This window comes from Sphingosinicella sp. SM1-17 (assembly GCF_056821765.1).
Window position 1 is genome coordinate 835,474 of record NZ_JBPDIO010000001.1, and the last position, 56,189, is coordinate 891,662.

The window sequence follows — 56,189 nt, forward strand, 5'->3', positions numbered from 1 at the left end:
AGTCGTCGTCTCCGCCGAACCCGGCCATGAAGTCGCCGCCGCCGCCGCCGAAGATGAAATTGTCGCCGGCATTGCCGTAGATGATGTTGGCAAGATCGTTGCCGACCAGGCGCAGCGCCGTCGTGCTCGCGGGATCGAACACTTGCAGCATCTCGATATTGTTCGACAGAATGTGGCTTACCGTCGTGATCACCCGGTCGAAGCCGGCATTGGCCTGCTCGAGGACCGAATCGGCGGCATTGTCGACATAATAGTCGTCGTCTCCGCCGAACCCGGCCATGAAGTCGCCGCCGCCGCCGCCGAAGATGAAATTGTTGCCGGCATTGCCGTAGATGATGTTGGCAAGATCGTTGCCGACCAGCCGAAGTGGAGAGGTCGACTCGGGATTTGCCGCCTCAAGCTGTTCGACATGAGCGGAGAGGGCGTGGCTGAGCGAGGTGATCACCCGATCATAACCCTCGTTCGCCCGCTCGAACACAGAATCGCCGGCATCGTCGACATGATATTCATCGTCGCCACCGAAGCCGCCCATGAAATCCGCGCCGCCGCCGCCGCGAATGACATTGGTGCCGGCATTGCCGTAGATGACATTCGCCAATTCGTTCCCGACCAACGTCAAAGGCGATGTCGCGGCAAGGTCGCCTGCCTGCAGATGCTCGACGTGCGGGCCAAGAGCGTAGCTGACGCTGGTCATCACCCGGTCATAGCCTTCATTCGCCAACTCGATCGCAACGTCACCGACATTGTCGACAAAGTGCGTGTCGTCGCCAGGCCCACCCTCCGTTCGATCGGCCCCGCCACGTCCGTCCAGAGTGTCATTCCCGGCGCCACCGATCAGGACGTCGTCGCCCGAGTCGCCCACGAGGGTGTCGTCGCCAGGACCACCATTCACCAGGATCGAAGAAGGAGCCGAATTCTTCACTTTTCACCCGCCCGCGCTGCAAGATTATTAGATGATACCGCCGATCCGTCGCCAAGAACCGCGTCGATGGATCGCCCCGTTATCATGTTGGACCTGAACAAAGGCTAATCATTTCAACGTTAGCACGCGCAAGCGAGCGGAACGCCCCTTAGGTGGAAATACCGGTTGCGGTTGATTTCGAGGACCAGGTCGGCCATGCCGTCGCATCGAGCTTGCTGTGCTCTGCCGCTCCTTTGGTCACTACCGGTCAAGAAAGCAGGCGGTCAGGTGGCCCGATGGCTGGCACAGCCGTTTCGTTGGTGCGGGGTGAAGATGCGACGAGTCGGGCCTGGGGAGTGGGTGGAGGAACCGACAATCGAAACTGATCAAGACGCTCCTCCCGCACTATGACGAACCGCGCTTACGTCACGCTCGACGGCCTCAGGGGCGTGGCCGCGCTCTCGATCGTCGTGCTCCACGCTTATCGCTATATCGGCGACATGACCTGGAGTTCGGCCGCCTTGGCGGTGGACCTGTTCTTTGTCCTGTCTGGCTTCGTCATGGCCTATGCGTATGCCGACAGGCTGGCCGCAGGGATGACTGCGGGCGAATTCATAAAAGCGCGCATCATCCGCTTTTACCCGCTTTATCTGCTCGGCATCCTTCTCGGGGTCGTCGAGGCCATGGTCACGATCCGTCTCGGCCAGGGATCGCTCGACTGGTCGTGGGAGAAGTTGCTCGCCACGCTGCCGTTTGCGCTTTTGATGCTCCCGACACCAGGAGGGAATACGCTCTACCCGCTGAACGGAGTAATGTGGTCGATAGGCTTCGAGCTACTCATCAACATCGTCTGGGCCTTCTTCTGGCGGCCGCTCGGTGCGCTTCGAACATTGATAACCGTCATTGCGCTGTCTGCGCTCGGGCTTGCGGTCAGCGTGTTCTATTGGAACTCGCTGGTCGGGCTCGGCACCTCTTGGCATACCTTCGTTGGCGGCGTGTTCCGAGTGAGCTACTCCTTCTGCCTAGGTCTGCTCCTTTACCGGTTCCACAAGGTCTGGGCATTGCCCAACCTGCCTCCGCTGCTGCTGATTGCAGCGCTGCCGGCCCTGCTCTTCCTTCCCTTGGCCCCCGTGACCGAATTGCTGGTCGTCCTGTTCGTTCTTCCGTGGTTCGTGCTCCTCGGTTCGCGCGTACAGCCGGGACAGGTGCTCGGCTGGATCTGCGACAAGCTAGGCGCCGCTTCCTATGCCCTCTACACCGTGCATAATCGCCTTTACCGGCTCAGCTATGGCGGCCTTCTCTATCTAGGGATCGACCTCCAACCCCTCGCCCCCTGGCCTGGCATTGCCTTCATCCTGCTGCTCATCGGGCTCAGCCTTGCTCTGGAATATTATTTCCATGCCCCGATAAGAAGATGGATGCTCGGCCGAGCCAAGCGTCAGGTTCCTGCAACCGTGCCCTGACCCGAGCACCGACTGCTCATGTCAAGCGTGGGGCCGACGATCGCAAAAGCGCGCGCTGCGCGTTTGCGGCGCGAGGCTAAGCGGGCTTGCGCCCGGTGACGAGATGTCGGGTCGTGCTGTGACCGCGTCTCGGCCGGTCCAGTCGGTCGACAATCTGGCGAAGAGGGAAGCGATCGATCAGGCGGATCAGTGGGGTCGATCTGATTCTGAACTCAAGCGGTCCATCCAAAGGCTGCACCTGAAGCTCGATCAGGCTTGAAAATAGCCGCTCCAGCCCCTGATGGGTGAAGCGCCAGAAGTCGGGATAGTCATCATGGGCTCCGGACGCGGACGTCAGCGACCCGTGATAACCGGTAAGGAACGGCACCGTCAAAAACAGGGTTCCACCCGGCCGAAGGATGCGCACGAGCTCCGTCGCCGCTGCGAACGGATCGGCGCAGTGCTCGAGCACTTCCAGGCAGATGACGCAATCATACGAGCTATCCGGCTGATCGATCCGGCATATGTCGAGGTCGAGGTCGCAATTATAGGCTCCGTAGCGGTCGCTCGGCCGATAACCGGCTGCCTTGTACGCCTTGCCGGCGAAAAGTGACTCCAGCGGGCGCAGCTCCTTGCTGAAACGCTGGTCGGTGCCGATGTCGAGCACATCCACGGCATCTTTTACCGCCCATTCGAGCTTGCTCCTGAAAGTCTTCCACGGCCGGCCCGCTTTGATCACCTGACACCTCCTGCTCGGCGGGGCTGATGGCCGTCGCTCAGTCTAGGGTCAAGCGCCGCCGATCGCCACAAGGGCTTGCCTTCGCCCATCCGCGGGCGAGCGAACTCAGGGTTGAGCTTGGCATGCGTCTCGGGTAGCTGCAGCCTGGACTTCGAAGTGGATTTACAGCATGATTGGTCGGGGTAGTAGAGTTCTAGTCACCGGGTCAGCCGGTTTCGTCGGTTTCCACGTATCGACAAGACTTCTGCAAGCCGGATGCGAAGTTCTGGGTGTAGACAACTTTTCAGATTATTATGACGTTCAGCTGAAAGAGCGCCGCACCGACTATCTGTCAAACCACCCTGGATTCTATTTGTCGCGGATATCCATAGAGAACCAGGAAGCCTTGTCAGCGGCGTGGACAGGTTTCGAGCCGGATATCGTCATCCACCTCGCCGCACAAGCGGGCGTGCGTTATTCCATCGACCATCCGGAAAGCTATATCGGTGCTAATCTGATCGGCACCTTCAACCTTCTCGAGCTTGCCCGGCGCCATCGGCTGAGGCACCTCCTGGCCGCGTCGACGAGCTCCGTCTACGGAGCCAATCGCGACATGCCGTTCCGCGAAACCGAGCCTTGCGCCACTCCGCTCTCGCTCTACGCGGCAACGAAGGGCGCGACCGAATTGATGGGCCACAGCTATTCGCATCTGTTCGACATCCCGATGACGTTTTTCAGATTCTTCACGGTCTATGGGCCGTGGGGGCGTCCTGACATGGCGCTCTTCAAATTCACTCGAGCGATCCTGGCGGGAGAGCCGATCGACGTCTACAATCGTGGCGACATGATGCGCGACTTCACCTTCGTCGAGGATCTGGCGGAGGCGGTGGTCCGGCTGACAGAGGCCGTTCCCGGCAAGGTCAGGGTTGCCGAAGTCGACAGCCTGTCTCCTGTCGCTCCGTTTCGAGTGGTGAACATCGGCCAAGGCAGCCCGGTGAAACTCACCGATTTCATCAAGGAGATCGAGCGGGTTACGGGAAGGGCGGCGGTTCTCAACTTACTCCCTATGCAGCCGGGGGACGTGCCGATGACCGAAGCCTCGTCCGATCTCTTGCGAGCGCTGACGGGCTACGCTCCGGAGACCCCTGTCTCAAAAGGCGTTCCGGCGTTCGTCCAGTGGTATCGGGAACATTATGCAGGATGAGGATCGGTCGAAGACGGCGGTCTTCCTTGGGGCAGACGCCGACTATATGTATCGGTTCCGCTTGCCGCTGATGAATGAACTGCACAAGCGCGGCTACCGGATCGTCGCCGTCGCGACAGCGCCGACGGGCTTCCATCCGGAGCTGTTTCGAAGCGCTGGCTTCGAGTTCGTGGACTGGCCCCTGAAGCGCGGGGGCTTCAATCCCTTGTCGGACCTCGTCAACCTCGCCGTGCCCTGGCGCGTGCTACGCAACGAGCGCCCCCAGCTACTGTTCGTACACACGCTAAAGCCCGTGATTTACGGCACCCTGCTCGGTTGGCTCGCCGGCATACCGAGGCGGACCGCGATGATCCCGGGGCTGGGTTACGCGTTCATCGGAGGCGAGGGCGTCAAGCGCAAGCTTGCATCCTTGCTCGCTTCGCTCGGCTATCGCCTCGCACTGGGCCGGGCACACACCGTTATCTTCCAGAATCCCGACGATCGGGACGCGCTGATCCAACGAGGCGCGCTCCCTCGCACAATAGAGACAAAGGTCGTCAATGGCTCCGGGATTGACCTGAACCGATTCTCGCCCGCGCCCTTGCCGCCATTGCCACTGACTTACCTGATGGTTGCTCGGCTCCTGCGCGACAAAGGCGTTCGCGAGTTTGTCGAGGCGGCGCGGCGGGTCAAGGCTGTCCTTCCCGAAGCCCGCTTCGTCCTCGTCGGCGACAGCGATCCGCACAATCCCGCGGCGATCACCGCTGAGGAGGTGGCCGCCTGGCGGAATGAAGGTCTTGTCGAGATTCGAGGCCGCCTGGCCGATCCGAGGGAGGAGTTCGCCGCCTGCCACGTCTTCGTTCTTCCCTCCTATCGGGAAGGCATTCCTCGAACCAATCTGGAAGCGATGGCTACCGGCCGGGCGGTCATCACGACGAACGTCGCCGGATGCAGGCAGACCGTCACGCCGGGCGTGAACGGGTTGCTCGTGCCGCCACGTGATCCGCAAGCGCTCGCTGCGGCGATGATCGAGCTAGGCGGAGATCTCGATCGGGTACGTCGCCTGGGCGAGAAGGGGTTGCAGCGTTGCCGGGAGCAATACGAACTCGGAACCGTCGCCAGAGTCACTGCTGACGCCGTGGAGGGCCGCTGCTCCAAGGGCGGGGGACCCGCCGATGTCCAATGGGGGAAGCTACGAGATCGCTCCACGGCGCAGGTGATGTGAATGTTCTCGATCGATTTCCTGGATGAGCTGAGGCGAGAGGAACTCCTCGTCGCGGCAAAGCATCTGCCGGCGGGCGCCAAGCTGCTCGAGTTCGGCGCCGGGACTGGCCTGCAGGCGAAGCGACTGTCCGAATTGGGTTTTGACGTTATCGCCGTCGACCTCCCGTCGTCAGGTTACGCGCAATCGCGCGTTTTCCCGATCACCGACTATGACGGCGAGAACATCCCACTCGCCGATCGATCGGTGGACGTGATCTTCTCGTCTAACGTTCTTGAGCATGTCGACAACTTTCCAGCCATCTCCCGGGAGTTCCACAGGATATGCCGCCCCGGAGGAATCGGCATTCACATCATGCCGTCGGTTGCGTGGCGGGCGTGGACCTTTCTGTCGGGCTATCCTAACGCCGCCATGATAGCGGCCACAGCTGCTGGTCGGATGCTGCGGCCGACGCCCGGTCACTCCCGCTTGGCGGTCATCAAGGAACAGACCAAGGCATTTGCCGGATCGATCCTTCCGATCGGCCACGGCACCTCGCCGGAGGGCCTCTCGGAGCTTTGGACCTTCTCGAGCGCCTATTGGCGACGTCGCTTCAGAAAGCATGGCTTCCGGGTGATCGAAGAGCATCCGATCGGGCTCTTCCACACCGGCCACATGCTGTTCGCCAATCGGCTTTCGATCCAACATCGCCGCCATCTGTCGCGTCTCATCGGAAGCGCGGCAAACCTTTTCGTGGTGACTGCGGAAACGCCCGAGTGCGCCGGCTCGCATTAGCCCATGGCCGACTGCACTCAGGTATAACGGGGCGGCCCGGCGGCAGGATGAACGGGGGCACGAAACAGGCGGGGCTCCGCCGAATGCATAAAAGCGGACGCCCTTCCGACGACGATGCCGCCGGCGACGAACACTAACGGGCTGAGCAGCGACGAAGGCAACAACCAAGCGGCGCTGTGATTGAACAGAAGGAACGCTATGAACCAGGCGGCAAGGCCCATCAGGGCACGCGCTTCACGATCACTCCGTCGAACCCGTAGAGTCCGCACGCACGTCCAGAGACAAACGAGAGTCCACAGCACGAACGGGACGAAGGCAACGATTCCACCGTCGGCAAGAATCTGCGCCCAGCTGCTAACGGGGGTGGCCCAGAGCTGCTGAGTATAATTGACCGCAGGCTGGATCGGGCGGAAGAAATAGGTGTGGGAGTTGTAGCCAGATCCGAAAATCTCGCTCTGCTCAAATACCCGAAGGGTGAAGGCGATCGTCCGGGTTCTATCGTTTTCGAGTAGATTGAGGCCGTAGAGGCGTTCCATGAATGCAGTTATCGCGTCTTGGAATATGAACCAGGCGGCGGTGCCGATCAGCAGGGTGCCAAAGCGGATCCAGAAGGTCCTAAGATCGACCGTGCGAGTGAACAGGACCTGGAAGGCAATTCCGATCAACACGATCAGGAGGGGAGCTCGCGAAAGCGTCGCGAACAGCAGCACAAGGCAGGCGGCGAACCAGATGAGCTTGCCGCGCACGAAACAGTAAACCGCGAGGAACGAGACGATCCAGGCGACCTGATCCCCAACGAAGCCGAAATAGCGCGAGCCGAACGCCTCGTACTGTGCGAACCCGAGCATTTCGAGGCCGATCGATGCAGCGCACACCGCGAGCAGGATGTCGGCGCCCCGGTCGATGGCGCCAACGCTGAATGAAGTGACGGCCCAGGCGCGAGCACCCCAAAACAGGACCGCAGGAAGCAAGGCAAGGAAGAGCTGCCGCCACATGGCGTCGTGATCAAGGCGGACATCCACCAACTGTGCTCGTAGGGTCGTGGCGGTCATGGCGAGCAAGAATAGGCCGAGGAGCAAACTTGCCGCGCCTCCCGATTCCATCCTAGGCGCAGGCATTGCGGCCGGGCGAAGAAGAACGCCGGCAATCGCTACCGTTGCAGGAATGAAGAGCAGCGGGAAGGTCCCGATCGCCAGAGCGAAATATGCCGCGATAGCGACGATCAATGGACCATAGCCGATTGCCAATGACATCGCCCAGCCGGAAAGGTCGAGCGCCCAGACCCTCTGCCGTTCATTGCACATTGAAGGGTTCACCGTGAGTTCGATCCGATCATTCAGGCTTTGGACGAGCGCCGAGTCAACCAAGCGCACGCGACACGATATACAGACTCGGCCATTGCAATCCTGTCGAAGAGTGGTGCCTGAGCGTTCGAGCCTCGACGCCGTAAAAAACGGCGCTCGAGGGCGCTCTGGTAGCATCTGTTGGACCGCGCGCCTACCCCAGGTTCGGTCGGGTCTCCAAGGCGTTAGAGCGAGTCGACCGCAATCCGCGGCAGGCCGCGATTGCGAATGCGCGACCGCGACCCTATACCCCGGCCGTCGCTATCGCAGCGATGACCCACAGCGTCCCAATGTCCGACTGGAGCCGTGCCGGATGTGTTCCTCAGTTCCAGAGATGCCGATGACCAGGCGGATGGCGCACGTCCTCAAGCTGTATCCCGACGTTCGCCGCCTTCCGGTCCTGGACGTCGGGTGCGGGGTACGCGTCCCACATTTGCGGCATTTCGCAGACGGGTCCGTCGGGATCGACGGTGAGGACGTGAAAGTCCCTCCAGGCAAACACTTCGCCCGCTGGAACTTTCAGAATGACATCGTCGCGATGCTCGAGGAGAAGGGGCTTCAATCGCGCTTTGATTACGTATGGTGCAGCGATGTCTTCGAGCACGTTCTAAATCCCCACGAGTTCCTTCTCAACCTGCGTCGGACCCTCAGATCGAATGGCATCCTGTTCCTTGGGGTGCCGCTGGTTAACCTGTTGGGAAGGCTACCGGTGGCTCGTCGCACCTTCCTGAATTACTTCTACGGTTATCTTTCGCAGGATCACGTCAACTTCTTCACCTTTGCGACATTGAAATATACGGTGGAATTCGCCGGGTACGAACTCGTCGATTGGTACTCGCCGTTCCTGGCGGGCGTCCGTCGTCCGCTGCGCACGGGTCTTGAGCCGGTAACCGTCATGATGCTTCGTCCCATCCCCGATTTTCAATATGGGCCGAAGGCTTATAAGGAGCTGGTAGACGGGAAGCTCACCTGGAAGGGCCACATCGCCGCTCATTGACGGCCTTCTTTACCGGCGCGCCGATCCGGCGGCTGCAACGTAGATTTCTCCGTGCAGGTCCGCGACACGCTGGAGGGAATAGTTCACGCGGCCGAAGGCATGGAGGCGACGACCCCTCTCAATGGCGGCTTGCGGGTCCGCCGCCGCTCGACGAAGCGCCTCCGCGAACTGCGCAGGCTCGGCAAGATAACCGCGCCCATCGGCAAGCATATCGGCGACGGACCCGACCGGCGTTGCCACCACCGGCATGGCCTCAGCCGCCGCTTCGAGCAAAGCCATGGGCATTCCTTCATATTTCGAATGCATGACCATCAAGTCTGCAGCGCGCATCAGCTCGGCGACATCGGACCGGACACCATGGAAGCTGACGGCGTCATCGATCCCCAATCGCTTCGCGAGCGCTTTGGCTTGCTGCAGGAGCGGGCCATCGCCGACGAATTCGAGCGTTGCGCCAGCAATCGAAGCCCGCCAAAAGCTCTCCAGCATTCCTAGCGGATCTTTCTGATCGGCGATGCGTCCAACTGCCAAAAGCCTTGGCCCACGATCCTGCCACTCCCGGCGCGGGGATGCGTCTCCGAAGAGCACTCCATTCGGGACGACAAGCGTTCGATCGGCGTTCAACTCCGGATGCTGGCCTTCTACGAAAATGATGTCGGTGTGGCGCCAGCGTCGGAGCGCTCGGACGATCGCCGCTCGCGGTGGGCTGTAGCGGTTGAGGTGACTGGTGAAGCAAACGGCCGCAGCCGGGGAGCGGGGAGCGCTTGCCAGGAACGTCGCAGCGAGCGCGTGAAACATGTGTGCGTGGATGACGTCCGGCCGGAACGCATCGATGTATCGGCGCATCCGCGACGCAGCGCTTAGCTTCTTCATCCCCCGGAAGTCGAAAACCTCGACGGGACGATGTCCGTGACCATAGGTGGTCAGGCCACTGAGATCGGGAAGCAGAGCAGCTATGCGAATCTCGAACCGGTCCGGATCCAGATGCGAGACCAAGTTGAGCAGCATGCGTTCGGCGCCGCCAGTGCCGAGGCCGGTAATCACTTGGAGGACTCGAATCGGCCGGTCAGCCACGATGATGCCTTCGAAGCCGTTCGTCCATCGATCGGGTGACGAGAAGCGCCTTCTGCTTCCAGCTGTGTTTCGCCGCCTCGACGCTGGCGCATTTTCCCATGGCGCGCCTGCGCCCTTCGTCACAGAGAATGTCGTCGATCCTTGCGACCAATTCCCTCGCGTCCCAGCCGTTGGTGATGAATCCGTTGCAGCCGTCGCGAATAAGCCAGCGATAATCGTTTGATGGGGTCAGCACGACTGGCAGACCCACCGCCATGGCTTCAAGCGCAGCCGTAGGCGTCCCCTCCAGCAACGCCGTGGAGAGGAACAGGCGTGATGTCCGCAAAATGGCGATCACTTCCTCGACGGAGCGTCGGCCAGGAAGATCGACATTGGCGATGCCCTCGGTCCTGATCCGCTCTGCAACCGAGCAGAGAAGCTCGCCGTCGCCGACGAGCGCAAAGCGGAGGTCCGGTCGCAGCCTGGCGCAATCGAGCACCAGCTGCGGCGCCTTTTTCGGCACAAGGCTTCCGACGCTCACCACATCGTAGCGGTGGCTGCGGGCCGCCGGGGCCGCCGAGAAAAACAGATCCCGGGGCGCGCTCGACAAATGAGTTACCGGGCGGCCGAGCAATTCCTCAAGGAAGGACTGGTCGCTCTTTCCGGTCGTGAAGATGGGATCGCAGCCGCGCAGCGCCCAGCGGTAAAGCCGTCCTCTCGATCGGGCAATCCGGTCGTGCAGCGAGGCGGCCACGGCCGCCGCTCCGATCCGCCTGGCTAGCCGCTTCGCCAGAATGAAGTCGCTCCAGTCGCCATGGGCATGCAGGATCGTTGGATGAGCGGAGCGCATTTCGGCATGATGGCGAAAGGCCGCGCCGTAGAACAGGAGGTTACGCAGCGGCCCCGGTCGCACCGAGAGCAGATCGCGGCCGGGAAGCACCCGGACGGAGGGTCCGGACGCCTGCCCCGAACTGAAGAGATTGATGACAGCGACCCCAAGCTCGCGCTGAGCTTGAGTGAGCTGGGCAATATGCTCCTCCATGCCGCCGGGTTCCGGCGGCAGGCGGAAGTAGCTTCGCACGACGGTGAAGGCGAAAGGGCCGGGAGGAGCGGTCACGGTGAGTGAAACCGACCTTCGCCCGTGGCCGTCTCGCGGATCAACCGGCGGTAGGACTCGAAGACAGTGGCGGCATCGAAGTCCTGGAGCACCCGGCGTCGCCCACTCCTCCCCAATCTAGCCCGTAATCCGACATCCTGCGTCAGTCTTCCAAGTCGGTCGACAAGCTGTTCGGATGAATCGACCTCGATTACCAGACCCTCAATGCCGTCGCTGACCAAGTCCGCGCAGAAGCCCGCGTTCGTCGTCACGACCGGCAGACCGACCGCCATAGCCTCCAGAAGGGCCCGCGGGGTTGCTTCCCGCCGAGAGTATTGGACGAGGAAGTCGGCCTGTGGGAGCCACTCCGCCAGCTGCTCGTGACTGACCGACCCGAAGAAGCGGACCCTATTCTCGGCGCCGCTGCGATGAACCTCCGCTCGACACGCCTCAAGCTGCGGCCCCTCACCGAAGATCCATATCTCTATCTCAAGCCCGGCTTCCAGCACGGCGCGGATCAGACGCAGCTGACCCTTATTGTCGTTCACCGCGCCACTCATCGCCAGCTTCGGTGGTCCGCTAAGGGCGTAGTCCTGCTTCTGGTACCTGAAGCGGGTGAGATCGACACGCGGCGGGACGATAGCGACCTTGCCCGCGAGCGCCTCGCCGTAGCGGTCGAGCAGCCGCCCCCGCATCCCGTAGCTGAGAACCCGGATACGGTCGGCTCGCGCGAGGACGTAAGCGCTGATCTTCTGGGTCAACCAATCCGAAGATCCTGGCGAGGCGTCGCTGAAATAGTGAAGGCCATGGAGTTCAACCAAAAGTCTGGCCCCCTGGCGCTGCCGAACGGCCAAGCCAGCCAGTCCTCCCAGCATTGGGCACTGAGCGACAACAATCTCGGCGGCGCTCTCCCGAGCGATTGGAACGGCGCGAAACTGGGTAGCAAGGAACTCGCGCTCGCGGCTGGTCCGGCTTGGCAGCAAGCGGATGTCCAAACTGCCCTCGGTCATTCTCGAGCGCCGCTTCTCGGTGCTTCGCCCAACCACGGTGTATCGTGCAAAGCCTCTTGCCAGTTCGCGCCAAATGGCAAAAGTCGAGTGATCACGGTCGCCCGGACGATAACGACCGGCGCCGATGTGCAGCACGCTTAGTGGAGCAAGATCTGCCCTGTGCACTGCTGCTTCGCTCACCTCCCTAGCGCACCCTATTGAGTTCCGCAGTCAGCAGCGCGTCGAGCATTTCGGCTACCGCTTCCGTCGAGTAACGAGTGACCCATTGCCGATTCTCCTCGCCGACGCGACGGCGTGTCGCGGGGTCGCCGATCAGCTCGAGCAGGCGATCGGCAAACGCCTCTGGATCGTCCCGCGACACGACGAATTCCCTTTGCAGAGGCCCCACCATGTCGGCGCTGCCTCCAGCGTCCGTCGAGACGACTGGCAATCCGGCCGCCATCGCTTCCATCAGTGCTCTGGGCATTCCTTCCCGATAGGTCGGCATGATGAAGATGTCGGCGGCCGCATAATGGTTGGGGAGTTCGAGATTGGCGACGCTGCCCCTGAAGTTCACAGTCACTCCATCCGCGGCGAAGGACGCCTGCGACTGCAACAACTCTCGCTCTGGTCCATCACCAATCATTTCGAGAATTGTCCGCTGGCCAGCCGAAGCCGCCCGATTGAGGCGCTCAAGGATGGCAGGGAAATAGAAGAGACTTCGCCGAACCGGCGAAAAACGGTGAACGAAAAGAATTCGAACCTCGCCCCGCTCTCCGGTGTCAGCCGGCTTGAAGCGGTCCAGATCGATATCGTTGTACAGAAGCCGAAGCCTGCTTTCGGCCACCCCATAATGCTGCCGATAATAATCGAGCATAGATTCCGGGCCGGTAACGAAGGCACTCGACAAGCGAGTGATCACCCACATCATCAAGTCATCGAAGGCTCGCTTGTGGAAGGGCCGGGCACGATCAAAGTCACGAATCGTGCCACTTTGCCAGTAAAGCGACCGGATTCCCAGCAGCCATGTGAGAAGGGCGGAAAGAACCGCGGGCGGCTTGGATATCCGAACGAAGACCAGTCGAACACCTGCCCTGCGCAACGAATAGAGCTGATAGACGAAGCGTAACAGCCTTATCGGGCCGCCGCTCTCCGACAGATATCTGACTTCGAGACCGAATACATTTCTGGTCCCCTTACCGCCCTTTTCGCTGAGAAGGACGACCGACCAGCCATGCGCAGCGGTCAACCGGTTCAGCAGGTGAAAAACGTGGACGAAGTGTTGGCTGTCATTCGGGCTGACATAATTGAGCACGTAGACGAGCTTCTTGCCTGGGTCGGCTGCCGCGCGGCGGCTTCGGGTACTCCACGCCACAACTGTCATTCCGGTTTGCCTTCTGATGATCCCACGTTCGACCGCGGCTCCGGCGAGGCCGGCAGAAGGTCGATTTCCGGCCACAGGCGAATTGCCAATTCGAACCTGCTGGCGAGGCACGCCAGCGGACGAGCGGGGCTTAGCAAAAACAGTCCTGAATACAAGCGGGCGCGGCTTTGCGCTTGCCATGCGCTGTCGGTCTGCGTAGGTCCCCGACTCCTCATGAAGCGACAGCAAGCACACCGATAACCGCATGTGCGGGATCGCAGGACTCTGGTCGGTCGAGCGGATGTCACATACCGCACTTGCCGCCGTTGGGGGCCGGATGCAGCGGGCTATAGCTCATCGTGGCCCCGACGGCGAAGGCGTATGGGCCGATGCGGAATGCGGGGTTGCGCTCTCCCATCGCCGGCTGGCCATTATCGATCTTAGCGAGGCCGGAGCCCAGCCGATGGCGAGCGCGTCAGGGCGTTATGTCATCACCTATAATGGCGAAATCTACAACTATAGGGAGTTGCGCGAAGAGCTTCGCGCGGGGGGCTGGAGCCATCCCTGGCGCGGCGGCTCCGACACCGAGGTGCTGCTCGCGGCAGTCGAACATTGGGGTTTAGAGGCAGCACTCACTCGGCTTGACGGAATGTTGGCTCTGGCCCTTTGGGATCGAGTCGAGAGACGCCTGACGCTGGCTCGTGATCGGTTCGGCGAAAAGCCGCTTTACTACGGGCTTATCGGCAGGCGTCTGCTTTTCGGGTCCGAGCTTCGGGCCTTGCGTGCCGCGGCTCCCGACGGATTGGGCGATTGGGACCGCGAGTCCCTCAACTATCTGGTTCGAGAACTTTGCATTCCGGCGCCACTATCAATCTATCGCTCGGTGAAAAAGCTGCAGCCCGGCCACTGCATCTCCATTTCGAGCGAGGACCTGCTCGCCGGCCGACTAAATGCACCGGAAAGCTACTGGTCACCTAGCTCGATCGCGGCGGAAGGAGTCGCCAATCCGTTTCGAGGAACGACCGATGACGCGGCCCGACGTCTCGCTGAACTCCTAAAAGAATCCGTGCGGCGGCGGCTGGTGGCGGACGTTCCCGTGGGAGCGATGCTATCGGGCGGCATCGACAGCTCGACGATTTGCGCTTTCGCCCAAGCCGCTTCGCCCACTCCGCTGCGAACGTTCACGATCGGCTTTGAGGACCGGCAGTACGACGAGGCCCCCTATGCGGCCAAGGTGGCCGAGCATCTTGAAACCTGTCACTCCACAATTCGTCTCGGAGCGGCGGAGATCGTCGAGGCCGTGCCGCAGATGGCGCATGTCTACGACGAACCATTTGCCGACTCGAGCCAGATCAACGCCACAATCCTGTCGCGCGCGCTTCGAGGCGAGGTGGCCGTCGCGCTTTCCGGCGACGCAGGCGACGAGCTTTTCGGTGGCTATGTCCGCTACCGAGCAGGTCCAGCCATTTGGAACCGGCTGCGTGCCGTCCCGCGTCCGCTCCGCCGGGCGGCTGCCGGAGCGGTCCGAGCGCTCGGCCAAGCGAGACTTGCCGATCTGGTGAGCCGGATCACGGCTGCGGGCGGGGAAAGGACTGGGAGAATTGAGAAGGCGCTCGGGCTGGTGGATTGCGACACCCCAGCGGACCTGTATGCTCGGCTGTTGTCGGTGCGGCCTGCCGCCGCAGGCGGTCGTGCCCGGAATGCCGAGTTGCCGGGTGCGGAAGAGTTATCCTTTGCTCGGCGAATGATGCTGGGCGACACGCTGGGCTATCTTCCAAACGATATCCTCACTAAGGTTGACCGGGCAGCCATGTCGGTTGCTCTCGAAACCCGAATTCCGTTCCTCAGCCCCGAAGTCTTCGCCTTCGCCTGGTCGTTGCCTGACTCTGCGCTACTCGATCGAAACCGGGGCAAAATCCTGCTCCGCCACGCCGTGGCACCGTTGCTTCCGCCGGAACTGATCGATCGCCCCAAGCAAGGCTTCGCAATCCCCCTTTCGTCTTGGCTGCGAGGCCCGCTGCGGGATTGGGCAGAGGCGCTCCTGGCTGATGAGCAGCTCTCGACTCTCGGAGTTCTCGACTCCGCGCTGATCAAATCCACTTGGCAGTCCCATTGCTCGGGTCGCTCTGACGAGACTTCGCGGCTTTGGCCGGTGCTGATGTTCGAAGCGTGGCGGCACGCCGAGCGAAGCGGCGCTGCCGCGCTAGCCGCCTGAGCGGTTGACGCTCACTAGCGCGATGTCCCTACTCGCCCTATTTCGCCAAAGCATCGGCTATTCGGCGGCGGCGTCGCTGCTTCAGCTTGCCACCACGCTGTTGATCGTCCGCCTTGCCGGCCCCGTCGTTTACGCGGACTTCACTGTCGATTTCTACAAACTGTCGATCATCATCGTCTGCCTCGAGGTGGTGCCAAGCCCACATTCGATCTTCCAGTCGCAGCGTAGGCCGGAACTGACCGCCGATCTCGCCACCTTCGCTCTGGTCAGCGCGATCTTTTGCCTCATAGCTTGGGCGGCGATGGCGGCCACCGACTTCTTTTCACGATATTCGCCTTGGATGGCCGCCTATGCCATTTACGTGGCAGCTCAGCGCTATCTCGACATAAAGCTTCAGGCCGAGAATCGTATCAAGGAATTCTATCAGCTGATGGCGCTGTCGGCAGGACTACGGCTTGGCCTCACAACGGCCGGGCTGACCCTCCTCGCGCTGCCGCAGATCGATGTTCTGTGGGCATCGATCGCGATCGGATCGCTCGTCCCGGTGCTCGGATGGTTGCTGCTGATGCGCGGCGAGGCACGGCTGTTCGTCCGACGCGGCCATTTCGCGTCTCTGGCGGCGCTTTACGCTCGTCGCTCTGAATATTATGGTTACTACCCGAATACCGTTCTAAAACGGCTGCGCGACGCGTTCATGCCGATCGCTGCCTCGTTCGCGATCGCAGATCGGGTGGAGCTCGCCCGCTATCTGCTGGCGATGCGCGGGGTCGAAGCCGTGATGGGGCAGCTCAGAACGGTCGAAGCGATTCTAGCCAATTTCGAGAACCGCGCACGGGCGGCAGCGCAGCGCACTCGCCACCTCATCCTGCTCGCGGTCCTCGCACAGGCGGCGGTCTTCGTCGCCAGTCTGCTGCTGACCTTCCAAACCGGGATCGACGGCGCGACCGTGCTGCTTTGCTTCGTCGCCAGCCTGTTCGCTTATCCCTATGTAGTGGAGATCGGCTATCGTTCGGACGCCTATGCAGCAAACGTTCCTGCTCGAGTTACGATCTCTCTGGCCTCATTCCTGCTAACTCTCGTCGCCGTCTTCCTCCTCCTCGAGACTCTGAAGATCGATTTCGCTCCCGCTTACGTTTTGGCGCACGTGCTGGCCCAGACCGTTGCGGCGCTGACCTATCGGCTCCGCCGCGGACAGTAGTCCGTTTGATCCCCGCCATACTCGAGCGGTCTTTGATGGCTCGCGGATGCTGCGCTTCCGCGGGTTGACCGCAGCTACGTCGTCAGCCAACCGGCTTGGAGAAGACAGCGATGACCGTCGATGTGGTGAGAGAACGTGGAAGCAGCCGCGCAGCAAGCCGTCCGATACACCCGGTGAGCGTCAGGTTTCCGCTCGACCCGTATGTCAGTGCTCGAACCTCAACCTGCATGGCCAATTCGGCCGCCTTGCGTTGAAAGAACTGGTTGATCTCGCGAAAGTTCATGATCCAGCGATGTCGATCAAGTGGGTCCGACCCGTCGAAATCATACTTTCCTCCCAGTCGGCCCTCCCGCAGAAACCGAACTCGTGTCTGGAGATCCGCGCAATTCGGCAGGCTGACTATAAGAAACTTGTCTGCCAGTCCCGCCAGCCTATCGAAATTGGCGGAAAGCTTCTCAGTGTGCTCAAGAATGTCCAGCGCGACCACTGCTGAAAAGGTCCTCCTGAAATCAACTGTTGCGAAGTCACCAACATACTTCACCTTGTCAGTCGTCGCGACCAAGTCAGCACCATAATAGTCAATGCCTGCAGGGATGATATCCGCAAGCTTGGCATCGCGACACCCCACATCCAAGAGGCTCTCTACACCCTGGAGCCCCCAGATGATCTGCGCACCGAAACCTATTCTGTCCATATATTTCCTGTTCGTAGTATCAATGAAGTTCGGCGGGCCAGTGTCTACGGATTGCCGAAACTGAAGTTACTCGCGAGGACCCTCATTTGCAATCGATGCACGTAGCCGACCTGCTTGGATATAGCGCGGATCATTCTACTTCTTGATCATTGTCCTGAAACCAATTGATCACAGCCTATGCTTTCTGAGAAATAGCCCGCATCTCTTGGCGACGATACCGGAAAGCGACTCTTGCTTAAGATATAATTAGGTTTGCGGACGTTACCTTGCGCCAAAGCCCGTCAGGATGGTGGTGATCGTTCGGATTGCAATAATGATATCAAGCCATGGTGAGAAGTTCTTAATATAGTAAAAGTCGTACTGCAGTTTCCAATGTATCTCCGTGACTTCCGCTACATGGCCTTGATTGACCTGCGCCCAGCCGGAGATGCCTGGTCGTACGATATGACGATATCGATAGAATGGTATTTCGGCCTCGTACCAGCTGGAGAGCACTTCCGCTTCGGGACGCGGTCCGATCCAGCTCATTTCTCCGCGCACGATGTTGATAATTTGCGGCAGCTCGTCCACCCGGGTACGCCTGAGGATCCGACCGATCCGGGTCACTCTCGGATCGTCTTGACTAGTTATAGCTTCACGGCGGTTGCCAGCGTCGCCGGTTCCAGAATGATACATAGTTCTGAACTTGTAGACGTTGAACACGTTCCCTCTGTAACCGACCCGCCTCTGCCTGAAGAGGACTGGTCCGGGGGAGTCGTACTTGATCAGCGCGCTTACAAGAAGCAAGAACGGTAACAGCAACGGCAAAATGGCAACGACTGCAATGATGTCAAGCAGACGTTTGACTTTGTTATACATAAGTGCCGGCACAAGCGAGCCGAAGTTGTTCTCCGACAGATGGTCTATTTGCACGCGACCCGTTAGCGATTCCCGCAACTGCTTCACGTGGTAGACAGCTATTCCGGATAGGGCACTGTCAGCAAGGAGCCTCTCCCAATTGCTTGGAAGGTCCGCCTGGAAATCTGCCACCACAGCGCCACAGAAACTGACCGGCGCGAGCTCTGGTCTTCGCAGTTCGATCCACTCAACCTGCCTGATGTCACGAAGACTTCCTGTGTCACCAAAGGGCACGACGGCAATGCGAAGCCTCCTTGTCCGGCTTGAAAACGCGACCAGCGCGAAGAACCAGATCAAGCTACCGGCGTACCCGGCGACAAGGAGGAAGCGGCTGTAGTCGGATCGAGTCATCAAGAAGAACGCCAGCACGAGTGCCCATCCGATGGAGAATGCCGGCAGAATGAAGTTGCTGGAGCGCAGCCCTGGATAGACGGTAAGATTTCTGTAGGCATATGTGCCGAGCGCCAGTGCAAACGCGTTTGCGGCGCTCGTGGTCCAGATGATCTCGGCCTCGGTCAGCGACGGTTGAAGAACGACGCGCATGAGCAACGGCAGTGCGACTGCGCAGAGGAAACCTCCGCCAAGCTGAACTCGTAGACGCTGGCTTAGCGGTCGGGCAGGCATGCTGCTCCGTGCGCCATTCATGATTGTACGCTGATACAGACTTATCCCTTTCCTATCCTGGCGGGGGACAGGGGCGGCAACCTAGCTCATCGCGTCCGGGCCCACCAGTCGCCATCGGCTCGATCAACATAAGGGGCGTAGGCCGAAGCCGTCAGCGAAGCCAGGGGATGCTGACCGTTAGAGGCAGTCAGCAGGATATAGTTCATCAGTGCGCCTGCAATCGAAATCAAAACGTCCATTGCCGGACGCCAATTCCAAAGTCATGTTGTCGCCAAATCCCTTTCAGATCGGCGATGCAACCGTCAGTGCGCACGAGTCGCCGTATCTCCTCAGCGCGCAGATTTCGGTATTCCCGATGGGGCACTGCGACGACAACAAGATCATAACTCCGCTGTAAGGCAGTCTGGTCCACCTCGAGAGCATATTCGTGCAAGGCCTCGCCTGGGTCAGCCCTGGGATCATGAACTGTTACGCCATGACCGAGTTCGCTCAGACGACGAACTACATCCACAACTTTGCTGTTCCGGAGATCCGGCACATCCTCCTTAAAGGTGAGCCCCAAAACAAGCGCCTCGCCAGCCTTGCCTCCACACTGCTCGTGAAGCCGGTCAGCCACCCAACGGCTCATGCCGTCGTTGATGGATCGCCCCGCTAGGATCACCTCGGGCTGATGACCGAGTTCCTGCGCCCTATAGCTCAAATAGTAGGGATCAACCCCAATGCAGTGTCCACCCACCAAACCAGGCTGAAACTTAAGGAAATTCCACTTAGTTCCAGCGGCTTCTAATACATCCCAGATCGAGATGTCCAATTTCGAGAAGATCTGAGTGATTTCGTTCATGAAAGCGATGTTGATATCCCGTTGCGCATTCTCGATCACCTTGGCCGCTTCGGCTGTTTTGATCGAAGCCGCGCAGAAGACCCCGGCCGTTGTCACTGCTCCGTAAACTTCTGCCAAGCGACTGGTGACCGCTTCTGTTTGCCCTGCAACCACTTTGATTATGCGGTCAATCGTATGTTCACGGTCGCCAGGATTGATTCGCTCCGGCGAATAGCCAAGGAAGAAGTCACGGCCCATCGCTAGGCCGGAGACTTGCTCGAGAACAGGACCGCATATTTCCTCAGTCACACCGGGATAAACGGTGCTCTCATACACGACAATCTGTTCCCGGGCACCTTGAAGCAGGCGGCCGACCGCTTCTGAAGCGGCCAGCAGCGGCGTCAGATCAGGACGATTGCCTGCATCTACCGGTGTAGGGACTGTTATGATGTAGAGGTCAGCACCCCTACAGTCTTCGAGATTGCTTGATAACATAATCGAAGAACGTTTGAGCGCCTCAGCATCAATCTCGCCGGTGCGATCTTCGTGGCGACGCAACTGCTCGATCCGTTCAGGATTTATATCAAATCCGACAACCCTGAACTGCCTTGCAAGTGCCACAGCGAGGGGCAATCCCACGTACCCTAACCCTACGACAACTATCTTAGTCTGGCCCAATCTCGCTACTTATCCCCGTTCATTGGTGTGTCAGTACCTTGGACGCCATCGCCTGCGAAGTGAAGCGGCGCGTCGACTAGCCAAGTCGATGCTCCGCGGCAACCTGCATGGTTCAAACCACTCTTGTATCGGCGTTCGGACGTTCAACAGCATTGAGGACAGGATGCGCCCGGCCGATCTAAAGATTGCTTCTGAGCCGCCATAACTCGGGAAAGGCACGTTTGGAGAGGGTAGACTCAAGGTAAGGAACTCCCGGAGTTCCGCCTGTGCCTCGCTTGAGTCCGATCACGCGCTCAACTGTCACAACATGTTTGTGTCGCCAAACTGCGAGTGCATCGTCGATGTCCATCAGCTTCTCGGCCAATTGATATAGCGGCCAATGTCGATCCGTGTGACGATAGACCTCGGCCCACGATTGCTCGACCGCCTCGCTCGGCTGGTACGCCAAGCTCCAATCCCGCTCAAGTACGCCTACTGGGAGGTCAAAACCCGACCGAGCAAGTGCGGCATTAGCCACATCCCAGAGCCCCGGACGCTTCAGAGCTTCGGAAAGCGATTCGTGAGCCTTCGACGTCTCCGCCTGCCACGTTAGATGACGGCTATCCTTCAGTCCAAGCAAGAATTCCATCAGCCGGAACTGAGCGGATTGGAAGCCACTCGACTTACCGAGCACGCTTCGAAACCTGAGGTAATCCGCCGGCGTAAGCGTCGAGAGTACATCCCAGCTCAAGGTCATCACCGCCTGGATCCGCGACACGCGGGACAAGTTCTTGTGAACTTCGATCAAATTGTCCCGGCGGATCAGGTCGATCGCCAACCTTAGTTCGTGAATGATCTGCTTGAGCCAGAGCTCCTTGGTCTGATGGATGATGATGAACAGCATCTCGTCGTGATGCCTGGAGATGGGATGCTGTGCCGTGAGAAGCGTATCCAGGTCGAGATAGCCCCCATAGGTCATATTGCTGGCGTCGCTCATAGGGGCGCTCTAACACGCGGCTCGGGGAGCGAGAAATGTAAGTTGTGGATCATAAGCCCCTTCCGGCGTCGCGGCGGTCAGCGCTCGAGGATTCCCTTCCGGGGATATAGGCTGCCGAACTGGAGAGTCGGGCGGGCACGACCTCCGGCGGCTGGCTCCCGTCTCAGTTCGAAGCCGCTCGGCGGCGCAGGTCCTCGATGCAGCGTTCCGCGGTTCTTCCGTCCCAGCGGTCAGGTTTGCGATCGCTCCGCCCGCGATCGAGAGCTTCGCGCAACGCATGGATCAGCGAGTGAGGCTGCACAAGCCGGTTCGTCCCCTCCGTAATCGTGATCGGCCGCTCTGTGTTCTCGCGCAAAGTCAGGCAGGGAATTCCGAGATAGGTCGTTTCCTCCTGGATTCCGCCGCTGTCCGTTATCACTGCGGCCGCCCCCATCACCAGGTTCATGAACCTGATGTAGGGCAGCGGCTCGGCCGTCTTCACTCCGGCACGCCGAAGCCGATCCGCGCTTTTGGATCGGGCGAGCCGCTCGGCGGTCCTCGGGTGAACCGGAAAGACGATCGGCAGCTCCGCCTGCAACCGACAGAGCGCTTCTACCAGCATCTCGAGCTTGGCAGGATCGTCGACATTGGAGGGCCGGTGCAGAGTCACGACCGCATAGGAGCCTCTTGCCAGGCCAAGTTCTTCGGCAATGCGCTGCGCTTCGATTCGCGGGCGGACCATCTCGAAACTGTCGATCATGATATTCCCGACACGGCTGATCCGCTCGTCCGGAACGCCTTCGGCGCCCAGATTCGCATCGGCATCGGGCGACGGCGTCCAGAGCACGTCCGCAATGGCATCCGTGACAAGCCGATTGATCTCTTCGGGCATCGAGCGGTCGCCACTTCGGAGCCCGGCCTCAAGGTGGACGACACGGATGCCGAGCTTGGCTCCGACCATGGCCGCAGCCACCGTGGCATTGACGTCACCGACGACGACGATCCAGTCTGGTCGATCCTCGGCGGCGATGCGTTCGTAGGCGATCATCGTCCGGCCGGTCTGCTCGGCGTGGGTTCCCGAGCCGACGCCCAGATGGTGATCGGGTTGCGGAAGGCCGAGATCGACGAAGATCTGCTCCGACATGTTCGCGTCGTAATGCTGCCCGGTATGAATGAGCACCGGCTTGAAATCGCTCGTCCGCGACAGGGCATGCCAAAGGGGTGCCACCTTCATGAAGTTCGGACGCGCGGCAGCGATGAGGTGGACGAACTGGGCCATCTGGTCGCGTTCAGCCGTGCCGCGCAAAGACGGAGCGTCGTCCGTCGGCAGCGAAGGCAATGACCTGATAGGGATCACGCCGCTCGTGACCCACGTCCATCCCCGGCGAGCCCATCGGCATCCCCGGAACAGCCAGGCCCCTGATCGCGCGGTTGCGGCTTCGGATCAGGCGCTGGATGTCGGCCGGGGGAACATGACCCTCAATGACATAGCCCGCCACGAGAGCGGTATGGCAGCTCTGGAGATCGGCGGGCACGCCCCGCGCCCGCTTGATCGCGGTCATGTCGTCCGCCTGAACGACAGAGGGCGTCACACCGAACGCGGCGCGAATCCGCCGCACCCATTCGAGGCAGCAGCCGCAGCCCGGCGCATGCCACATGACGATGCCGCGGGAACCTTGAGCGAACCCCACGCTCGGAACCGCGATGGCCGCCGCCCCAAGCGTGACCAGAAAGGTTCTGCGATCCATTTCTTCTCCTAAAGCCGTTCGGCGGTGGCGACCACGTCGGTTGCCCGAAGCGCGGCGAGGATCCGCATCAGATGTTGCAGATCGTGCACCTCGATGTCGAGATGGAAGGTGTGGAAGGAGCCGTCGCGGGCGGTCTGGTCCATGCTCACGATGTTGGCGCCGTGGCTTCCGAGAATCCCGGCGACGATGGCGAGCGAGCCGGGCTGGTTCTTGATGACGATGGCGAGGCGAGCCGTTCCGCCATCGGTCTCGTCCCCCCAGGCGAGATCGACCCAATCGGCATCGACTCCGTTCGCCAGAGTGTCGCAACCGATCACATGGACTTCGATCCCCTCCCCCTCGCGGCGCAGACCGACGATCCGGTCGCCGGGGATGGGGTGGCAGCATTCGGCCAGCTGAAAGGCGACTCCCGGAGTCAGCCCCTTGATGGAGATGGCAGTACGCTGCGGCGGCGGCTTCACGCCCTCGGTCGTTGCGGAGCCGGGCATCAGAGCCTCCATCACCGCCATGTCGTCGATCCGCTTGAGCGCGATCGCCTCCATCAAAGCGGCGTCGTCGGGCAGGTGCAGCCGGCGAAGGGCCTCCGTCATCGCCTCCCAGCCGAGCGGCGCCGGAAGGCGCTGCACGATCTCGTCGAAGATCTTGCGGCCCAGGGCGATCGTCTCCTCACGCTCCTTCGACTTCACCCAGCGCCGGATCTTCGCTCGCGCCTTGCCGGTGACGACATAGCTGAGCCAGGCCGGCTGCGGGTGCTGAGCCTTGGAAACGAGGATTTCCACCTGATCGCCATTGTTCAGCGGCGTTCGCAGCGGCATCACCCGGCCATTGATCTTCGCGCCGACGGTCTGGTCGCCAAGATCGGTATGGACGGCATAGGCGAAATCGATCGGCGTCGCGCCTTTCGGCAACTGGATCAATTCGCCCTTGGGAGTGAAGGCGAAGATCCGGTCCTGGTACATGGCCATCCGGGTATGCTCGAGCAGTTCCTCGGCGGTTCCCGCATGATCGAGTATCTCGATGAGATCGGCGATCCATGGATGGTCCGAGCTCGCTTCGACCACGCCTTCCTTGTAGGCCCAGTGGGCGGCGAGACCATGCTCGGCCTGGGCATGCATCTCGCTCGTTCGGATCTGGATCTCGATCCGCATCTGCTCGTCGTGAATGATCGTCGTGTGAAGCGAGCGATAGCCGTTGCGCTTGGGGGTAGAGATGAAATCCTTGAATCTTCCGGGGACCATCGGCCAGCGCTGATGGACGAGGCCTAGAGTGCGATAGCAGTCCTCCACCGAGTCCACGATCGCCCGGAAGGCCATGACGTCGGACAGCTGCTCGAAGCTGACGTGACGTTCGGCCATCTTGCGCCAAATGGAATAAGGATGCTTCTCCCGGCCCTGAACCTCCGCTGCGATTCCGTTCGCCTCGAGATGAGCCTTTATACCCCGGCCGATTCGCTGGATCAGGTCTCCACCTCCGCCCTCGTGCAGCCGTTCGAGGCGCTTGGTGATCGACTCGTACGCGTCGGGCTCGAGCTCGCGGAAGGCGAGCGTCTGCATCTCCGTCATGAATTCGTACATGCCGATCCGCTCGGCGAGCGGCGCATAGATGTCCATCGTCTCACGAGCGATGCGACGGCGCTTTTCCTCATTCCTGATGAAGTGGAGCGTTCGCATGTTGTGCAGCCGGTCGGCGAGCTTGACGAGCAGCACTCGAATGTCGTCCGACATGGCGAGCAGGAACTTGCGGAGATTCTCGGCGGCGCGCTGGCTCTCGCTCTGGGCCTCAATCTTGGACAGCTTGGTAACGCCGTCGACCAGTCGGGCGACACTCGGCCCGAAGTGACTTCTTATCTCCTCGGGCGTCGCGAGCGTGTCCTCGATCGTGTCGTGGAGAATGGCGGTAACGATCGTTTCATCGTCTAGGCGAAGGTCGGTGAGGATTCCCGCCACCTCGATCGGATGGCTGAAATAGGGGTCGCCCGAAGCACGGGTCTGGCTGCCATGGGCCTTCATCGAAAACACATAGGCGCGGTTGATCAGCGCCTCGTCCGCCTCGGGATCGTAGCTCTTCACCTTTTCGACAAGTTCGTACTGACGAAGCACAGCATCAAGATGGGGTGCGGGAGCCGCTCCATGCAACAGGAAATCCGCCCTGGCGAAGCAATGTCCTCCAGTTTCTGTTTGAAACCTTGGCTCAGGACCTTATCGTGCAATCCGGAGAGGCACAGAACCGCCAATGCTGGACGTCGAACACCATCGGCAACTACTGCGGCAATGTTCGATCGCGGCAGCGCTTGAAGCTGTCGGGGAAAGATGGTCCTTCCTGATCCTTCGCGGCGCCTTCAACGGGCTGCATCATTTCGAAGAGTTTCATTCGACGCTGGGGATCGCCAGAAACATCCTTTCGAACCGGCTGGCGAGGCTGGTCGAGAACGGAATCCTGGCTCGAGAGCAGGATTGCTCGGACCGACGAAAGATCGCCTATCACCTGACCGAGAAGGGTCGTGACCTTCTGCCTGTGCTCGTTTCACTTCGTCAATGGGGAGAACGCTGGGTGTCGGACTCACCTGGCGATATCGTGCTGGTAGACCGTCAAAACCGGCAGCCGATCGCACCGATGGCCGTTCGCTCGGCGGACGGTCGGCGGCTTTCCCTGGATGAACTGGAATGGCTCGAGCGGAGCGAACTCAGCCACGACTAGATATGAAAAGCGCCTCCGTACGGACCCGAACGGAGGCGCTCACCATTTCGCAATCCCTCGAAATCAGGGGCTGGTTGGCCGATCGACCTCGTCGCCGCCTGAGACTGCGACGGCAATGATCGCAACCACGATCAGGAAGCCGAGCGCGATGGAAGCGGTCCTGTTCAGTTCGTTGGAGTCGGTCATCGCGGCTCCCGCTCGAACATCGGCGGCCTGAGCGACGCTCAACGATGATGCGGCCTGAGCGGCCGCAGGAGCGATCGCCAAGGCGCCCGCCGTCAATAGAGTTGTAAGTTTCCTGGCGTTCAATTCTGCCTCCCTGTCTCGGCAAAAAGTGTCTGCTGAGAATCGTGACGTACCATCATGTGTTCGGGCCGCCAAGTCCTAGCAAAGAATCAACAAGCAAAGGCCGATCTAGGCGTCGTAATCGCCGCCGGCATTGTTGTTGCGTTGCGGCGCGGCGGCAGTGAGTCGGAGAGCCTCCGCCGACTGGCTGAGTGAGCCGACTTCGTCGGCCACATCATCCTCGTCGACCTGGACGCGCTGCAGGCTGGAAACGAGAGCCTCTTCCAGCTCGCGCGGCTTCACCGTTTCCTCGGCGATCTCACGCAGAGCAACAACGGGGTTCTTGTCGCGATCGCGATCAAGAGTCAGTTCGGCGCCACCGGAAATCTGTCGGGCGCGCTGCGCGGAAAGCAGCACCAGCTCGAAACGGTTGGGGACCTTGTCGACGCAATCCTCGACGGTAACGCGCGCCATGGCGGCAGCTCCAATCTGAAATAAACCTGCGGGAAGGCCAGCGGACGTAGTTACACAGGGGGCAATTGTCAATGAAGGCCGGCTGCAGGCGCGGATCAGACTCGCATCGGCATCAGCACGTAAAGCGCTGGAGCCTTGTCGTTTTCGCGCAGCAGAGTCGGCGCAGCGGCATCGGCGAGGTGGACTTCGACCGTGTCGCCCTCGATCTGCCCGAGTATGTCGAGCAGGTAACGAGCGTTGAACCCGATCTCGAAATTGTCCGCCGAATACTCCGCCGGCACTTCCTCGGCCGCGGTGCCGTTTTCCGGTGAAGTAACCGACAGCGTCACCCGGTCCCGGTCGAGCGCCATCTTCACCGCCCGAGTGCGTTCGCTGGCGATGGTCGAGACCCGGTCCACGCCTTCCTCGAAGCCGCGGGGATCGAGCTTGAGCAATTTGTCGTTGGCGGTCGGAATTACCCGGCTGTAGTCGGGGAAGGTCCCGTCGATCAGCTTCGACGTCAGCACGGCATTGCCAAGCCCGAAACGTATTTTCGATTCCGACAGGGAGACCTGAACACTGCCGTCCACCTCGTCGAGCAGCTTGCGAAGTTCGCCTACGCATTTGCGCGGGATAATCACTCCCGGCATGCCTTGCGCGCCCTCGGGCCTCGCCACCGTCACCCGGGCGAGTCGGTGACCGTCGGTTGCGGCGGCTTTTAGCACCGGCTGGGCTTCGTCGGAGACATGAAGGTAGATTCCGTTGAGGTAGTAGCGAGTCTCTTCGGTGGAGATGGCGAAGCGCGTCTTGTCGATGATCTGGCGAAGCGTCGCCGCGGGCAACTCGAATCGCGTCGGCAGGTCGCCCTCGGCGATGACCGGAAAGTCGTCGCGCGGCAGCGTCGCCAGCGTGAAGCGGGCTCGGCCGGCATTGACCTGCATCCGGCCTTCAGCGGCGATGAGCTCGACCTGGCTTCCTTCCGGCAGCTTGCGAACGATGTCGAACAGAGTGTGCGCCGGAACGGTTGTCGCTCCTGGATCGGTAACGTTTGCGTCGACGGTTTCGTTGATCTGAAGATCGAGATCGGTTGCCATCAACCGCAGCCCGCCTTCCTCTCCCGCCTCGATGAGGACGTTCGACAGGATCGGGATCGTGTTCCTGCGCTCCACTACCGAATGGACGTGGCCCAATCCCTTGAGGAGCGTGGCCCGTTCGATCGTCGCTTTCATGAGATCCCCCGAAAGTCCTACTTTGGCCGAGTCTTAGAGCGGGTTATCCTCCCCCGCTAGAGGGTGCGCGCCGCCGCCGCACGAAAAAAGGGCCGGGACGCTGTCGCCCCGGCCCCCTCCTCAGCCGACGCTCAGAAGCGGAAGCCGAACCCCGCCACGACCTGATGTCGGTCGAAACCGTCCTCATAGTTGGAGTAGCGATACTCCGCCTTGGTGTAGCTGTTCGGACCGAGCGCGAATTCGAGGCCGCCACCGACGCGGATCCCGTCAAGGTTGCGACTGATGTCGTAGTCCGGAGCCGTGGCCGCGGTTCCGTCTTCATACTCCAAACCCACCCGGCCGTTGGTATAACCGGCCTTGGCGTAGAGAAGCACATTTCGGCTGACGGCAGCGCCGATCCGACCGCCGATGTAGAGGTCTCGGCCAGCCCGGGCGCACAGTTCGTCCGTTGCAACAGCGACGCCGGTCACGCATTCATCGACGGTGGAGTCGGTGACTTCGCCTTCAACACCGAAAACGAGGTTGCCGCGCTGGATATCGTAGCCGACCTGGGCGCCATAGACGACACCATCCGCGCCTTCGTCCTCCACGTCGGTTCGATCGTAACCGACGATCCCCTCGACGCGAAGGCCGGAAAAGGGCGCGGCCTCCTGGGCGGCCGCCGGCGAGACAATCGTGCCGGCGAGAAGGACTGCCAAAAGATACTTACGCATGCTACAAACTCCCTATTCTCTTGCTTGGACCCCCTGTTTCAGGGTCCTGATGGACACGCCTCCCACGCGTCGCCCTGGGAAAGGTTTCATGAACCGTACCTAAATGAGGATCGCCGTTGCTGCGGCGCAACATCTGGAAGCGATCGAGCGGGTTCGATGCGGTTGCGTAACTTTCTATTGTTTTTCGGTGCCTTGGCAGTGCCTGCTGCAGCGCAGCAACAGTCGCTGGGAATTTTTGGTGTCTGGGGCGCTTTCCGGGACGCGGGGCGCTGTTATGCCATCGCCCAGCCCTTGGGACGATCCCCAGCAGAAGGATCTCGCCCCTTCATCGCGGTCGGCTACTGGCCGGGCAGGGCGGCTGGCGGCCAACTTCATGTGAGACTCGGCTGGCAGAAGCGCGAGGGATCGGCGGTGCTGCTGCGGATCAACGGCAGGAGCTTTCAGCTGAGCGGGTCTGGCCGGGATGCCTGGGCACCCAACTCGCGTTCCGACGCTGAGATCCAAGCGGCAATGCGAACCGGACTCGACCTCGTCGTCGAGACGAGATCGGACCGTGGGAGCCTGGTCAGGAACATCTATCGGCTGCAAGGCGCGGCGACGGCGATGGACGCCGCGGCCATCGCCTGCCTCCCCGACGATCGGTGAGTATCCCAGCCTTCCGGGTCGATCTACTCGCCAAACCCTGCCTTCTCCAAAAGGTGGTGGCTCTTGATAACAATCGGACGTCGCCAGAAATGGAGGTTGCTTGGCATCTCTGGGGCGCGGCCACGCGGATCGGGGGCGAGAGATGAAGAAGACCGTGCTAGTTACCGGCGGCGCCGGTTTCATCGGCTCCGCGGCATGCCGGCACCTGATCAGTGTCGGGGGATACCGGGTCATCGCTCTCGATTTGCTCACCTATGCGGGCAATCTCGAATCCCTTCGGGAGGTGGAGCGCAGCGCCGATTACCGGTTCGTTCATTTGGACATAGCCGATCAGCCAGCCGTTCGCCGACTGCTCGCAGAGGAGCGGGTAGGCTTTGTCATGCATCTGGCCGCAGAGAGTCACGTCGACCGCTCGATCGACGGTCCAGCCGCGTTCGTCGAAACCAACGTCGTTGGCACGTTCCGACTGCTCAACGCCGCACTTGACTACTGGCGCTCGCTCCAGGGCGACCAGAAAGGGACATTTCGGTTCCACCACGTCTCCACCGACGAGGTTTTCGGTGACCTTCCCTACGATGGCGGCGTCTTTACCGAGTCTACACCTTATGCGCCTTCTTCGCCGTACGCGGCATCAAAGGCCGCTTCCGATCATTTCGTCAGAGCCTGGCACGAAACCTGTGGCTTGCCAGTGGTACTCTCCAACTGCAGCAACAATTACGGACCCTATCATTTCCCCGAGAAGCTGATCCCGTTGACGATTCTCAATGCGCTCGAGGGCAAGCCGCTGCCAGTCTATGGTCGGGGCCAGAACGTGCGCGACTGGCTCTATGTCGAGGACCACGCTCGCGCGCTCGAGTCGATCATGACGGCAGGAAAAGTCGGCGAAAGCTACAATGTCGGCGGCCGCCAGGAGCGTACGAATCTTCAGGTCGTCGAGATGATTTGCGATATGCTTGATGAGCGGGTGCCGCTGCCGAGCGTCGGGATCCGACGCGACTTGATCCAGTTCGTATCTGACCGGCCTGGACATGACCGACGCTACGCGATCGATCCTAGCAAGATTGAATCCGAACTCGGATGGCGTGCCACCGAAAGTTTCGAGACGGGGCTGACTAAAACCATCGACTGGTACCTTGCCAACGAATGGTGGTGGCGCCCGATCCGCGACCAGCGCTATGCCGGTCAAAGGCTCGGCGCTCTCTAACAAGATGAGGATAGTTGTCACCGGTCGCTCAGGCCAACCCGCCTCGGCATTGGCGGAGCCCTCTGCCGCTCGGTCCAGCTTTAGGCAGATTCTCCAGCATGTTCCGCTACGCAGCGCCACCGTGGCAAGAGTCATTGGAGGAAGTCGTCGCGAGACTCGTTCGCCCGAGCTGAGCAGCTCTTACTCAGGGCTCTGCATAGTATCGGGGCTACCGGATCCCAGCACCATCACGATTGGCCGGTTCCGAGCTCGAGATGACCTGCGCCTAGCAAAACGGCGCAATTTCCCTACATGGGCTGGCTATGACTGCAGCAATGACGATTCCCGGGCACATCGACCCGGTGCCGGTGCCGCGCCCCGCCGGCGCAACCGACGGGGTGCGCGTGGACCTGGTCGGGCTTACTCGGGACCGCATTCGCGCCGCCCTCGCTGAAGCCGGGATGGAGGAACGCCAGGCGAAGCTGCGGGCGAAGCAGCTGTGGCACCAGATCTATAGTCGCGGGGCGACCAACTTCGATGCGATGAGCGACATCGCCAAGCCGCTCCGCACCTGGCTTGCCGATCGATTCATGATCGGCCGCCCGGAGGTGGTCGTTCAGCAGGTATCGACCGACGGCACTCGCAAATGGCTGTTGAAGACGCGCGACGGCCATGATTTCGAGATGGTCTTCATCCCCGATGCGGACCGGGGAACGCTCTGCGTCTCGAGCCAGGTGGGCTGCACGCTCAATTGCCGCTTCTGCCACACGGGAACCATGCGGCTGGTCCGCAATCTTGAGCCTGGCGAGATCGTCGGGCAGGTGATGCTCGCCAGGGACGCGCTCGGCGAATGGCCCAGCCAGCCGGAAGGTCGGATGCTCTCCAACATCGTCATGATGGGCATGGGCGAGCCGCTCTACAATTTCGACAATGTCCGAGATGCGCTGAAGATCGTCATGGACGGCGATGGCCTGGGCCTGTCGCGGCGGCGCATCACCCTTTCCACTTCCGGCGTGGTGCCGATGATGGCCAGGGCCGGAGAAGAGATCGGAGTCAATCTGGCGGTCTCCCTCCACGCCGTCACCAAAAAGGTCCGCGACGAGATCGTCCCGCTCAATCGCAAATATGGCATCGACGAGTTGCTGCAGGCCTGTGCCGCCTATCCCGGTGCCAACAATGCCCGCCGGATCACCTTCGAATATGTCATGCTCAAGGACAAGAATGACAGCGACGAAGATGCTCGGGAGCTGGTGCGATTGATCCGCAGGTACAGGCTGCCCGCCAAGGTAAACCTGATTCCTTTCAATCCGTGGCCGGGAGCGCCCTACGAATGCTCTTCGGAAGAGCGGGTCCAGCGCTTTTCGGAGATCATTTTCGAGGCGGGGATTTCGGCACCGATCCGACGGCCCCGTGGGCGCGACATCATGGCCGCCTGCGGTCAGCTGAAGTCCGCTGCCGAAAAGAAGAGTCGGGCCGAGCTTGACCGAATTGCGGCGGAGAAGCAGGCGGCTCTCGAACATTCGTCCGACGACGCCGCTGCGGTGGCCGCCTGAGCGTAAATCGCGGACGGTCCGGAATGTTTCAACTCAACCCGAATCTCGACAGCCGCCGGCTTGCCCGTGAGTTCGCGGCCGTCGGCCGAGTGCAGATACGCGACTTCCTTGAGCCTGACGGTGCCGCCGCGCTTCACGCCGAAATGCGCCGTCGCGAGGACTGGAAGCAGGTGGTCAACAGCGGTGAGAAGGTCTTCGACCTGGATCGAACAACCCGCGCCAGCATGTCGGCCAAGCAGCGACAAGCTCTGGATGACGCCGTCTATGCCGGCGCCCGCGAAGGCTTTCAGCATCGATACGAGGCGATCCGAGTTCCCGACGATGAGCGGAGTCGCCGGGCCTCCAGCGATCTGTTTGCGCAATTCGCGTTGTGGCTGTCCACGGACGAGCCTCGCCAACTGCTGAGATCGGTCATCGGCCGACCGGAATTGGAATTCGCCGATGCTCAGGCAACCGCCTATTCGCCTGGGGACTTTCTGACGGCGCACGACGACGCCGTCGCCGGGAAGAATCGGCTTGCCGCCTATGTCTTCGGCCTGACCCCGCGCTGGCGGACGGAATGGGGTGGACTCCTTCTTTTCCACGATCCGGAGGGGGATGTGGAGCGGGCCCTGTTGCCGCGATTCAATAGCCTGAACCTGTTCGCCGTGCCTCAGCTCCACAGCGTATCCGAGGTCTCGCGAGCCGCACCCCATCGCCGTTATTCGATCACCGGTTGGCTGAGGCGTTACTGAACCTGAAGGAAGGCCCGGGTTCGGTCAGCAAAAGCCGGAATGGCCCAATTCGACCAGAGATCGTATCGGAAACCAAGACGGGACAAGTGCACCAGCGGCTCGTCGCTCTTTGTTCCTTGCTCTTGGGTGCCTGTTGTTTATCCTCCACGCCCATGTGGCTGCTCGACAAAATGCTCCGCCCGCTCATCCGCAAGGGTGAGCTGACCGTCATCGATCATGATGGGAAGGCGTATCGCTACGGCTCACCCGACCCCAATCATGGACCGGTGCGAGTTCGGCTGACGGACCGCGGCGCGGCTTTCCACATTGCCAAGGATCCCCGGGTCGGCGCCGGCGAAGCCTTCATGGACGGGCGCATCGTCATGGAGGAAGGCGATATTCGCGATCTCGTCCTTCTGATCCGCTACAACGCGCCGGTCGAAAGGCAGGGCGCCCTGAAGCCCAGAGGACCCGTCCGAAGGACGGTGAACCATCTCGCGGCGCGGCTGGATCAGATCAATTGGAAAACCCGCTCTCGCCGCAACGCCGAGCATACCTATAATCTTACCCGACGGCTCTACGAACTGTTCCTCGACGAGGACCGCCAATATACGATGGCCTATTATCGGGACGTCCGGAACAGTCTCGAGCAAGCACAGCTCGACAAGAAGGCGCACCTCGCCGCCAAGCTTCACCTCAAGCCGGGAATGCGCGTTCTCGACATTGGCTGCGGCTGGGGCGGCCTCGCTCTGTATCTCAACCGCCACTATGACGTCGACGTCCTCGGCATTGCTCTGGCGCCGGACCAGATCGAGTTCTGCCGCGAGCGAGCCGCCGAAGCCGGCGTCGCCGATCGCGTGAAGTTCGAACTGATGGACTATCGCGACGTCGAAGGACCGTTCGACCGGATCATCAATGTCGGACTGATCGAGCATCTCGGAACGCCGCATTATCCCGGCTTCTTCCGCAAGTGCCACGATCTGCTTTCACCCGACGGAGTCATGGTCTCGCATTGCTGTGGCCGGATGGGGGAGCCCGGCGTCACCGACAAATGGACCCGCAAGTACATATTTCCCGGCGGCTACATTCCGGCTCTTTCGGAGATCGTCACCGAGGCGGAGAAGAACCATCTGATCGTCGCCGACGTCGAAGCCATGCGTTACCACTACGCCCATACGCTCGAGGAGTGGTACCGTCGCACCGTCGCTCACCGGGACGAGATTGTCGAACTCTATGACGAGCGCTTCTACCGGATGTGGCTTTTCTACCTCGCCGGTGCGGAAGCGGCGTTCCGCTATGGCGGACTGGTCAATTGGCAGGTCCAGTATCTTCGCCGGCGGGATTCCGTGCCGATGACTCGCGAGTACATGTTCGAGGAGGAAGCGCGGCTGCGTGGGCTGGAAGAACCACCCCGCTGGCATCTTGCGGCCGAATAGCCGCCAAGCTCCAACAGCCTGTTAACCATCCTTTAGAACTTCTCGGTCACTCCTGCCGCTGTCACGATCGGGGGCAGCGATGCAGAAATCAAGTCAAGCCGTGGACGTCGCCATCATCGGCGCTGGCCCCGCAGGGCTTACGGCGGCCTATTTGCTGACGAAATCCGGCTATTCCGTCACCGTCATCGAGAAAGACCCGGTCTACGTCGGCGGAATCAGCCGAACGGTCGAGCATGAGGGTTTCCGCTTCGACATTGGCGGGCACCGCTTCTTCTCCAAATCGCGCGAGGTCGTGGATCTCTGGAACGAGATCCTGCCCGACGACTTCATCCAGCGCCCGCGGATGAGCCGCATCTATTATGACGGCAAGTTCTACTCCTATCCGCTGCGGGGCTTCGAAGCGCTCCGAAACCTCGGTCTGTGGCGCTCGGCCCGGTGCATGGCCTCCTATGGATGGGCCCGGCTCTTCCCGAGGAAGGAAGTGAAATCGTTCCGCGACTGGACGATCAACCAGTTCGGCGAACAGCTCTTCTCCATATTTTTCAAGACCTACACCGAGAAAGTGTGGGGGATGCCCTGCGACGAGATCTCGGCCGACTGGGCAGCGCAGAGGATCAAGGGTCTGAGCCTGGGTGCCGCCGTGATCGACGGTTTGAAGCGATCGCTTCGGCTCAACAGGCGTCCGAACGACGGCATGGGTGCGAAGACTCTGCTGGAATCGTTCCGCTATCCGAGGCGAGGCCCCGGAATGATGTGGGAAGCCGCGCGCGACTTCGTTGTCGCCGGCGGCAATCGGGTCCTCATGGATCACGCGCTCCAACAACTATCGTTCGACGGCGCCACTCAGCGCTGGCGAGTCGCCGCAAAGACCGGTTCGGGCGAAAGCGTCGTCATCAACGCCGCGCACGTCATTTCCTCCGCCCCCATCCGTGAACTCGTCGGGCGGATCCATCCCCTTCCCGAAGCGGCGGGCCGAGCCCTAGACTTGCGTTACCGCGATTTCCTCACCGTCTCCCTGATGATCCGCTCCAAGGATCTCTTCCCCGACAACTGGATCTACATCCACGACCCGAAGGTGAAGGTCGGCCGGATCCAAAATTTCCGGAGCTGGTCGCCCGAAATGGTCCCGGATCCCGATCTCGCCTGCGTTGGCCTCGAATATTTCTGCTTCGAAGGTGACGGGCTCTGGAATGCGCCGGATGACGAGCTCGTGGAGCTTGCCAGGAAGGAAATGGAGATTCTGGGCCTTTGTGATCCGGCATCCATCGAAGGGGGCGTGGTCGTGCGGCAGGAGAAGGCCTATCCCGTTTACGACGACCGCTACAAGGACAATGTCGAGGCGATCCGGGCGGAGCTCGAGGAATCCTACGAGACGCTTCACCTGGTCGGGCGCAACGGAATGCATCGCTACAACAATCAGGACCATGCGATGATGACGGCGATGTTGACGGTCCGCAACATCGAGGCGGGTCGCCGAGTCTATGACATCTGGGCCGTCAACGAAGATGCCGAATATCACGAGGCAGGGGAGGAAGGCGCCGCCGCAGCTCTGGCCTCGCAAAGGCTCGTGCCTCGCCGCCTCAAGGCAGCCTGAGCACGCGATGCACCGGCTCCTCTACGCGCGTTATGTCGTCGCCAGCGCCGGAGCACTCGGCCTCGACATGGCTGTCTTCCTGGCCGCGCTCAGCCTGGGTATCGCTCCGATAAGCGCTGCCGCATTCGGTTATTCGACGGGCCTCGTCGCGCACTGGTTCCTGTCGAGCCGAGCGGTATTCGTAGGGCGGCTTGCTGACAAAGGCGCGCAACGTCGCCAGCAACAGATCTTGTTCGTCGGTTCCGCGCTCGTCGGGCTTGGACTCACCACCGGGATCGTCGGCTTTGGCGACTTGATGGGGGCAGATCCGCGGCTCGCCAAGCTGGCGGCAATCGCGATCAGCTTCCAGGTTACTTATCTTTTGCGCCGAAAGATCGTCTTCTCATGCTGAGCGACAAAGCGCGCCTGGTCAGGTCCAAGGAGATCGGGATCTTCCTGATCGCCTGGATCCTCGCCTGCTGCATCTTGGTGCTGCTCAACAGAACGGCGATCGAGCAGCGCCTGTTTCCCGATCCTGACGACACTTTGCGACTGCTTCAGGTTCGCGACTGGCTGGCAGGACAAAGCTGGTTCGACGTCACTCAATACCGAATGAACCCTCCGCACGGAGTCGCCATGCACTGGTCGCGGCTGGTGGACGTGCCGATCGCTGCGGTGATCCTGCTGCTCCAGCCGCTGATTGGAGGGCCGAGCGCGGAGCTTGCCGCCCTCATCGCCGTGCCGCTGCTTACCCTCGGCTTCGTGATGGCGCTGACCGGCCTGCTTGCCCGGCAACTGCTGAGCCCGCGACTCGCGCTTCTGGCACTGAGCGCGGTTCCCCTCTCGATCGCTGCCCTCAGCCAGCTGCGGCCGATGCGGATCGACCATCATGGCTGGCAGATCGTGCTGGCGCTCGTCGCTGTGACGGCGGCGCTCGACGAACGGCCGCGGCGCTCCGGGCTCCTGGCCGGCGGTGCCGCGGCGATTTGGCTCGCCATATCGATCGAGGGGCTTCCCGTGACGGTCTCGCTCGGCGCCTTGTTCGCCCTTCGCTGGCTGGCCGACCCCTCGGAGGCGGAGCGGCTTCGGACCTATGTCGCCGCCCTGGCGGGTGGCAGCCTGCTCCTCTTTCTGGCGACTCGCGAACCATCCGCCTGGGCCTTCCCGGCCTGCGACATCGTCTCGCCGGTCCACCTGGCGGCATTCGGTGCGGCCGCTCTTGCCTGTCTCGCCGGTGTAAGATCCGACATTAGCGGGCCGTGGAGCCGCTTCGGCATATTGGCGGCCAGCGGCGGAATAGCTTTGGTTACGATGCTGTCGATCGATGGCCAGTGCGCTCGCGATCCCTTTGCGGCGCTGGATCCAATGGTTCGGGCCCACTGGTACGAGCGAGTGCTGGAAGGCCTTCCGATCTGGCGCCAAGAATTCGTCGCGGCCGCCTCATTCCTGGCTCTGCCGGTCACGGGCCTGGCGGGAGGAGCGATAGCGTGGCGTCGCGCAGACGAGGGGCATCGGATTCGCTGGGGGATTTATCTCTTTCTTCTCGCCGCCGCGACGCTCGCTTCGCTGTTCGTGCTGAGGGCCGGAAGCGTGGCGAACATCCTGGGCCTTCCCGGATCGGCTTTCCTGTGCGGGGCAGCGTTGCTCCGAGCGAGACGCCTCCCGCTGATGCCGATGCGGGCGGTTGCGACCGCCGCGGCCTTCTTCACGGTCATGCCGGCCTATGCGATCGTCCTCGCCGCCGACGCCAGCGGAGTCGGCAACGAGGGAGTTTCGGCGGCCGACAATAGCTGCGTCTCGGCGGCGGAGATGAGTCGCCTTGTCGCGCTTCCCGCCAGCGACATCGCTACTCCGCTCGACATCGGTCCGGCCGTGCTCGTCCACACTTCGCACCGGGTCGTTGCCAGCGGTCACCATCGCAACCGCGACGGCATGCGAGACGTGATCCGCCTTTTCACCGCTCCGGAGCGTGAAGGACGGGAGATCGTCCGTCATCGAGATGTCGAGTATCTCGCCGTCTGTCCCGACCTGTCGGAGCCTGCCCACTATGCAACCGACAACCCTGATGGGCTCTGGTCGCTGCTCGCAGCCGGTCACACCCCGGCCTGGCTCGAACCCGTGCAGGTACCGGGTGTCCGGCGTCTTCAGCTATGGAAAGTACGGAAGGATCGCCTTGGAACGGCCGGCTGAATGACTCCGCGACACGGAAAGGCTTGAAATCCCGCCCCGACTGCGGAAGGCAACTCCCTCTCGAAGGGGGGTCATGCAGGAAGGGCACAACCGGAACTTGACGGGAGGCACGGACGCCCGGTGGTGGGAAACCCGCGCCTTCGCGATCGTGCTGGTGCTCGCCAGCGCGATCCCTTTGCTCTGGCCCGACGTCGCCCCCCTCGTCGATCTCCCCGGCCACATGGGACGCTATCGCGTGCAGCTCGACATCGAGAGCTCGCCGATTCTCCAGCAATATTACCGGTTTGAATGGGCGCTGATCGGCAATCTCGGTGTCGATCTTCTCGTCGAAATGCTGGCCCCGCTCCTTGGGCTGGAGCTTGCGGTCAAGCTGATCGTCCTGTCGATCCCGCCGCTGACGGCAGGAGGGCTGCTCTGGGTCGCCTATGAGGTTCACGGGCGAGTCCCTCCGACGACGATCTTTGCCCTGCCCTTCGCCTACAATTTCCCCTTCTTCTTCGGCTTCGTGAACTTTGCCCTCGCCATGGGCCTGGCGATGCTCGCCTTCGCCTTCTGGCTACGGCTGGGACGGCTCGAACGGGTCTGGGTTCGAGCCGCCCTATTCGTTCCGATCTCGGCCCTGCTCTGGCTGGTCCATGCATTTGGCTGGGGCACGCTTGGCGTTCTCGCCTTCTCCGCCGAACTAGTGCGGCAGTTCGATCATGGCCGCAACCTGGTTGCTTCCGGTCTTCGTTCCGGCATCCATTGTCTGGCGCTCACGCCGCCCGTCGCACTCGTACTGATCTGGCGAAGCGAAGCGGCAGGACGGACCACCGACTTCTTCAACTGGAACCGCAAGTGGGATTGGCTGACCATGGTCCTGCGCGATCGGTGGGAGCTGTTCGATCTCGCCTCGCTTGCCCTCGTCTGCCTGCTGCTCGCATCGGCAGCCTTCAGCCGGCGGATGACCTACTCACGCAATCTCCTCGCTTCCGCCCTGTTCCTTTCGCTCGTCTTCGTTCTCCTGCCGCGGATCGTCTTTGGATCCGCTTATGCCGACATGCGATTGGCGCCGTACCTGTTCGCCATCGCTCTTGTCGGAATCCGGCTCCGACCGGAGGCAGGCGAGCGCTTCGCGCGCGGGCTTGCCGTTGCGGGTCTCGCATTCTTCCTGGTTCGAACCGGCGGAACCACGTTGAGCCTATGGCTCTACGACCGCAGCTACGATCGCGAATTGGCGGCGCTCGACCACGTACCCCACGGCGCGCGAATGGTGAGCTTTGTCGGCCGCTCCTGCCGGGAACCCTGGGCCATGTCGCGCTTGCTCCACCTTCCCGGACTGGCGATCGTTCGGCGTCATGCCTTCTCCAATGATCAGTGGACCATGGCCGGAGCGCAACTGCTGGAGGTCCGCTATTGGGCAGGATGGCCGTTCATGCGCGACGCCACCCAGATCGTTACCTTGCGTCGCTGCCGAGGCGAATCCTGGCGAACCATCGACAGGGCGCTCGCCTCCTTCCCCCGCCACGCGTTCGATTATGTCTGGCTGATCACTCCGCCACCCTACGACCCGGCCCTGACCGCCGGACTTCAGCCGGTCTGGCGCAGCGGGAGCAGCGTCCTCTATAGGGTCGTCGACCGCACGCCCCCGGCGGCGGCCGAGGGGATCAAATGACTTGCGTGTCACTGTCGATCGTCGTTCCCTGTTACAATGAGGAAGCGTGCCTCGAGGAGCTTCATAGCCGACTCTCGAAGGCGGCGCGCTCGGTCGTCGGCGACGACCACGAAATCGTCCTCGTCAATGACGGCTCGCGCGATCGAAGCTGGGAGATGATGCAAGCCCTGGCCGCTTCCGACCCGCGCGTCGTGGCGATCAACCTGTCGCGCAACCATGGCCACCAGCTTGCACTCACCGCGGGTCTCGATCTCTGTTCTGGGGAACGTGTCCTGATCATCGACGCCGATCTTCAGGATCCTCCCGAACTCCTGCCCGAGATGATGTCCGAAATGGACCGGCAGGAAGCCGATGTCGTCTATGCGGTGCGTCGGGCGCGCGCCGGCGAGACGGCCTTCAAGCGAACCACCGCCAAGCTCTTCTATCGGCTACTGACGCGGTTGGCCGAGATCGAGATCCCGCTCGACACGGGCGACTTCCGGCTGATGAGTCGTCGTGCCCTCGACGCGCTCCTGAGCCTGCCCGAGCAGGCCCGCTTCATTCGCGGAATGGTCGCCTGGGTCGGTTTTCGCCAGGTCCCGATCGTCTATGACCGGGCCGAGCGCCATGCCGGACAGAGCAAATATCCTCTCGCCAAGATGATGCGGTTCGCGCTCGATGCCGTCACCGGCTTCTCGACCGCCCCCCTCAGAATGGCGAGCCATATCGGCCTATGGCTGGTTGCGGCCTCGGTACTGCTGCTGGGCTATATCGCCGTCGGCTTCTTCACCGGGAGCGCAATCCAGGGCTGGACCTCGTTGATGCTGGTGGTCGTGGTCCTGGGCGCTGTTCAGATGTTCGTGCTGGGCATGATCGGCGAGTATCTGGGCCGTCTCTATATCGAGGCCAAGCGTCGCCCCCTGTACATCGTTTCGGATCTGGCGGGCCGTCCGGGAGGCAGAGCGAGCCTCGGTCACGTCGCTCACGAAGCGGAAGCGATCGCCACCAGCGAAACTCCGGGCGGAAACGGCACCCGGCCGAGGCCGTAGCGTTCAAGCCCGAAAATGGTTTCGAACAGCTTGTTGATCGGCCGAGGCGGCAACTTGTCGTCGCTTTCCTCCTTGCCGGTCAGCCGTCCGGCAAGCCGGGCGGCAGCAGCGACCGGGAAAAGAAGGCTGTTGAACCAGCTCATCATCTCCAGCGTGAGGCCCGCCTCTCCGACCAGATCCCGCAGGGACGCGCGAGTATAGCGCCTCTTGTGATGGTTCACGACGTCGTGAGCGCTCCACAGCCAGGGAAAGGCAGGCACGGTGATCAGTATCCTGCCCTGGGGCTTCAGCTTTCGCGACAAGCTCGCCAGGCCCTCCACGTCACGCTCGACATGCTCGATCACGTCGAGGAGCGCGATCAGGTCGTAGGCTTGGTCGGGAATGCCCGGCAGATCGGGAAGAGGGGCATTCAGCACCGCATGTCCGAGACGCCGGCTTGCAATCTCTCGAGCGGCGGCGTCGACCTCGATCGCGTCGACTCGGCCGAAGCCTTTCAGCATGGCCAGATTGTGGCCCGTGCCACAGCCCACTTCGAGGATGCGCGCATCTCCGGGAAGAGGAATCTGCCGCCGGATCAGGGTGGCCAGGATTTCCCGTCTTGCACGATACCACCAGTGAAGCTCGTCCAGCTCGGCCATTCGATCGTAAACGATACGTTCCATCAGCCGAACACCCATTGGCGATTGAGATAGAAGGTGACGAGCGGAGTCACGAACAGCATCGGAATTACCGGCCACCAGGTCGGCCCCTGCAATGGACCGGTCAGGATCCCGACGAAAAGGCTGTTGAGGCCCAGGCTGACCAGGCTGACGATGAAGAAGCGCACCGTTCGTTGCGCCGGATTGTCACGACGGCCGTGGCCGCGAAAACTGACCTTGCTGTGCAGCACATAGCCGAACAGCATGGCGACCGAGTAACCGAGCAGATTGGCGAGCAGCGGCGGCACCCCGAAATAGGTGGCGGGCACCCAGTAGACCGCGACTCCGAGCACGGTCACGAAACCGCCCACCAGCCCGAAGCGGATCAGCTGTCCCAGCAGCGTGGAAAGAGAGCTGTCCTGCCCCATGATCAGCCCCTTGTCTCCCGCTGCGCTTGCCCTTTGTCGGGCAGCGACTAATGGCCGGACAGGGGCTTGAAAAGGGGCGGCAGGTGGCGAAGTGGCTCGACTGGCTGGAAAGGCACTGGCGTTGGCCGGTGCTGCTTTTCTGGCTCGGGCTGGCCGCCTGGCTCATCTCGAGCCGATGGGGCCTCATTCTGGGCTTCGGCCTCGGCGACACCGACGACAACATGCGGATGATGCAGGTCCGCGACCTTCTCCGGGGGCAGGACTGGTACGACCTGCGTCAGTATCGACTTAATCCTCCTTTTGGTGCCGACATCCACTGGTCTCGCCTGGTCGATCTACCGATTGCCGGATTGAAGCTCCTTCTGACTCCCGTCTTCGGCGGCCGGCAGGCGGAACTGGCAGCGGTTGCGGCCGCACCCTTGATTCCGATGCTGGTCGCGATGGCCGCTCTCGCGGTCGCCGCCAAGCGGCTGATCGGGCCCGGTGCGTATCTTCTTGCCGTCGCACTGCTCGCCTGCGGTGGTTCGGTGCGCGGGATGTGGTCACCGCTTCGCATCGACCATCATGGTTGGCAGCTGGCGATGCTCGCTTTGGTCGTGGCGGCCCTCAGCGATCCGAAGCGCGGCCGTGGCGGAGTCCTGCTTGGACTGGCGACCGCTCTTTCACTGGCGATCGGCCTCGAAATGCTCCTCTACCTGGCCGGGGCCGGCGCCATCACCGTGCTTCGCTGGGTTTGGCAACGGGAGCAAGCAAAACGCCTCGCCGCTTTTGGCTTCACTCTCGCCGGAGGCTCCACACTCGCCTTTCTGCTTTTCGCCTCCCACGCCAACCGAGCGCCAGTGTGCGATGCCCTGTCGCCGGTCTGGCTCTCGGCCATGCTGCTGGCCGGTGCCGCCTCGGTTAGCCTGGCGATGGTCAATCCCGCTTCCCTGAAGGCGCGAATGGGAGCCGCGGCCATGGCGGGCATCGGCATCGCGGCGGCTTTCGCGCTTGCCTGGCCGGATTGCATCGGCCGACTCGAGCAATTCTCTCCCGAACTGGAGCGGCTCTGGCTGAGCAAGGTGCGCGAGGCGATGCCGATCTACCGTCACGGGCTTCAGACGGCAGTCCTCATCGCCTGGCTGCCGCTTCTTGGTTTGCTCGGCTATGGCCTGATGCTTTGGCGCGAGCGCGGCAAGTCCGGACGCCTGATTCCGCTGGCAGGGATAGCCGCCCTCGCGCTTCTCGCTGCCGCTTTGCTGCTGTGGCAGACTCGAGCCGCTCCTGCGGCGCAGCTTCTCTCGATCATCGGAGCGGCCGGCCTCGCCTGGCAGCTGTTGGTCTGGGTCTGGAAATATCCGGTTCCGGTGCGGGCGCTCGGAGTCCTGCTCGTCGTCGGCGTGGGTGCCGGAATGGCGTCGGGACTGCCCTCTCATGTCTTCAAAGACCGGGTCAGCGACTTCCGACGGCAGGTCAACATCGCCAACGGGCGCTGCCCGTCGCTTGCGGCGCTTCGGCCGGTTGCCCGTCAGCCCCGCGGCAACGTTCTCACGTTCGTCGACCTTGGTCCTCGGCTGATCACCGTCACCCACCACAATGCGGTGATCGGACCCTACCATCGCAACGGCACGCAGATCATCGACGTGATGCGGGCCTGGCGCGGCTCACCCGAAAACGCGCGGGAAACGATCGAACGCTACCGCATCGATTACGTGCTGATCTGCCCCAACCTTTCGGAGTCGACCATCTATCGCGCCGAGGCGCCGAACGGCTTCTATGCCCGGCTCGCCCGAGGCGAAGTGCCCGACTGGTTGGAACCCGTGAGGCTGCCGACGGGATCGCCCTATCGAATGTGGCGCGTCGTCAGCTGAAGCTTCGCTCGATCCCGTCGATCACGAACTGAGCCGCAAGAGCGGCGAGAATGACGCCAAGGATGCGAGTGATCATGGCCTCCATCTTGTGGCCGAGCAGGCGCATCAGCGGCCCCGCCGCGAGAAGGGCGGCCAGAGTCAGCAACAGCGTCAGGCCGAGAGCCGCGAACACGGCCAGAGTTTCGGAGGGACCGCTGCTTCTGGCCGTCAGAAGCATGACGGAGGCAATTGAGCCGGGCCCGGCAATCATCGGGATCGCCATGGGAAAGACCGACACGTCGTCGACTTCGCTGGCACTTACCTCCTGAGCGCGATTCTCCCGTCGCTCGGTGCGCCGTTCGAAGACCATCTCCAGAGCGATCAGGAACAGCATGATCCCGCCGGCGATCCTGAAGGCACTCAGGGAAATGCCGAGCGCCCTCATAAGGTCCTCGCCCAGGAGCCCGAAGAAGAGCAGGATGCCGGCCGCGACCAGCACCGCACGGATGGCCATCGCCCGGCGGTGAACCGCGCTGGCATCCTTGGTCAGGCCGGCGAAGATCGGCGCACAGCCTGGCGGATCGATCACCACCAGAAAGGTCACGAAAGCGGAAATGAACAATTCGCTCACAAGCCAGCCGGCTCCGGCAGCCCTGCCCGGGCATGGGCCGCGACCAGCGTATTCCGGAGGAGGACGGCGATGGTCATGGGCCCGACACCGCCCGGCACCGGAGTGATCGCCGACGCTACCCGGCTCGCTCCTTCAAAGTCCACATCGCCGACAAGCCGGCCTTCGACGCGATTGATGCCGACGTCGATCACCGTTGCCCCGGGTTTCAGCCAGTCGCGCTTCACCATGGCCGGCCGCCCCACGGCGGCAACGACGATGTCGGCCCGGGCAACCACCGCAGCGAGGTCGCGCGTTCGGCTGTGAGCGATGGTGACGGTGCAATTTTCACGCAGGAGAAGCTGCGCCATCGGCTTGCCGACAATGTTGGAACGCCCGATGACGACGGCTTCCAGACCGGACAGGTCGCCAAGCCGGTCCTTGAGCAACATGAGACAGCCCAGCGGCGTACAGGGAACGAGCGCTTCTTCTCCAACGGCAAGCCGCCCCGCGTTGACGACATGGAAGCCGTCAACGTCCTTTGCCGGATCGATCGCGGCGATCACCGAATTCTCGTCGACTTGCGGCGGCAAGGGCAGCTGGACGAGGATGCCGTCGACCTTGTCGTCCTTGTTGAGCCGCTCAACCAGCGCGATCAGTTCGTCCTGATTCGTCGTCTCGGCAAGCCGGTGTTCGAAACTCTCCAGACCCGCCGCCACGGTGGCCTTGCCCTTGGAGCGGACATAGACCTGGCTCGCCGCATCCTCGCCGACGAGAACCACCGCCAAGCCAGGCTTGCGGCCGACCTGCTCGACGAAGTTCGGAACGGCCGCGGCGACTCGGTTCCTCAATCCCTCGGCGAACGCCTTTCCGTCGATGATCGCCGCGGTCACGGCCACCTCACTGCATGGCTGAGAGATAGGCTGCGGGAAGCAGATAGTCCTTCACGATGATGATCAGAAGCAGGACGATCAGCGGCGAGAAGTCGAGCCCGCCGAAATCCGGAAGGATCCTTCGAAACGGCCGATAGAGCGGCTCGGTGATTCGATCCAGGGCCCGAAGGAAGGAGCGAACGAAATCGTTGTAGGTGTTGATGACATTGAAGGCGACCAGCCAGGAAAGGATCGCCTGGATGATGATTATGTACATCAATACGCGAAGCAGAAGCTCCGCGATGCCGAACAGGGCCTGACCCATAGCTACTCCGTTGACCGTCGAGCTCGCATGTAGCGACGGTGGGCCGACCCGGCAATGCCGCCTTCCGCCGGGCGCGATTGCGGAATAGGCTGAAGCATGCTGCTCTCGATCCTCCTGGCGCTGCAGGCACCTCCGGCCCTGACCGCGCAGGCCCCCGTTCCCCGTGAGGTCCACGTCTTCCACGACTGGGTGATCGCCTGCGACAATGGCCGGCGCTGTCAGGCGGTGGGAGTCCGGCCTGAAGATTCGGAGTTCGAGGGCGACGGCGTGATCCTGATGGAGCGAGGCCCTGAGCCTGAGGCGCAGCTGACTCTGCGGATTGCTCAGGTCGAAGGCTCGCCCGCTCGCCTGACGGTTCACGGCGAGGTCTTGCCGGTACGGATCGTGCCATCGGACGAGGGCTTCATCGTCGAGGTTGAGGACCGGTCGGCCTTGCTGGAGCGCATCCTCTACGCCGACAAGATCGAGATGGCGGATTCGGGCGGATCCGTGATGGGCTCCTATTCGATGAAAGGGCTCAGACACGCCTTGCTCTACATGGACGAGGCGCAAGGGCGACTCCACACGCCCACGGCGTTGATCCGCACGGGCAGCCGTCCTGTCAGCGAGATTCCTCCGCCACCGCGACTTCCAAGCGTCCAGATCGCTCCGGTCGCCCGCGGGGCGCCGCTCGCCCTTTCCCGCGATCGGATCGCACAGCTTCGGCGAGAATCGGGATGCACGCTCGACGAGGTCGGGGGACCTGACGAAGCGGACAGCCACGCGCTCGGCGGAGGACGGTCGCTGATCCTGCTCGCCTGCGGCACCGGCGCCTACAATCTCAGCGTCGTACCTTTCATCGCGAGCCGCGCCGGAGGGACCATCCGGATCGATCCGGCGCCGTTCGACCTGCCCATGGAGGATTGGGAAGAGCAGGAAGGACTTCGAGTCCTCATCAATGGCTATTGGGACCCGGACAACATGACGATCGGCGACTTCTCCAAGGGTCGCGGTCTCGGCGACTGCGGCAGCCGTTCCACTTATGGGTGGGATGGCGAACGATTTCGGCTGGTCGCCCGTGAGGAAATGCCGGAATGCCGGGGCTCCGTCACGTATGTCACCACATGGCGGACGGAGATCCTGCGCTGATCAGGGCGCGCTTCGCGGGGGCTCCGCTTCTGCGAGCAGGATGGAGAACCACTCCTGGTCGTCGGTCCACTCCTGGAGGACGGCCCAGCCGCCGGCGCGAAGCAGGAGGCGGCTGTCTCGATGACCATATTTGTGGCTATTCTCCGTGTGAATGGTCTCGCCGGCCGCGAACCGAAACCGCGCTCCGGAAACCGTGAACTCCACCGTGCGCAGGGCCTCCAGGTGCATCTCGATCCGGCTCAGCGCATCGTTCCAGACAGCCCGGTGGCGGAACGCCTCGATCGGAATGTCTGCCTCGAGCTCGGAATTGATCCGGTGGAGCAGGTTGAGATTGAATTCAGCCGTCACGCCGGCCGGGTCGTTATAGGCGCTGAGCAAGACCTCGACGTCCTTGATCCGGTCGATCCCGATAACCAGTCGGGAACCCACGCCCAGCGTTTGCTTCATCGCGCGCAGCAGGTCGACGGCGGTGGCCGGGACCATGTTTCCGATCGTCGAACCCGGGAAGAAGCCCAGCTTCGGCATGGCTGCGACTTCGTCCGGAAGGTCGATCCGGCGCATGAAATCGGCTTCGACCGGATGAACGGCAAGCTCGGGAAACTGCCGTTGAACGGATTGCGCGGATTCCCGAAGGAAGTCGCCGCTAATGTCGATCGGCACGTAAGCGGCAGGCTTGATCGCCCGCAGGAGGATAGGAGTCTTGGCCGAGGAACCGGAGCCGAACTCAACCACCGCTTCATCGGGGTCCAGCCGCGCGGCGAGCTCAGCGCTGCAAGCCTGCAGCAAAGCGGTCTCCGTCCGGGTAGGATAATATTCGGGCAGTTGGGTAATCTGTTCGAACAGCTCCGAGCCTCGTCGGTCATAGAACCAGCGAGCGGGGACGGCCGGGACAGCGGCGGCAAGGCCGGCGAGGACATCGGATCGAAAGGCAGGGTCGGCGGCCGGACGCGGTGCGTAGATGTCCACTACTGATCCTTCGCCAGGCGGAGGCCGGAGAACATCCAGCGTTGATGTGGATAGAAGAAGTTGCGGTAGCTCGCCCGCACGTGGCCGCGCGGAGTCGCGCAGCTGCCGCCGCGCAGCACCATCTGGGAGATCATGAACTTGCCGTTATACTCGCCCACAGTGCCTTCGGCCGGACGAAAGCCAGGATAGGGGAGATAGGCGCTCGCCGTCCATTCCCAGACATCGCCGAACAGCTGCCGAGCCCGACAAGGGCTAGGCGCCAATTCCTTCTGCGCGGTTTCGCCGGCGGGAGAGGGGCGAACCGGTCCCGCGAAATCCAGCTGGTTGCCCGACGCCGGATCGATGCCCGCGGCCGCACTCTCCCATTCCGCCTCGGTAGGCAGCCGGGCGCCGGCCCAGCGGGCAAAGGCGTCCGCTTCGAAATAGCTGATGTGGCATACCGGATCGGCCAGTCGAACCGGCCGAAGCCCGTCCAGCCCAAAGCAGACCCATCCCTCCGCTCCACGGCTCCAGTAGAGCGGTGCCTCGATGCGGTTCTCCCGAACCCAGGACCAGCCATCCGACAGCCATAGTTTCGGGTCCGAATAGGCACCTGAATCGATGAAGCTCAGCCACTCCGAATTGGTCACGAGGCGATCCGCCAAAGCGTGAGGATGAAGCCACACCTTGTGGCGCGGGGTCTCGCAATCGAAGGCGAAACTGCCGCCGGCGTGGCCGACCTCGACCGGCCCAACCGCTCCGTCGATCCACTCGATCGATGGCGGCAGGACGGCTGGAAGGGCTGGCGAAGGAGAATCCCAGCAGGCCGGGCGGAGCGGATTTTCCGCGAAGGCGGCAAGGATATCCATGAGCATCAATTCCTGATGCTGCTGCTCATGGTTGAGCCCGAGCTCCAAAAGATCGGCGGGAAGGTCGTCGAACGCCTCCAGGACCGCGTCGTCGACGGCGGCGCGATAGTCGAGCACCTCTTCCAGCGATGGGCGGCTCAGCATCCCGCGGCGCGGTCGCGAATGCCGCTCGCCCTCGCCCTCATAGTAGGAGTTGAACAGATAGGCCCAGCGATCGTCATGCAGGCGGTAGCCGCGAACGTGATCGCGCAGCAGAAAGGTCTCGAAGAACCAGGTCGTATGCGCGAGATGCCATTTGGCCGGCGAAGCGTCCGGCATCGGCTGGATGGTCGCGTCAGCATCGGAGAGCGGCGCGACAATGTCGAGGCTGAGTCGCCGGACTTCGCGAAACCGCTCCGTCAGGTCCAACTCTCCGCCGGTTCGGCTCAGCGTTGCCATCCTCCGCCTCCGCCTCCGGACTAACTCAGGATAAGGCACAAAACAAGAACAACTAACCCTGTCGGGTGGCTCCCGGTTGCCACAATATGTCGCCTCCCTGATTTTTGGCGACCAGCCGAGCCAGGACGAACAGGAGATCGGACAAGCGGTTCAGATAGACAAGCGCGAGAGGGTTGACCGGAACGTCGCGCGCGCAGGCAACGGCACTCCGTTCCGCTCGGCGAACGATGGCACGGGCGAGGTGAAGCTCCGCAGCGCCGCCGACTGCCCCCGGCAGGATGAAGCTGCGCAGCGGCTCGAGTTCCGAGTTGGTCTCGTCGATTTCGCGCTCCAGCCGGTCGATCTGCTCCTGCACGATACGCAGGGTCATCTCGCCCGGGGAGAAATCCTCGCCCGGCGTTGCCAGATCGGCTCCGAGATCGAACATTTCGTTCTGGATGCGCCCGAGCATCGCCCGGAGGCGCTCCTCCTCCAGCTTGAGAAGCGCAACTCCGATGGCGCTGTTCGCCTCGTCCACGTCGCCGATGGCCTGGCTGCGCGGATGGGACTTGGAGATCCGGGAGCCGTCGGCGAGCCCGGTCTCCCCGGAGTCGCCGGTGCGGGTGTAGATCTTGTTCAGTCGAACCAGAACAGCCTCCTCAGCGGCCACCGCTGGCGAGAAGCAGCAGCACCACGGCGATCAATATCGCGACCGCCTGAAACATCACTCGCTTGCGCATGAGATCCTGCGAACGCTGGCCGCTAATGTCCTTTTGCTGAGCCATTCCGATCACACCCCTGATGAGGACGTACAGAGTCGCGCCGGCGGCAAGGACGAGCATGATGGCGAGGATCGTTTGCATGCTTCCTCTCTACCCCTGCGCAAGCGAATATCCAGCCGGCATTTGCCCTTTTCGAAGCCCCTCCAACAGCCGGGCGGGATCGGCACCTCCAGAGCGCAATTCGGCGAGCGTCGGCGCCCCGTGGCGCTTGGCCAGCCGTCTTCCCTCGGCGTCGGTCAGGAGAGGATGGTGGTGATAGCTCGGAGTCGGCAGGCCGAGCAGCGCCTGAAGCAGTCGGTGCACGTGGGTCGAGGAAAGCAGATCCTCGCCGCGGACGATGTCGGTAATGCCCTGCCAGGAATCGTCGACCGTCGCGGCAAGGTGGTAGCTCGTGGGGATGTCCTTGCGGGCCAGGACGACATCGCCGAACAGGCCCGGCTCGGCCTTCATCTCCCGTCCTTTATCGGTCCACGTCAGTGGTCCGGCGACGGCCTGGGCCCGAGTCATGTCGAGGCGCCAGGCATGCGGCTTCTGGGAGAGCAGGATCTTCCGCTCGTCTTCCGAGAGCCGGCGGCAGGTGCCGGGATAGACCGGGCCGTCCGGCCCATGCGGCGCGGAAGCGCTGGCGGCAATCTCTGCGGCGATTTCTGACCGAGTGCAGAAGCAGGGATAGAGAAGGCGCCTGCGCATCAGCCTCTCGAGAGCATCGGCATGGCCCGCCAGTCGCTCGGATTGATACACGATCTCGCCATCCCATTGCAGCCCAAGCCAGAGCAGATCTTCGATGATCCCGTCGACGAACTCGGGTTTCGCCCTGCCGCCGTCGATATCCTCGATCCGGAGAAGGAACGCGCCCTCCCGTTCGCGGGCGAAATCATGAGCCTGAAGCGCCGAGAAAGCGTGACCGAGATGCAACCGACCGGTCGGACTTGGCGCAAAGCGGGTGACGGGCTGCATTCGAAAAGGCCTTTTGGCTTGACGCTGAGTCGCTACCTATGGTGTCATCATGACGTCACGCGGGGCAGCCATTGCGTGGCGGAACACAGGAGAAGACGGCCGCGGCGCCCGATTTCTCCCTCGTTCTGGGTGCGACAGGCTCGAGGGCGGCGTTTCGAGGAGGTGTTCTCCGAGAGACGGGAGCGTTTTGAGCCTTGTACCACCCCGACCTCCTTCGAAATCCGGAAAGCTGCCCTGCTTTGGTGCTGAACGCGGACTATACTCCGCTCAGCTACTACCCCTTGAGCCTGTGGCCATGGCAGACCGCCGTCAAGGCGGTCTTTCTGGAGCGGGTCGACATTGTCGCCCAGTATCAGCGCAAGGTGCACAGCCCCAATATGGAAATGAGTCTGCCGAGCGTCATTGCGCTTCGGCAGTATGTGCGGCCATCCGAATATCCGGCCTTCACCCGTTTCAACCTGTTCCTTCGCGATCGCTTCTCCTGCCAATATTGCGGCGACCTCAGCGAGCTGACTTTCGATCATGTTGTCCCGCGCGCGCAGGGGGGCCGGACCACCTGGGAGAATGTCACCACTGCCTGCGCCCCCTGCAATCTTCGCAAGGGAGGCCGAACTCCGGTCCAGGCCCATATGCACCTTCGCCGGCATCCGTTCCGGCCGACAAGCTGGCAGTTGCAGGAGCACGGCCGAAGCTTCCCGCCCAACTATCTCCACGATAGCTGGCGCGACTATCTCTACTGGGACATCGAACTGGAAGCCTAGCGTCGCCGACGCGTCGGAGCGTGGAAGTCGGGATCCTTGTTGCGGATCCAGCGAACGAACCTGGCAAGCTCCGGGTGCGAGCGAAGCGAAGCCGGATCGGCATAGCCGCGCTCCAGTTCCTTGTTGGAAAGGGTGGCATGGATCGTCCGATGGCAGATTGGATGGATTGGCACCGTTTCGCGACCGCCGCGACTCTTCGGCACCGGGTGGTGCCATTCGATCCGGCTTCCGAGCGGTCGGCCGCACAGGAAGCAGAGCGGCGGATCGCTCACCGCCCCAGCCAGTGCCTCCGGCTGAACCAGGCCAGCACGACCGCGCCGATGAGGAAACAGAAGCCCACCACGCCCCAGAAGGCCCAGGGCTCCGCCGCATAGGGAATGCCTTCGACATTCATGCCGAGCAGGCCGGTGACGAAGGTCAGCGGCAGAAAGATGAACGCGACGATCGAGATGAGCAGTGCGCGCTGGTCGATCTGCTCCGAGCGAAGGTCGGTAAGCTGTTCATGCAGCAGAGCAGCGCGCTCGCGAACCGCCTCCAATTCCTCGGCCATTCGGGCGAAGCGGTCCGCCGCTTCATGGATGTGCAGTCGGTCCTGCTCCTCAAGCCAGTCGACATCCATGCCGCCGAGCGTGTTGAGCGCGTCGCGATTCGGAGCCACGAAGCGCCGGAACGAGATCGCCTCGGATCGCAGTTCGGCAATCTTCATCCGCAGCCGATAGATGTTCCGGGTGTCGAGCTGACTCTCGCATTCGTCGAGCGCATCGCCAAGCCCGGCCACCTGCGGATCCAGCTCCCGGCTGATTTCGCGGGCAAAAGCGGCCACGAGATCGCCCGGGTCGAGGATCCTGCCAGCTTCGACGAGGGTGTAGACCTGCGCCGTTGCGTTCATCGGACGCCGGCTCAGCGACGTGACCCGATTGCGTCGCACCCACAGCCGGATCGATACGAGCAGATCCGAATCCACCGGGTCGAGTGCGCCCGGCCCGCGCAGATTGACGATCGCGCCTTCTTCGATGCGGTCGCAGCGCGGCCGGGTTTCGGTCGCCACGAGAGCGCTTGCCGCAATGTCGGGAATGTCGCTCTGACGCTTGATGAAGACGACGTCCTGCTCGTCCTTGCCCTCGAGATGAACCCAGAGGAAGCCCAATCCCTGATATTCCGCCGCCTCATCGATCGTCAGCCGGCGCACCGGCCCGTCATTGATGAGAAAGGCGCCCTGCATCAGAGCTCCGCGATGAACGCCCGGACCGCCGGAGCGACATCGTCGCGGCGCAGGGCCAGTGCGAGATTGGCAAGAACGAAGCCCGTCTTGTCCCCGCAATCGTAGCGCTCACCCTCGAAAGTCACGCCGTGAAAGGACTGTCGCCCGATCAACGCGGCCATTCCATCGGTCAGCTGGATCTCGCCTCCGGCGCCCCGGCCGATCGTTCCGAGAATTCCCAGGATCTCGGGCTGCAGAATGTAGCGACCGACGACGGCGAGCGTGGAGGGGGCCTCTTCCGGCTTCGGCTTCTCGACCAGGCCTTTGACTTCGGTCAGCCGACCGTCGCGTGTCCCCGGGGTGATGATGCCGTAGCTGGCGGTCCGCTCCGGAGCCACTTCCTGCGCACAGACGATGTTCCCGCCGACCTTGTTATAGGCTTCGACCATCTGCGCGACGCAACCCGGCCGACCAACCATCAGATCATCGGGAAGAAGCACCGCGAAAGGCTCGTCGCCGACAATGTCGCGGGCACACCAGACGGCGTGGCCGAGGCCCAGCGGCTCCTGCTGCCGTACCGAAACGACGCTTCCGGGAACGCTGCGGGTGGATTCCAGTATGTCGAGCGACTTGCCCCGGCCTTTCATCGTCGTTTCGAGTTCGAAGCCGAGGTCGAAATGGTCCTCGAGCGCACCCTTGCCGCGCCCGGTCACGAAGATCATCTGCTCTATGCCGGCTTCACGCGCTTCTTCGACGGCATATTGGATCAGTGGCCGGTCAACGATCGTGAGCATCTCCTTCGGAATGGCCTTGGTGGCTGGAAGGAAGCGGGTGCCGAGTCCGGCGACGGGGAAGACGGCCTTGCGGACGGGTTTCATTCGCGATCTTCACTCTCTTCAGGAAAAAGGGGCTGAGTTCAGTCGAAAAGCGCCCGGTCGAACGCCGGGCAGAGTCATTCGGGTTCATCTTCCAATTCGACTTCATTGCCGCCAACCCGGTCGGGCGGCGGCAGGTCGAACCGGTCGTCTTCGCGCTGCTCGGATCGACGCAACAGCTCGTCGACCCGCTCGGGCCGAGCGATGGGCGGCGGGGTGAGCAGCTCCTGTGAATTCATCGGTCGGCTCGCCATTGGCGCCGCCGAGGGCAAACTTCCGCCCGGCGGCGGCTCGAGCGGCTCCTTGAGGCCGCAACCTGCGAGCAAGGCCGCGACAATCAGCAGAGCGTCTCGCCTCATTCGCTCATCCCGAGGATCTTCTTCGCGGCCTCGACCCGCTTCTTCACCTGCGAAGGTGCCGTGCCGCCGAAGCTGGTCCGGCTTCTAACGGAAGCATCAAGCGAAAGAACATCGAAAACGCCCGTTCCGATCCGGGGATCGATTCCGCGCAACGAGTCGATCGGAAGCTCCCAAAGGGGGACACCCTGTTCGTCGGCCATCCGGACCGCGCGGCCGGTGATGTGGTGCGCTTCGCGGAAGGGCACCCCCGCTTCGCGCACCAGCCAGTCAGCAAAGTCGGTCGCGGTGGGATGGCCCGCCTCGGCGGAAGCCCTCATCCGATTGGTGTCGAACTCGCTCGTTTCGACCATTCCGGCCATGGCCGCGATGGAGAGCGTGAGCAGGTCATGCGCCTCGAGCACCGGCTCCTTGTCGTTCTGCATGTCCTTGGAATAAGCGAGCGGCAGTCCCTTCATCACTCCCATCAGAGCCACGAGCGTGCCGACGATCCGCCCGGAATGACCGCGAACGAGCTCGGCGGCGTCGGGATTGCGCTTCTGCGGCATGATCGACGAACCGGTCGAGAAGCTGTCGGACAGTCGGACGAAGCCGAAGGGCTGACTTGCCCAGAGGATGAATTCCTCGGCAAGTCGGGACAAGTGAAGGGCGCACTGAGCCGAAGCCGAAAGATAGTCGATCGCGAAGTCACGGTCGGACACCGAGTCGAGCGAATTGGCGGTCGGTCGGTCGAAGCCGAGCGCCAGAGCGACCGCTTCGCGATCAAGCGGGAAAGAGGTGCCGGCGAGTGCCGCCGACCCGAGCGGGCATTCGTTCATTCTCGCGCGCGCATCGGCAAAGCGCGACCGGTCGCGCCGGAGCATCTCGTAATAGGCCATCAAATGATGGCCGAGGGTGACCGGCTGAGCTGCCTGCAGGTGCGTATAGCCAGGCATGACGCTCGCGGAATGTTCCTCGGCGCGAAGGACGAGCGTACGCTGCAATGCCGCAAGCTGCTTGTCCACCGTGTCGATGGCCTCGCGAACCCAGAGGCGGAAGTCGGTCGCCACCTGGTCGTTGCGCGAGCGCGCGGTATGAAGCCGGCCCGCTGGCGGGCCGATCAACTGGGCAAGCCGATGCTCGACATGCATATGAATGTCTTCGAGCGCGGGGTCTTCCGGAACACCCTCCGCTTCATATTCGTCGGCGACTCGGTCGAGGCCTTCTTCGATCGCGTCCGCATCCTCCTGGGAGACGATCCCCTGCGTGGCCAGCATGGCAATATGGGCGCGGCTCGCTTCGATGTCCTGCCGCCACAACCGCTTGTCGAAGGAGATGGAGGCATTTATCTCGCGCATCAGGGCCGAGGGTCCCTCGGCGAACCGACCACCCCACATGGCATTGGAGTCTGTTTCCTTGCGGCCGTTGATTGCCTCTCTCCTCAGCCTGGTTCTTGGCCTCGCGCTGGCTGGTTGCGATAGGCAAAAGGGGGCTGAGCCGCAAGGCGAGGCCGCAGCGGTCACCAATGCCCTGGCGCCGGCCCGGACCTATCCCACCGGTCGCCTCGACCGCTCTCATGCCGGCACACTGACTCCGGCCGTTCCGTTCGAGGATCCGCAGGGTCGGCCCGTCAATCTCACAGCCTTTCGAGGGCGGCCGCTATTGCTCAATCTGTGGGCGACCTGGTGTGCGCCTTGCGTCGTCGAGATGCCGGCCCTCGACTCGCTCGCTCGCCGCGAGGGCGACAATCTTCGCGTTCTGACCGTCAGCCAGGATCTGAACGGCCGGCAAAAGGTGACCGACTTCTTTCGGGAGCATCGATTCGGGCGCCTCGAAGCCTTCCTCGATCCCGAAATGCGGATCATGACGGAGCTTCGCCTCGACACGTTGCCGACCACCATCCTTTACGACGCGCAGGGGCGCGAAGTCTGGCGAATGACCGGCATGGCCGAGTGGGGCGACGAACGCACGACTCGGCTCCTGGCGGAAGCGCGCTAGGCGGTCCTTGTCTGACCGCGTCTGAGCAGCCGCCCGTCGATCGCCGCCAGACCCACTGCAATCAGGCCCAGACCGACGAAATGTCTCGGCGCCAGCAGCTCGCCCAGTATCGTGGCGCCCAGGATCACGGCCGTTACCGGATTGAGGAAGGTGACAAGGAGCGCGTTGGTGGCGCCGGCGGCCTCGATCAGCCGGAAGTAGAGGATGTAGGCCAGGGCGGTGGAAAAGACGGCCAGAGCGAGGATGGCAGCGGCAGCCTCGGGGGCGGGCGCCGAAGAGCGCCAGGGCGGCTCGAAGATCAGGACGAGGGGCAGCATGACCACGGCCGTCAGGCTGAGCTGTCCGGCCGAGACGGCGATCGGAGCCACCCCCATCCGGCGGAACCGGCGGGCATGAACGCCGGCCAAGGCGTAGCAGAAAGTCGCCGCGAGGCAGGCGAATTGCGCGAGCAGATCGGCTTTGCCAATCTCGAGAAGAAGATCGCCACCGATCATCACCGCCACTCCGGAAAAGCCGATCGCCACGCCGATCAGCTTGAGCGGCGTCGCCTTCTCGTCAGGAGTGAAGCCATGGGCAACGAGGACTCCCCAGAGCGGCGTGGTGGCTGCGAGGATCGAGGCCAGTCCGCCGGCAATATGCTGCTGGCCCCAGGCGAATAGCGAAAAAGGAATGGCGTTGTTCAGCAGCGCCAGCACCAGCAGTGGCCCCAGAATCCTTCGCTCGAAAGGCAGGTTCCGGCCGCTCACTTGCAGGACGAGGAGCAGGATCGCTGCGGCGATCGTCACCCGGACCAACACCAAGGAGAAGGGCCGCACGGTTTCGACGGCGATGTCGATAAAGAAGAATGAGCCGCCCCACAGGATGGACAGGAAGGCGAGCGTCGCCCAATCGCGTCCGCTCATTCGAAGGCTGATCCCGGAGTTCATGGCCGCCACTCTAGTCGACGGTACCGCCGGATCCGTC

Annotated in this window: 56 protein-coding genes and 1 pseudogene; 22 read left to right on the forward strand and 35 right to left on the reverse strand. The window is 62.3% G+C overall.

What is annotated here, in order from left to right; all coding sequences use genetic code 11:
• Positions 1-922 (reverse strand): annotated as a pseudogene (locus ACRYLT_RS04230) (hypothetical protein); the annotation flags it as partial.
• A 386-nt stretch (positions 923-1,308) separates the two neighbouring features.
• Between ACRYLT_RS04230 and ACRYLT_RS04235 the strand changes: the two are divergent.
• Positions 1,309-2,364, forward strand: a complete 1,056-nt coding sequence (locus tag ACRYLT_RS04235) for an acyltransferase family protein (RefSeq protein WP_482662861.1) — start codon at positions 1,309-1,311, stop codon at positions 2,362-2,364.
• A gap of 76 nt (positions 2,365-2,440) precedes the next feature.
• On the opposite strand, the gene ACRYLT_RS04240 is transcribed toward ACRYLT_RS04235, so the two are convergent.
• Positions 2,441-3,082 carry a class I SAM-dependent methyltransferase gene (locus ACRYLT_RS04240; protein WP_482662862.1) on the reverse strand — a complete coding sequence of 214 codons (642 nt, stop codon included), beginning with the start codon at positions 3,080-3,082 and terminating at the stop codon, positions 2,441-2,443.
• Positions 3,083-3,251: 169 nt separating this feature from the next.
• On the opposite strand from ACRYLT_RS04240, the gene ACRYLT_RS04245 reads away from it, so the two are divergent.
• The 3 genes from ACRYLT_RS04245 to ACRYLT_RS04255 are packed head-to-tail and all read left to right on the forward strand — an operon-like array spanning position 3,252 to position 6,240.
• On the forward strand, positions 3,252-4,265 hold the full coding sequence (locus ACRYLT_RS04245) for an NAD-dependent epimerase/dehydratase family protein (RefSeq protein WP_482662863.1): 1,014 nt from the start codon (positions 3,252-3,254) through the stop codon (positions 4,263-4,265).
• Entirely contained in the window at positions 4,255-5,469 is a 1,215-nt protein-coding gene (locus tag ACRYLT_RS04250; RefSeq protein WP_482662864.1) for a glycosyltransferase family 4 protein, read from the forward strand. The genes ACRYLT_RS04245 and ACRYLT_RS04250 overlap by 11 nt, the downstream gene beginning before the upstream one ends.
• On the forward strand, positions 5,470-6,240 hold the full coding sequence (locus tag ACRYLT_RS04255) for a class I SAM-dependent methyltransferase (protein WP_482662865.1): 771 nt from the start codon (positions 5,470-5,472) through the stop codon (positions 6,238-6,240).
• Between the two features lie 17 nt (positions 6,241-6,257).
• On the opposite strand, the gene ACRYLT_RS04260 is transcribed toward ACRYLT_RS04255, so the two are convergent.
• Positions 6,258-7,343, reverse strand: a complete 1,086-nt coding sequence (locus tag ACRYLT_RS04260) for an O-antigen ligase family protein (RefSeq protein WP_482662866.1) — start codon at positions 7,341-7,343, stop codon at positions 6,258-6,260.
• 592 nt (positions 7,344-7,935) lie between these two features.
• Here ACRYLT_RS04260 and ACRYLT_RS04265 point away from each other — a divergent pair.
• On the forward strand, positions 7,936-8,580 hold the full coding sequence (locus tag ACRYLT_RS04265) for a class I SAM-dependent methyltransferase (protein ID WP_482662867.1): 645 nt from the start codon (positions 7,936-7,938) through the stop codon (positions 8,578-8,580).
• A gap of 9 nt (positions 8,581-8,589) precedes the next feature.
• On the opposite strand, the gene ACRYLT_RS04270 is transcribed toward ACRYLT_RS04265, so the two are convergent.
• The 4 genes from ACRYLT_RS04270 to ACRYLT_RS04285 are packed head-to-tail and all read right to left on the reverse strand — an operon-like array spanning position 8,590 to position 13,099.
• The gene (locus ACRYLT_RS04270; RefSeq protein ID WP_482662868.1) at positions 8,590-9,651 is read right to left on the reverse strand and encodes a glycosyltransferase; all 1,062 of its coding nucleotides are present in this window, start codon (positions 9,649-9,651) and stop codon (positions 8,590-8,592) included.
• Complete coding sequence (locus ACRYLT_RS04275) at positions 9,644-10,747, reverse strand: glycosyltransferase family 4 protein (protein ID WP_482662869.1); 1,104 nt, start codon at positions 10,745-10,747, stop codon at positions 9,644-9,646. The genes ACRYLT_RS04270 and ACRYLT_RS04275 overlap by 8 nt, the downstream gene beginning before the upstream one ends.
• Positions 10,744-11,916, reverse strand: a complete 1,173-nt coding sequence (locus tag ACRYLT_RS04280) for a glycosyltransferase (protein WP_482662870.1) — start codon at positions 11,914-11,916, stop codon at positions 10,744-10,746. The genes ACRYLT_RS04275 and ACRYLT_RS04280 overlap by 4 nt, the downstream gene beginning before the upstream one ends.
• Positions 11,917-11,920: 4 nt before the next feature.
• Positions 11,921-13,099, reverse strand: coding sequence for a glycosyltransferase family 4 protein (locus tag ACRYLT_RS04285; RefSeq protein WP_482662871.1), 1,179 nt, complete (start codon positions 13,097-13,099; stop codon positions 11,921-11,923).
• Between the two features lie 244 nt (positions 13,100-13,343).
• Here ACRYLT_RS04285 and asnB point away from each other — a divergent pair, with 244 nt between their 5' ends.
• Together asnB and ACRYLT_RS04295 are read left to right on the forward strand one after the other, a co-directional pair.
• The gene (asnB, locus tag ACRYLT_RS04290) at positions 13,344-15,293 is read left to right on the forward strand and encodes an asparagine synthase (glutamine-hydrolyzing) (protein ID WP_482662872.1); all 1,950 of its coding nucleotides are present in this window, start codon (positions 13,344-13,346) and stop codon (positions 15,291-15,293) included.
• Between the two features lie 22 nt (positions 15,294-15,315).
• Positions 15,316-16,491, forward strand: coding sequence for a hypothetical protein (locus ACRYLT_RS04295; RefSeq protein ID WP_482662873.1), 1,176 nt, complete (start codon positions 15,316-15,318; stop codon positions 16,489-16,491).
• A gap of 82 nt (positions 16,492-16,573) precedes the next feature.
• Here ACRYLT_RS04295 and ACRYLT_RS04300 read toward each other — a convergent pair whose 3' ends face one another.
• The 8 genes from ACRYLT_RS04300 to ACRYLT_RS04335 form a co-directional block, all read right to left on the reverse strand.
• Entirely contained in the window at positions 16,574-17,185 is a 612-nt protein-coding gene (locus tag ACRYLT_RS04300; RefSeq protein ID WP_482662874.1) for a class I SAM-dependent methyltransferase, read from the reverse strand.
• 261 nt (positions 17,186-17,446) lie between these two features.
• Positions 17,447-18,625, reverse strand: a complete 1,179-nt coding sequence (locus ACRYLT_RS04305) for a sugar transferase (RefSeq protein ID WP_482662875.1) — start codon at positions 18,623-18,625, stop codon at positions 17,447-17,449.
• 167 nt (positions 18,626-18,792) lie between these two features.
• The gene (locus tag ACRYLT_RS04310; protein ID WP_482662876.1) at positions 18,793-18,945 is read right to left on the reverse strand and encodes a hypothetical protein; all 153 of its coding nucleotides are present in this window, start codon (positions 18,943-18,945) and stop codon (positions 18,793-18,795) included.
• Entirely contained in the window at positions 18,933-20,204 is a 1,272-nt protein-coding gene (locus tag ACRYLT_RS04315; RefSeq protein WP_482662877.1) for a nucleotide sugar dehydrogenase, read from the reverse strand. Before ACRYLT_RS04315 ends, ACRYLT_RS04310 begins: the two co-directional genes overlap by 13 nt.
• 178 nt (positions 20,205-20,382) lie before the next feature.
• A complete protein-coding gene (locus tag ACRYLT_RS04320) occupies positions 20,383-21,180 on the reverse strand; it encodes a tryptophan 2,3-dioxygenase (protein ID WP_482662878.1) in 798 nt (265 codons plus the stop codon).
• A 163-nt stretch (positions 21,181-21,343) separates the two neighbouring features.
• A complete protein-coding gene (gene wecB, locus ACRYLT_RS04325) occupies positions 21,344-22,438 on the reverse strand; it encodes a non-hydrolyzing UDP-N-acetylglucosamine 2-epimerase (protein WP_482662879.1) in 1,095 nt (364 codons plus the stop codon).
• 10 nt (positions 22,439-22,448) lie between these two features.
• Entirely contained in the window at positions 22,449-22,907 is a 459-nt protein-coding gene (locus ACRYLT_RS04330; RefSeq protein ID WP_482662880.1) for a DUF411 domain-containing protein, read from the reverse strand.
• 8 nt (positions 22,908-22,915) lie between these two features.
• Positions 22,916-25,006 carry a RelA/SpoT family protein gene (locus ACRYLT_RS04335; RefSeq protein ID WP_482665391.1) on the reverse strand — a complete coding sequence of 697 codons (2,091 nt, stop codon included), beginning with the start codon at positions 25,004-25,006 and terminating at the stop codon, positions 22,916-22,918.
• 133 nt (positions 25,007-25,139) lie between these two features.
• Here ACRYLT_RS04335 and ACRYLT_RS04340 point away from each other — a divergent pair, with 133 nt between their 5' ends.
• Complete coding sequence (locus ACRYLT_RS04340; protein WP_482662881.1) at positions 25,140-25,604, forward strand: winged helix-turn-helix transcriptional regulator; 465 nt, start codon at positions 25,140-25,142, stop codon at positions 25,602-25,604.
• Positions 25,605-25,667: 63 nt separating this feature from the next.
• Here the strand turns inward: ACRYLT_RS04340 and ACRYLT_RS04345 are convergent, their stop codons facing one another.
• The 4 genes from ACRYLT_RS04345 to ACRYLT_RS04360 form a co-directional block, all read right to left on the reverse strand.
• Entirely contained in the window at positions 25,668-25,913 is a 246-nt protein-coding gene (locus ACRYLT_RS04345; protein ID WP_482662882.1) for a hypothetical protein, read from the reverse strand.
• Between the two features lie 105 nt (positions 25,914-26,018).
• The gene (gene rpoZ / locus ACRYLT_RS04350) at positions 26,019-26,363 is read right to left on the reverse strand and encodes a DNA-directed RNA polymerase subunit omega (protein ID WP_482662883.1); all 345 of its coding nucleotides are present in this window, start codon (positions 26,361-26,363) and stop codon (positions 26,019-26,021) included.
• A gap of 95 nt (positions 26,364-26,458) precedes the next feature.
• A complete protein-coding gene (gene dnaN / locus ACRYLT_RS04355) occupies positions 26,459-27,571 on the reverse strand; it encodes a DNA polymerase III subunit beta (protein WP_482662884.1) in 1,113 nt (370 codons plus the stop codon).
• 131 nt (positions 27,572-27,702) lie between these two features.
• Positions 27,703-28,284, reverse strand: coding sequence for an outer membrane protein (locus ACRYLT_RS04360; RefSeq protein ID WP_482662885.1), 582 nt, complete (start codon positions 28,282-28,284; stop codon positions 27,703-27,705).
• A gap of 375 nt (positions 28,285-28,659) precedes the next feature.
• Between ACRYLT_RS04360 and ACRYLT_RS04365 the strand changes: the two genes are divergently transcribed.
• The 10 genes from ACRYLT_RS04365 to ACRYLT_RS04410 all read left to right on the forward strand — a co-directional run bounded on the left by ACRYLT_RS04365 (position 28,660) and on the right by ACRYLT_RS04410 (position 40,259).
• Entirely contained in the window at positions 28,660-28,929 is a 270-nt protein-coding gene (locus ACRYLT_RS04365) for a hypothetical protein (RefSeq protein ID WP_482662886.1), read from the forward strand.
• A 142-nt stretch (positions 28,930-29,071) separates the two neighbouring features.
• Positions 29,072-30,133 (forward strand): dTDP-glucose 4,6-dehydratase, encoded by a 1,062-nt coding sequence (rfbB, locus tag ACRYLT_RS04370; RefSeq protein WP_482662887.1) that lies wholly within the window; start codon positions 29,072-29,074, stop codon positions 30,131-30,133.
• Positions 30,134-30,447: 314 nt separating this feature from the next.
• Positions 30,448-31,665: a dual-specificity RNA methyltransferase RlmN gene (gene rlmN / locus ACRYLT_RS04375; RefSeq protein WP_482665392.1), complete on the forward strand. Its 1,218-nt coding sequence runs from the start codon at positions 30,448-30,450 to the stop codon at positions 31,663-31,665.
• A gap of 23 nt (positions 31,666-31,688) precedes the next feature.
• A complete protein-coding gene (locus ACRYLT_RS04380; protein ID WP_482662888.1) occupies positions 31,689-32,399 on the forward strand; it encodes a 2OG-Fe(II) oxygenase in 711 nt (236 codons plus the stop codon).
• Positions 32,400-32,551: 152 nt separating this feature from the next.
• Positions 32,552-33,814 (forward strand): class I SAM-dependent methyltransferase, encoded by a 1,263-nt coding sequence (locus ACRYLT_RS04385; RefSeq protein ID WP_482662889.1) that lies wholly within the window; start codon positions 32,552-32,554, stop codon positions 33,812-33,814.
• Between the two features lie 79 nt (positions 33,815-33,893).
• Positions 33,894-35,408: an NAD(P)/FAD-dependent oxidoreductase gene (locus ACRYLT_RS04390; protein WP_482662890.1), complete on the forward strand. Its 1,515-nt coding sequence runs from the start codon at positions 33,894-33,896 to the stop codon at positions 35,406-35,408.
• Between the two features lie 7 nt (positions 35,409-35,415).
• Positions 35,416-35,799 (forward strand): GtrA family protein, encoded by a 384-nt coding sequence (locus ACRYLT_RS04395; protein WP_482662891.1) that lies wholly within the window; start codon positions 35,416-35,418, stop codon positions 35,797-35,799.
• Positions 35,793-37,577, forward strand: coding sequence for a hypothetical protein (locus tag ACRYLT_RS04400; RefSeq protein ID WP_482662892.1), 1,785 nt, complete (start codon positions 35,793-35,795; stop codon positions 37,575-37,577). The genes ACRYLT_RS04395 and ACRYLT_RS04400 overlap by 7 nt, the downstream gene beginning before the upstream one ends.
• 73 nt (positions 37,578-37,650) lie before the next feature.
• Positions 37,651-39,231, forward strand: coding sequence for a hypothetical protein (locus ACRYLT_RS04405; protein WP_482662893.1), 1,581 nt, complete (start codon positions 37,651-37,653; stop codon positions 39,229-39,231).
• A complete protein-coding gene (locus ACRYLT_RS04410; RefSeq protein ID WP_482662894.1) occupies positions 39,228-40,259 on the forward strand; it encodes a glycosyltransferase family 2 protein in 1,032 nt (343 codons plus the stop codon). The genes ACRYLT_RS04405 and ACRYLT_RS04410 overlap by 4 nt, the downstream gene beginning before the upstream one ends.
• Here the strand turns inward: ACRYLT_RS04410 and ACRYLT_RS04415 are convergent.
• Together ACRYLT_RS04415 and ACRYLT_RS04420 are read right to left on the reverse strand one after the other, a co-directional pair.
• The gene (locus tag ACRYLT_RS04415; protein ID WP_482662895.1) at positions 40,193-40,921 is read right to left on the reverse strand and encodes a class I SAM-dependent methyltransferase; all 729 of its coding nucleotides are present in this window, start codon (positions 40,919-40,921) and stop codon (positions 40,193-40,195) included. The genes ACRYLT_RS04410 and ACRYLT_RS04415 overlap by 67 nt on opposite strands.
• Positions 40,921-41,325, reverse strand: a complete 405-nt coding sequence (locus ACRYLT_RS04420) for a GtrA family protein (protein WP_482662896.1) — start codon at positions 41,323-41,325, stop codon at positions 40,921-40,923. The genes ACRYLT_RS04415 and ACRYLT_RS04420 overlap by 1 nt, the downstream gene beginning before the upstream one ends.
• Before the next feature lie 83 nt (positions 41,326-41,408).
• Between ACRYLT_RS04420 and ACRYLT_RS04425 the strand changes: the two genes are divergently transcribed.
• Positions 41,409-43,175 carry an AcrB/AcrD/AcrF family protein gene (locus ACRYLT_RS04425; protein WP_482662897.1) on the forward strand — a complete coding sequence of 589 codons (1,767 nt, stop codon included), beginning with the start codon at positions 41,409-41,411 and terminating at the stop codon, positions 43,173-43,175.
• Here the strand turns inward: ACRYLT_RS04425 and ACRYLT_RS04430 are convergent.
• The 3 genes from ACRYLT_RS04430 to ACRYLT_RS04440 are packed head-to-tail and all read right to left on the reverse strand — an operon-like array spanning position 43,168 to position 44,958.
• Positions 43,168-43,785 carry a MarC family protein gene (locus ACRYLT_RS04430; RefSeq protein ID WP_482662898.1) on the reverse strand — a complete coding sequence of 206 codons (618 nt, stop codon included), beginning with the start codon at positions 43,783-43,785 and terminating at the stop codon, positions 43,168-43,170. The two genes, ACRYLT_RS04425 and ACRYLT_RS04430, sit on opposite strands and share 8 nt — an antisense overlap.
• Complete coding sequence (gene folD / locus ACRYLT_RS04435; protein ID WP_482662899.1) at positions 43,782-44,654, reverse strand: bifunctional methylenetetrahydrofolate dehydrogenase/methenyltetrahydrofolate cyclohydrolase FolD; 873 nt, start codon at positions 44,652-44,654, stop codon at positions 43,782-43,784. Before folD ends, ACRYLT_RS04430 begins: the two co-directional genes overlap by 4 nt.
• Positions 44,655-44,661: 7 nt before the next feature.
• On the reverse strand, positions 44,662-44,958 hold the full coding sequence (locus ACRYLT_RS04440; protein ID WP_482662900.1) for a YggT family protein: 297 nt from the start codon (positions 44,956-44,958) through the stop codon (positions 44,662-44,664).
• 96 nt (positions 44,959-45,054) lie between these two features.
• Between ACRYLT_RS04440 and ACRYLT_RS04445 the strand changes: the two genes are divergently transcribed.
• Positions 45,055-46,086, forward strand: coding sequence for a DUF1176 domain-containing protein (locus ACRYLT_RS04445; protein WP_482662901.1), 1,032 nt, complete (start codon positions 45,055-45,057; stop codon positions 46,084-46,086).
• Here the strand turns inward: ACRYLT_RS04445 and egtD are convergent, their stop codons facing one another.
• Genes egtD through gluQRS form a run of 5 tightly spaced genes read right to left on the reverse strand, consistent with a single transcriptional unit; the run spans position 46,087 to position 50,056 of the window.
• The gene (egtD, locus tag ACRYLT_RS04450) at positions 46,087-47,052 is read right to left on the reverse strand and encodes an L-histidine N(alpha)-methyltransferase (RefSeq protein WP_482662902.1); all 966 of its coding nucleotides are present in this window, start codon (positions 47,050-47,052) and stop codon (positions 46,087-46,089) included.
• Positions 47,052-48,338, reverse strand: a complete 1,287-nt coding sequence (gene egtB, locus ACRYLT_RS04455) for an ergothioneine biosynthesis protein EgtB (protein ID WP_482662903.1) — start codon at positions 48,336-48,338, stop codon at positions 47,052-47,054. Before egtB ends, egtD begins: the two co-directional genes overlap by 1 nt.
• Positions 48,339-48,390: 52 nt before the next feature.
• On the reverse strand, positions 48,391-48,966 hold the full coding sequence (locus tag ACRYLT_RS04460) for a cob(I)yrinic acid a,c-diamide adenosyltransferase (protein ID WP_482665393.1): 576 nt from the start codon (positions 48,964-48,966) through the stop codon (positions 48,391-48,393).
• Between the two features lie 10 nt (positions 48,967-48,976).
• Positions 48,977-49,180, reverse strand: a complete 204-nt coding sequence (locus tag ACRYLT_RS04465; RefSeq protein WP_482662904.1) for an HIG1 domain-containing protein — start codon at positions 49,178-49,180, stop codon at positions 48,977-48,979.
• A 9-nt stretch (positions 49,181-49,189) separates the two neighbouring features.
• Positions 49,190-50,056, reverse strand: a complete 867-nt coding sequence (gluQRS, locus tag ACRYLT_RS04470; RefSeq protein WP_482662905.1) for a tRNA glutamyl-Q(34) synthetase GluQRS — start codon at positions 50,054-50,056, stop codon at positions 49,190-49,192.
• Positions 50,057-50,250: 194 nt separating this feature from the next.
• Between gluQRS and ACRYLT_RS04475 the strand changes: the two genes are divergently transcribed.
• Positions 50,251-50,817 carry an HNH endonuclease gene (locus ACRYLT_RS04475; RefSeq protein WP_482662906.1) on the forward strand — a complete coding sequence of 189 codons (567 nt, stop codon included), beginning with the start codon at positions 50,251-50,253 and terminating at the stop codon, positions 50,815-50,817.
• Here ACRYLT_RS04475 and ACRYLT_RS04480 read toward each other — a convergent pair.
• From ACRYLT_RS04480 to argH, 5 genes are all read right to left on the reverse strand, one after another.
• The gene (locus ACRYLT_RS04480) at positions 50,814-51,089 is read right to left on the reverse strand and encodes an HNH endonuclease (RefSeq protein WP_482662907.1); all 276 of its coding nucleotides are present in this window, start codon (positions 51,087-51,089) and stop codon (positions 50,814-50,816) included. The two genes, ACRYLT_RS04475 and ACRYLT_RS04480, sit on opposite strands and share 4 nt — an antisense overlap.
• Positions 51,086-52,039, reverse strand: a complete 954-nt coding sequence (locus ACRYLT_RS04485) for a zinc transporter ZntB (protein ID WP_482662908.1) — start codon at positions 52,037-52,039, stop codon at positions 51,086-51,088. The genes ACRYLT_RS04480 and ACRYLT_RS04485 overlap by 4 nt, the downstream gene beginning before the upstream one ends.
• Positions 52,039-52,896: a UTP--glucose-1-phosphate uridylyltransferase GalU gene (galU, locus tag ACRYLT_RS04490; protein ID WP_482662909.1), complete on the reverse strand. Its 858-nt coding sequence runs from the start codon at positions 52,894-52,896 to the stop codon at positions 52,039-52,041. The genes ACRYLT_RS04485 and galU overlap by 1 nt, the downstream gene beginning before the upstream one ends.
• A 74-nt stretch (positions 52,897-52,970) precedes the next feature.
• Positions 52,971-53,252 carry a hypothetical protein gene (locus ACRYLT_RS04495; protein WP_482662910.1) on the reverse strand — a complete coding sequence of 94 codons (282 nt, stop codon included), beginning with the start codon at positions 53,250-53,252 and terminating at the stop codon, positions 52,971-52,973.
• The gene (argH, locus tag ACRYLT_RS04500) at positions 53,249-54,625 is read right to left on the reverse strand and encodes an argininosuccinate lyase (protein ID WP_482662911.1); all 1,377 of its coding nucleotides are present in this window, start codon (positions 54,623-54,625) and stop codon (positions 53,249-53,251) included. The genes ACRYLT_RS04495 and argH overlap by 4 nt, the downstream gene beginning before the upstream one ends.
• Positions 54,626-54,644: 19 nt before the next feature.
• Here argH and ACRYLT_RS04505 point away from each other — a divergent pair, with 19 nt between their 5' ends.
• Entirely contained in the window at positions 54,645-55,226 is a 582-nt protein-coding gene (locus ACRYLT_RS04505) for a TlpA family protein disulfide reductase (RefSeq protein ID WP_482662912.1), read from the forward strand.
• Here the strand turns inward: ACRYLT_RS04505 and ACRYLT_RS04510 are convergent.
• Positions 55,223-56,128: a DMT family transporter gene (locus ACRYLT_RS04510; RefSeq protein ID WP_482662913.1), complete on the reverse strand. Its 906-nt coding sequence runs from the start codon at positions 56,126-56,128 to the stop codon at positions 55,223-55,225. The two genes, ACRYLT_RS04505 and ACRYLT_RS04510, sit on opposite strands and share 4 nt — an antisense overlap.
• Positions 56,129-56,189 lie beyond the last annotated feature (61 nt).

Coding starts and splice junctions, on each gene's coding strand:
- ACRYLT_RS04320 (WP_482662878.1), bottom strand. CDS start 21,180: ATGAGCGACGCCAGCAATATGACCTATGGGGGCTATCTCGACCTGGAT.
- ACRYLT_RS04265 (WP_482662867.1), top strand. CDS start 7,936: ATGGCGCACGTCCTCAAGCTGTATCCCGACGTTCGCCGCCTTCCGGTC.
- ACRYLT_RS04255 (WP_482662865.1), top strand. CDS start 5,470: ATGTTCTCGATCGATTTCCTGGATGAGCTGAGGCGAGAGGAACTCCTC.
- ACRYLT_RS04285 (WP_482662871.1), bottom strand. CDS start 13,099: ATGACAGTTGTGGCGTGGAGTACCCGAAGCCGCCGCGCGGCAGCCGAC.
- ACRYLT_RS04395 (WP_482662891.1), top strand. CDS start 35,416: ATGCACCGGCTCCTCTACGCGCGTTATGTCGTCGCCAGCGCCGGAGCA.
- argH (WP_482662911.1), bottom strand. CDS start 54,625: ATGTGGGGTGGTCGGTTCGCCGAGGGACCCTCGGCCCTGATGCGCGAG.
- ACRYLT_RS04440 (WP_482662900.1), bottom strand. CDS start 44,958: ATGGGTCAGGCCCTGTTCGGCATCGCGGAGCTTCTGCTTCGCGTATTG.
- rlmN (WP_482665392.1), top strand. CDS start 30,448: ATGACGATTCCCGGGCACATCGACCCGGTGCCGGTGCCGCGCCCCGCC.
- ACRYLT_RS04390 (WP_482662890.1), top strand. CDS start 33,894: ATGCAGAAATCAAGTCAAGCCGTGGACGTCGCCATCATCGGCGCTGGC.
- asnB (WP_482662872.1), top strand. CDS start 13,344: ATGTGCGGGATCGCAGGACTCTGGTCGGTCGAGCGGATGTCACATACC.
- ACRYLT_RS04340 (WP_482662881.1), top strand. CDS start 25,140: ATGCTGGACGTCGAACACCATCGGCAACTACTGCGGCAATGTTCGATC.
- ACRYLT_RS04410 (WP_482662894.1), top strand. CDS start 39,228: ATGACTTGCGTGTCACTGTCGATCGTCGTTCCCTGTTACAATGAGGAA.
- ACRYLT_RS04245 (WP_482662863.1), top strand. CDS start 3,252: ATGATTGGTCGGGGTAGTAGAGTTCTAGTCACCGGGTCAGCCGGTTTC.
- ACRYLT_RS04310 (WP_482662876.1), bottom strand. CDS start 18,945: ATGGACGTTTTGATTTCGATTGCAGGCGCACTGATGAACTATATCCTG.
- ACRYLT_RS04415 (WP_482662895.1), bottom strand. CDS start 40,921: ATGGAACGTATCGTTTACGATCGAATGGCCGAGCTGGACGAGCTTCAC.
- ACRYLT_RS04250 (WP_482662864.1), top strand. CDS start 4,255: ATGCAGGATGAGGATCGGTCGAAGACGGCGGTCTTCCTTGGGGCAGAC.
- wecB (WP_482662879.1), bottom strand. CDS start 22,438: ATGGCCCAGTTCGTCCACCTCATCGCTGCCGCGCGTCCGAACTTCATG.
- dnaN (WP_482662884.1), bottom strand. CDS start 27,571: ATGAAAGCGACGATCGAACGGGCCACGCTCCTCAAGGGATTGGGCCAC.
- ACRYLT_RS04405 (WP_482662893.1), top strand. CDS start 37,651: ATGCAGGAAGGGCACAACCGGAACTTGACGGGAGGCACGGACGCCCGG.
- ACRYLT_RS04305 (WP_482662875.1), bottom strand. CDS start 18,625: ATGCGCGTCGTTCTTCAACCGTCGCTGACCGAGGCCGAGATCATCTGG.
- ACRYLT_RS04380 (WP_482662888.1), top strand. CDS start 31,689: ATGTTTCAACTCAACCCGAATCTCGACAGCCGCCGGCTTGCCCGTGAG.
- ACRYLT_RS04510 (WP_482662913.1), bottom strand. CDS start 56,128: ATGAGCGGACGCGATTGGGCGACGCTCGCCTTCCTGTCCATCCTGTGG.
- galU (WP_482662909.1), bottom strand. CDS start 52,896: ATGAAACCCGTCCGCAAGGCCGTCTTCCCCGTCGCCGGACTCGGCACC.
- ACRYLT_RS04420 (WP_482662896.1), bottom strand. CDS start 41,325: ATGGGGCAGGACAGCTCTCTTTCCACGCTGCTGGGACAGCTGATCCGC.
- ACRYLT_RS04385 (WP_482662889.1), top strand. CDS start 32,552: ATGTGGCTGCTCGACAAAATGCTCCGCCCGCTCATCCGCAAGGGTGAG.
- rfbB (WP_482662887.1), top strand. CDS start 29,072: ATGAAGAAGACCGTGCTAGTTACCGGCGGCGCCGGTTTCATCGGCTCC.
- ACRYLT_RS04330 (WP_482662880.1), bottom strand. CDS start 22,907: ATGGATCGCAGAACCTTTCTGGTCACGCTTGGGGCGGCGGCCATCGCG.
- ACRYLT_RS04260 (WP_482662866.1), bottom strand. CDS start 7,343: ATGGAATCGGGAGGCGCGGCAAGTTTGCTCCTCGGCCTATTCTTGCTC.
- ACRYLT_RS04300 (WP_482662874.1), bottom strand. CDS start 17,185: ATGGACAGAATAGGTTTCGGTGCGCAGATCATCTGGGGGCTCCAGGGT.
- egtB (WP_482662903.1), bottom strand. CDS start 48,338: ATGGCAACGCTGAGCCGAACCGGCGGAGAGTTGGACCTGACGGAGCGG.
- gluQRS (WP_482662905.1), bottom strand. CDS start 50,056: ATGCAGCCCGTCACCCGCTTTGCGCCAAGTCCGACCGGTCGGTTGCAT.
- ACRYLT_RS04400 (WP_482662892.1), top strand. CDS start 35,793: ATGCTGAGCGACAAAGCGCGCCTGGTCAGGTCCAAGGAGATCGGGATC.
- ACRYLT_RS04360 (WP_482662885.1), bottom strand. CDS start 28,284: ATGCGTAAGTATCTTTTGGCAGTCCTTCTCGCCGGCACGATTGTCTCG.
- ACRYLT_RS04495 (WP_482662910.1), bottom strand. CDS start 53,252: ATGAGGCGAGACGCTCTGCTGATTGTCGCGGCCTTGCTCGCAGGTTGC.
- rpoZ (WP_482662883.1), bottom strand. CDS start 26,363: ATGGCGCGCGTTACCGTCGAGGATTGCGTCGACAAGGTCCCCAACCGT.
- ACRYLT_RS04485 (WP_482662908.1), bottom strand. CDS start 52,039: ATGCAGGGCGCCTTTCTCATCAATGACGGGCCGGTGCGCCGGCTGACG.
- ACRYLT_RS04235 (WP_482662861.1), top strand. CDS start 1,309: ATGACGAACCGCGCTTACGTCACGCTCGACGGCCTCAGGGGCGTGGCC.
- ACRYLT_RS04445 (WP_482662901.1), top strand. CDS start 45,055: ATGCTGCTCTCGATCCTCCTGGCGCTGCAGGCACCTCCGGCCCTGACC.
- ACRYLT_RS04465 (WP_482662904.1), bottom strand. CDS start 49,180: ATGCAAACGATCCTCGCCATCATGCTCGTCCTTGCCGCCGGCGCGACT.
- ACRYLT_RS04295 (WP_482662873.1), top strand. CDS start 15,316: ATGTCCCTACTCGCCCTATTTCGCCAAAGCATCGGCTATTCGGCGGCG.